The following is a 57,671-nucleotide window of genomic DNA, read 5'->3' on the forward strand; positions in this document are numbered from 1 at the left end:
CGCGGCGTCACACCGGTACGGCTGATACGGATCAGGCCGCGTGGGCGCCAGATCATCATCAACACCATCAACACGCCGAACAGCAGCACCCGGTACTCGGAGAAGCTACGCAGCAGCTCCGGCGCCACGGTCAGCACGAATGCGGCGATGACCACGCCAACCGTCGAGCCCATGCCGCCCAGCACCACGATCGCCAGGATCAGCGCTGACTCGAAGAAGGTGAACGACGATGGATTGACGAAGCCCTGGTAGCTGGCGAAGAACACACCTGCCAGGCCGGCGGTGGAAGCACCGAGGGTGAATGCCGAGAGCTTGACCAGTACGTGGTTCAGGCCCATGGAGCGGCAGGCGATTTCATCTTCGCGCAAGGCTTCCCAGGCGCGACCGACCGGCATGCGGGTCAGGCGATGCTTGATATAGAGCACCAGCAGCACGGTGATGAACAGCACGATGTAGATGAACAGGAATTTGATATTGGGGTTGTAGTCGATGCCGAAGAACTCATGGAACGGCACGCCGCCATCCTTCGCTCGCCTGCCGAACTCCAGGCCCAGGAATGTAGGTGAAGGCACGGGCATGCCATTCGGCCCGCCGGTGAACGACAGCCAATTGTTCAGCACCAACCGGATGATCTCGCCGAAACCCAGGGTCACGATGGCCAGGTAATCACCGTGCATTCGCAACACCGGGAAGCCCAATATGCACCCCGCCATCGCCGCCGCGATGGCCGCCAGTGGCAATACGGTCCAGAAACCCAGGCCCAGGTATTGGTAGCCCAGCGCCAAGCCATAGGCGCCGATGGCGTAGAACGCCACGTAACCCAGGTCGAGCAGCCCGGCCAGGCCGACCACGATGTTCAGGCCCAGGCCCAACAGCACGTAGATCAGCCCGAGGATGACCACGGTGAGCACGTATTTGTTGGCGAAGAACGGAAACACGATGGCGATCACGATCAACGCCGGGATGATCCAGCGCAGGCGCGATTTGTAGTCCGGTGGCAGCACATGCACGCCGGAACCAGTGCTCTCGAACCCCTGGAGAATCTTCAGTCCCTTGGGGGTTTGCAGGAACAGGCTCAGGGCAAAGCGCCCGACCATCACGATCGCCACCAGCCAGCCCACGCGGGCCGGTTGCAGGTTGAAACTGTAGCCGTCGAGCACCACGCCGACGATCGGCCCGAACACGATCAGCGAGATCAGGCCGGCCAGGATCGCATCGATGACGCTTTTTTTGATATCAAGCGGTTTATTGGCAGCAGACATACTTATACCTTCGCCACGAGTGGGCGACCCAACAGGCCTTGGGGACGGAAAATCAGAATCAGCACCAGCAGCGAGAAACTGAACACGTCTTTGTAGTCGGAGTTGATCAGACCGGAGAACAGCGACTCGGAGATCCCGAGGATGATCCCGCCGAGCATGGCCCCAGGCAGGGAGCCGATGCCGCCGAGTACCGCCGCGGTGAACGCCTTTATGCCGATGATGAAACCGGCATAGAAGTCGAACGTGCCGTAGTTCATGGTGATCAGCACACCAGCGAGGGCCGCCATGGCCGCGCCGATGATGAACACATAGGAAATCACCCGGTCGGTGTTGATCCCCAGGATCGAGGCCATCTTGCGGTCTTGCTGGGTGGCGCGGCACATGCGGCCGAGCTTGGTGTACTTGATGATGTAGGTCAGCAAGGCCATCCCGGCGAATGCAGCGACCAGGATGAAAATCTTGGTGTAGGTGAGCTGTACGAAGCCAGTACCGATATCGACGCGCATGGCGCCTTCAAGCAGTGTCGGCACACCCTGTTGGCGGGCGCCCTGGCTGATCTGCGCGTAGTTCTGCAGGATCAGCGAGATGCCGATGGCGCTGATCAGCGGTGCCAGCCGGGTGGAGTTGCGCAGGGGTTTGTAGGCGACGCGTTCGATGACCCAACCGTAGACCCCGGTGACCACGACCGTGAACACGAGGGTGCCAAGGATCATCAGCGGAAAGGATTCGATACCGAAGTAAGCCAGCAGAGCCAGACTGATTGCCGCGAGGTAAGCGGAAATCATGTAAACCTCGCCGTGGGCGAAGTTGATCATGCCGATGATGCCATAGACCATTGTGTAGCCGATGGCGATCAGACCATAGACCGACCCGAGGGTCAGGCCATTGATCAGTTGCTGCAGGAAAATACCATCCATAACGCAATCTCACGCAGTGAGAACCTGCACCCCCGAGGGCGTGCGGTTCTTCTAAGGAAAATACAGATTTACGTCGGAGCAATGTCAGGCGCGATTGGCAAGCGCCCCTTGGAAACCGGGAATTATCCCGGACTCCAAAGGGGCCTGGACGATCGTTTCAGCCCTTACTTCTGTTTTTCCAACTGGTGGTATTTGCCGTCCTTGTCCCACTGGTAGACCACGTAGTCGGAGACTTTCAGGTCGCCCTTGGAATCCCAGGTTTTTTCGCCCATGACGGTTTTCACAGGGTTGGCTTTCAGCCACTTGGCAGCTTCTTCGCCCTTGTTGGACTTGGCGCCGTTGAAGCCGGCGGCCAGGGCCTGGACCGACGCGTAGGCGTACAGGGTGTAGCCTTCAGGCTCGACGCCCTGGGCACGGAAAGCGTCCACTACGGCCTTGCTGTCCGGCAGCAGGCGTGGGTCGGCGCCGAAGGTCATGTACACGCCATCGACGTATTGCGCGCCGCCAGCGGTGGTGACCAGTTCGTCGGTGACGATGCCGTCATCGGACATGAACTTCACGTCCTTGAGGCCTTGCTCGCGCAACTGGCGAACCAGCGGGCCGGCTTCCGGATGCAGGCCGCCGAAGTAGACCACGTCGGCACCGGCCGAACGGATCTTGGTAACCACGGCGCTGAAGTCTTTTTCGCCACGGGTCAGGCCTTCGTACAACACCGGGGTCACGCCACGCTTGGCCAGTTGCGCCTTGGTAGCGTCCGCCAGGCCTTGGCCGTAGGTGTCCTTGTCGTGCAGCACGACGACTTTCTTGCCCTTGAGCACGTCGACGATGTAGTCGCCAGCCACGATGCCTTGCTGGTCGTCACGACCGCACATGCGGAACATCGCGCTCAGGCCACGCTCGGTCACGGCCGGGTTGGTCGAACCGGGGGTCATGGCGATGATGCCGGCTTCGTCATAGACCTCGGAGGCCGGGATGGTGTTGGACGAACAGAAGTGCCCGACCACGCCGATTACCTTGTCCTGGTCAACCAGGCGGTTGGCCACGGCCACGGCCTGCTTGGGTTCGCAGGCATCGTCACCGGGAACCAGCACGATCTTTTCGCCGTTGACGCCACCCGCTTTGTTGATGACATCGGCCGCTGCCTGCGCACCTTTCATGTACTGCTCGCCAAACGCAGCGTTGGCACCGGTCATCGGTCCCGCCACACCGAATTTCACATCAGCTTGAGCAAACGCAGAAACACCCAGCGCAGTTGCCACTGCGAGGGCCAGGAAACCTTTCTTGTAAAACGTCTGGGACATGAGGTGGTGCTCCAAGGTTTTTTTTAGTTGGCACTGCGACTTCACTTCACTGAAAAGCTCAGAGCAAGGGCCGTGCCATCGGTTTTTTATTCTGAAAAAAGTCGCTGCTTTATTGTTATTTCGACTGTTTCGGGCCCTTTTTCACAGGGCGTGCAACCGTCTAAACCGCACGAGGTGCAACCTTATTTACAGGTAGGTGAAACCCTCCATGAGCCATCATTGCAACCGCCGCGTGAAACGGCGTGCAACCACTGTGTAACAACCTGCGTCACCGAACTGCACACTGTCGGTGCAGCGCTGCTACAACCCGCACCATAACAGGCTAGACGCTGGGCGGGAAAACGCCGCAGACCGTAACACTTTTCAACAATCAGATGACGATCCGCAAGCACTGGCCTGCGTGATACAGCGAAAAACCGGCTTCATACAGGCAACTGCGCAAGCCAACCCCGGCCAAAGGCTGCATGGGCGCGAAGGGAATCGGCAAAGCCTTGGCATCGCCATGGCACAGGTAGTCGGCAAATGCCTTGCCGACCACGGTGCCGGTGGTCACGCCGCGACCGTTGTAACCGGTGACCGCCACCAGGCCGGGCGCCGGCTCGAACAGACGCATCAGGTGGTCGGGCGTGAAGGCAATGCAACCGGTCCAGGTGCATTCCCACTCCACCGACTTGAGATAGGGGAAGTAATGCTGCTGCACCCGATCGGCCCAGGCCTTGAGGAACCAGGTGGGCTTGCGATTGCCGTTGCCCAGGCTGCCCAGCAGCAAACGGCCGTCCTTGTCCCGGCGGATGCTGCTCAGCACCTGGCGGGTATCCCAGGAACCCTGCCCGCCCGGCAGGATACGGCGGGCAGCCTCGTCGTCCAGCGGGACCGAGGCGACCTGATAGTAATAGCCGGGGAAGAAATTACGCCGCAGTTCGGTCCAGTCGCCCTCTGTGTAGGCATTGGAGGCGATCACGACTTGCTCGGCCAGCACCGAACCCTGGGCGGTCTGCACCGACCAGCGTTGACCCTGGCGTTCCAGGCGCGTGACGGGCGAATGGTCGAACATCTGGGCTCCAAGGTCCTTGGCGGCCTTGGCCAATCCACTGGCGTAGGCCATCGGATTGAGCGTGCCGGCCCGCCGGTCGAGCAGCGCCGCGGCGATCTTGTCGGTGCCGGTGGCATCGGCACAGGCTTGGCCCGTGAGCAACTCAACCGGGGCGCCACGGCGTTTCCACTGTTCCTCGCGGCTGCGCAAGTCCGCCTCGCCCCGGGCGTTATGGGCCATGTGCAAGGTGCCTTCGCGGCGCAACTGGCAATCGATGTTGTATTTGTCTACAAGGCTGAAAACCAACGCCGGCGCGGCGCCCAGCATACGGTTGAGCTGGCTGCCCACCGCCTCGCCGAACCCGGCTTCAATGTCATCCGGCGGGATCCACAGGCCGGCGTTCACCAGCCCGACATTGCGCCCCGACCCACCGTGCCCGGCCCGATGCGCTTCCACCACCGCGACACGCTTGCCCTGCTCCAGCAAATGCACCGCCGCCGACAGCCCGGTAAAGCCTGCGCCGATGATGCAGACGTCTACCGTGACCTCGCCGGTGAGCGCAGTGTTTTCAGGCCTTTGTGGCGTCAGTGTTTCCCACAGACATTCTTCACGTAACGGCATTGCCAGACTCCAACGGAAACCCAACAAACACACAATTCAATGTGGGAGCGAGCCTGCTCGCGAAGCGGTTTGTCTGCCAACTTCCACCTTGGCTGATCCGACGCTTTCGCGAGCAGGCTCGCTCCCACAGGGGACTTATTGTCGACTCGATATCAGTCGAAGGTAATCCCTTGCGCCAACGGCAACTCCAGCGAGTAGTTCACGGTGTTGGTCTGGCGGCGCATGTAGCCACGCCATGCATCGGAGCCGGACTCGCGACCGCCGCCGGTTTCCTTTTCGCCACCGAAGGCGCCACCGATTTCCGCGCCGCTCGGGCCGATGTTGACGTTGGCGATGCCGCAGTCGCTGCCCACCGCCGACATGAACTGCTCGGCTTCACGCACGTCGGTGGTGAAGATGCACGACGACAGGCCTTGGGGCACGGAGTTGTTCAGGTGCAGCGCTTCGGCGAAGTCCTTGTAGCCGACCACATAAAGGATCGGCGCGAAGGTTTCATGGCGCACCACGTCGCTCTGCTCCGGCATCTCGACGATGGCGGGCGAGACGTAATAGGCATTCGGGAACTGGTCTTCGAGCTGGCGCTTGCCGCCAAATACCCGCCCGCCTTCGCTCAGGGCCTGCTCCAGCGCGTCCTGCATGTTCTCGAAGCTTTGCTTGTCGATCAGCGGCCCGACCAGGTTGCCTTCCAGCGGGTGGCCGATGCGCACTTTCGAATAGGCGGCCTTGAGGCGGGTGACGATTTCTTCCTTCACTGATTCATGGGCGATCAACCGGCGCAGGGTGGTGCAACGCTGGCCTGCGGTGCCGACGGCGCTGAACAGGATGGCGCGCACGGCCATGTCCAGGTCAGCGCTCGGGGCCAGGATCATGGCGTTGTTGCCGCCCAGTTCGAGGATGCTGCGGGCGAAACGCGCCGCGACTTTCGGCGCCACTTCGCGCCCCATGCGGGTGCTGCCGGTGGCGCTGATCAACGCTACGCGCGGGTCATCCACCAAGGCTTCGCCGGCATCGCGGCCGCCGATGATCACTTGGCTCAGGTACGGCGGCGCATCGCTGAAGTTGTTCAGCACGCGCTCGAACAATGCCTGGCACGCCAGGGCGGTCAGCGGCGTCTTCTCCGACGGTTTCCAGATCACCGAGTTGCCGCAGACCAGGGCCAGCGTGGTGTTCCAGGCCCAGACCGCGACAGGAAAGTTGAAGGCGCTGATCACACCGACCACGCCCAGCGGGTGCCAGGTTTCACGCATGTGATGGCCAGGGCGTTCGGACGCGATGGTCAGGCCGTACAACTGGCGGGACAGGCCGACGGCGAAATCGCAGATGTCGATCATCTCCTGCACTTCGCCCAGGCCTTCCTGGGTGATCTTGCCGGCTTCCCACGACACCAGCTCGCCGAGGTCGGCCTTGTATTCACGCAGCAGGTCGCCAAATTGGCGCACCAGCTCGCCACGGCGGGGAGCCGGCACCTTGCGCCACAGGTCGAACGCATGCTCGGCCCGACTGACCTGCTGCTCGACTTCGGCAGCGCCTTCCCAGTTCACCGCACCGATGCGACTGCCATCGATGGGCGAATGCACAGGCTGTGTGCCGTTCTGGTACAGGGCCGGGTCGACGCCCAGACGATCAAGCAATGCAGCAACCATGGGTAAATTCCTCAAGCGAAAGACAATGGGTTGGCAGCCGGACGAACACGGCTGATCAGACCTGTAGTTGTAGCTGGCCCGAGACTTGCCAACAAACGACCTTTAAGCGAGATATCATTCCGTTTATTCATGCTGACCTGATTACAGGACAAGCAGAGCGACCAGAACCAAGGCCCCGTCATGCTCAATAAACGTTATTTGCCGTCGATCACGGCGTTGCAGTGCTTCGAGGCGGTGACCCGTCACCTGAGCTTCACCCGCGCCGCCGAAGAGCTGAACTTGACCCAGAGCGCCGTCAGCAAACAGGTCGCACAACTGGAAGAGCTGCTGCAGCACCTGCTGTTTCGTCGCGTGCGCCGACGCCTGCAACTGACACCCGCTGGCGATTTGTACTTGGGAGAAGTACGAAAAATCCTCACCCAAGTCGAGATGTCGACCCATTACTTGCGATCCTACGGAGGCGACACCGAAGTACTACGAGTCTCCACGCCGCCGACGTTTGGTGCCCGCTGGCTGGTCCCTCGCCTCAAGGGCTGGCGCCTGCGCCATCCGAGCATTCACTTGGATCTCTGCAGCGAGCAGGAAGCCGATGACTTGCAGCAGGGACGCAGCGACCTGGCGTTCTATTTCGGCCAGGCCTCACGGCCCGGAACTGAATCCTTGAAGCTGTTCGGCGAAGAACTGGTACCCGTCTGCGCACCGGGCAGCCTGCCGGACCAGCCTTTCACCGACCCGACGCAACTGGCCGATCTGGTCCTGCTGCAAAACGCCTCGCGCCCCCAGGCCTGGCACGACTGGTTCGATGATCAGGGCTACCACACTGAACACAGCTATCACGGGCCGCGCTTCGAAACTTTTTACATGTGCATCCGCGCCGCACAGGTCGGCTGCGGCGTTGCGCTGCTGCCCAGGTTCCTTGTGGAAGAAGAACTGTCCGACGGCAAGCTGGTCATTCCCTGGCAACATGCAATGCCCAGCACCAACGCCTATTACCTGGCGTACCCGGAACGTTCGGCGGAGGTGCCCAAGGTGCGGATGTTCGTGGAATGGATGCTTGAGCAGATTGACGGTGCCAGCACAGCCGCCTAGCCGCTGCGATGCGGCCTTGTGGCGAGGGGATTTATCCCCGCTGGACTGCGCAGCAGTCCCAGAGAAAGATGGGACGCTACGCGTCCAGCGGGGATAAATCCCCTCGCCACAAAGGCCTGTGAGGCAAAAAACACTGGCAATACCTATGAGGGTTATGCGCCACTAGCCCTTTCACCATGAACTGCCGTACGCCGCTGCCGCCGCAGCTACCTGTCTGGAGATTGCCGTTATGAGCGAGAGCGTGTTTGCCGATCGCATCGTGCAGAACCTGCTCGACACCGACTTCTACAAACTGACGATGATGCAGGCGGTGCTGCATAACTACCCTAACGTCGAAGTGGAATGGGAGTTTCGTTGCCGTAACAGCGAGGACCTGCGCCCGTATCTGGCGGAGATCCGCTTCCAGATCGAGCGCCTGGCCGAACTGAGCCTGAGCGCCGATCAGTTGAGCTTCCTGGAACGCATCAGCTTCCTGAAACCGGATTTCCTGCGTTTCCTGGGCCTGTTTCGTTTCAACCTGCGCTACGTGCACACCGGCATCGAGAACGGCGAGTTGTTTATCCGCCTGCGCGGGCCGTGGCTGCATGTGATTCTGTTCGAAGTGCCATTGCTGGCCATTGTCAGCGAGGTGCGCAACCGCTATCGCTACCGTGAAATTGTCCTGGAACAGGCGCGGGAACAGCTTTATCGCAAGTTCGACTGGCTGAGCGCCAACGCCAGCGTAGAGGAATTATCCGAACTGCAAGTGGCCGACTTCGGCACCCGTCGTCGCTTTTCCTACCGGACCCAGGAAGAAGTGGTGAACGTGCTCAAGCACGACTTCCCCGGACGCTTCGTCGGCACCAGCAACGTGCATCTGTCCCGGGAGCTGGACATGAAACCCTTGGGCACCATGGCCCACGAGTGGATCATGGCCCACCAGCAACTGGGCCCTCGGCTGATCGACAGCCAGATCGCCGCGCTCGACTGCTGGGTCCGTGAATACCGAGGCCTGCTGGGCATCGCACTGACCGATTGCATCACCATGGACGCCTTTCTCAAGGACTTCGATCTGTTCTTCGCCAAGCTGTTCGACGGCTTGCGCCATGATTCGGGCGACCCGGTGATCTGGGCCGAAAAAGCCATCGCCCACTATCACCAGTTGGGCATCGACCCGATGAGCAAGACCCTGGTGTTCTCCGACAGCCTGACATTGCCCAAATGCCTGGAGATTTTTCGGGCGTTGCGTGGTCGCATAAATGTGAGCTTTGGTATCGGGACCAACCTGACCTGCGACATTCCAGGCGTGGAACCCATGAGCATCGTGCTTAAAATGATCAGCTGTGATGGGCAACCCGTGGCCAAGATTTCAGACGAGCCCGGCAAGACCCACTGCAAGGACCCGAATTTCGTCGCCTATATGCGACATGTTTTCCAAGTACCTGCCGCCCTTTCTGGCACATCAAGCAAGGAGTGAATTCATGCAAGCCGTACAGCGTGAGATAGCTGAACAGCTCAAGGTCCAGCCACCGTTCGCCGATGACGCCGCCCTCAAGGCCGAAATCGCCCGCCGGGTGGGCTTCATCCAGGATTGCCTCGTCAATTCCGGGCTCAAGAGCCTGGTGCTGGGTATCAGCGGCGGCGTCGATTCGTTGACCGCAGGCCTGTTGGCCCAACGTGCCGTGCGTGAACTGCGGGAAAAAACCGGCAACGCGGCGTACAAGTTCATCGCCGTGCGCCTGCCGTACGAAACCCAGTTCGACGAACACGAAGCCCAGGCTTGTGTCGATTTCATCGAGCCGGATGAGCGCCACACGGTCAACATCGGCCCGGCGGTCAAGGCCTTGGCCGAGCAAGTCGCGGCGTTCGAAGGCAAGGCGGTGGTTTCGCGGGATTTCGTGCTGGGCAATACCAAAGCGCGGATGCGCATGGTGGCGCAATACACCATCGCCGGTGCCGAGCAAGGCCTGGTGATCGGCACCGACCACGCGGCTGAAGCGGTCATGGGTTTCTTCACCAAGTTTGGTGACGGCGCCTGCGACCTGGCGCCGTTGAGCGGGCTGGTGAAAAACCAGGTCCGGGCCATTGCCCGTGACTTTGGCGCGCCGGAATCATTGGTGGAAAAAGTCCCCACCGCCGACCTCGAAGACCTGTCGCCGGGCAAGCCGGACGAAGCGTCCCACGGCGTGACCTACGCCGAGATCGACGCGTTCCTGCACGGCCAACCGATTCGCGAAGAAGCCGCCAGGATCATTTGCGACACCTATCGCAAGACCGAGCACAAGCGAGTGATGCCGTACGCGCCGTAATCACCATTGGTGGACAGTCTCCTGTGGGAGCGAGCTTGCTCGCGATGGCGGTGGATCAGCTTGCATTGATGCTGAATGTACTGCCGTTATCGCGAGCAAGCTCGCTCCCACAAGAGATATTTGCCTGGTATAAAAAAAGCGCCCTGCACGGGGGCGCTTTTTTTTGTTCCGGAAAATTGATTACTTCAGGGTCACCGTGCCTTTCATCATCGAGATGTGGCCAGGGAACGAGCAGAAGAAGCCGTACTTCTCGGAGGCGCTGAGTTTCGACACGTCGAAGGTCACCGAGTCTTTCTCGCCGGCGCCGATGATCTTGGTGTGGGCAATGATGCGAGCATCGCCTTCCTTCAGGTAGTTCTTGTCGATACCGGCGCCCAGGCCATCGGTGGCGATCGGCTGCATGTCAGCCTCTTTGCTCAGCACCCAGTTATGGCCCATGACGTTCTTCGGCAAGCTGCCGGAGTGAGTCAGCTCAACGGTGAAGGTCTTGCAGCTCTTGTCGATTTCGATGGCCTTGGTGTTGAAGGACATCTGGTCGGTCGAATCGATGGTGGTCTTGCACTCCGCTGCCATCAGTTGGCTGCTGGCCAGCGTCAACAGGGAAACTGCTACAAGTTTGGCGAACATCATGAATCTCCAAGGCATGGTTAACAAAATTCCGTCAAAGGGGAAGACTGCCTGATTTTCCAGCAAGTTCCTATGACCTGTGTCAAAGATTGTATACAACTTAAGACTATCAGCCTGATGGACAGAATCAACCAGCCAGAAGTATGGGTCACCCCCTAAGATCGGCTCCATCACCTACTGGAGCAACCGTCATGAACTTCAACAGCCTGTTGTGCAGCTTGCTCGCCGCCTACGCCTGCGGCGCCAGCGGTACCTACGAAAAACCTCGGCGCGAGGTTTGATTTCTTTGCGCAACAATTCCTTTGCGCAACAAAGGGCAGGCTTTACTCTGGACCGGTTACCGATCAGGGAGTAAAGCATGTCCATCGCATCAGTTTGTGTATTTTGCGGCGCCAGCACCGGCGCGAACCCAGCCTATCGCGAAGCGGCCCAGGCTTTGGGGCGCGCGCTGGCGGAACGAAAGCTGACCCTGGTCTACGGCGGTGGCGCGGTCGGCCTGATGGGCATCGTCGCCGATGCGGCCCTCGCGGCGGGCGGCGAAGTGATTGGCATTATCCCGCAAAGCCTGAAGGACAAGGAAATCGGACACAGTGGCCTGACGCGCCTGGAAGTGGTGGACGGCATGCACGCGCGCAAGGCCCGCATGGCCGAACTCAGCGATGCCTTCATCGCCCTGCCCGGCGGCCTCGGCACGCTGGAAGAACTGTTCGAAGTCTGGACCTGGGGCCAGCTCGGCTACCATGGCAAACCGCTGGGGCTGCTGGAAGTGAACGGTTTCTACAGCAAGCTCACCGGTTTTCTGGATCATATCGTCGGCGAAGGTTTCGTCCGCGCGCCGCATCGTGACATGCTGCAAGTGAGCGATTCACCGCAGAACCTGCTCGATGCGCTGGACGAATGGCAGCCATCGATCCCGCCGAAGTGGGCCGAACAAAAACCCAGCTAACGGCTCGGCCCCGATACAGGGCAGAATACGCGCCGCTCAACCTCACCTTCGACCCCAGAGGATCGCCCATGGCCAAACCCAATTATTCCTTCGCCAAACGTCAGAGAGACTTGGCCAAGGAGCAGAAGAAAGAGGAAAAGCTCCAACGCAAGAAAGCCAGCGCAGAAGAAGCAGCACTAGACCCGGATGCCGAAGGCGACGTGGCGGCGGAAGCTGATGTCGATGCACCGAAAGATCAGGCTCCCGACGTCTGATATCCCCACTTGGACCCGATGATCGATCCGGTCCAACGGTTTGTGTCCAGGGCTGGCAGCCTCGCTGCCGGTCCTTGCAAACCCGCTATATCCCCAACGCCTTCACGATCGACAAGCGATAGCCGTCAGGCAAATTGGCCGGCAATCGCCCCGGTTCGAACAGCCCGATCTCCTTGTGCTCATGACTGATCACCGGCACGAAACCGCCCTGCAATTGGCAGCGGTAGGTGGAGATGAAGATGTGCTTGCCTGGGATCACCTCGAATAGATACGAATCCAGCGGCGCCCCCACGCAGACCTCGACCGCCAGTTCCTCGGCAATCTCCCGCGCCAGGCATTGCGGCGCCGTTTCGCCCAATTCGATCCGCCCGCCGGGCAGCTCCCATTCGTCCCGCTCGTTGAGCATCAGCACAACCAGGCCTTCGGGGGATTGCAGCACGCCTTTGATGGAAACCGGGAACATATAGAAGTCTCATTGTTAATCAGTTCCCCTGTGGCGAGGGAGCTTGCTCCCGCTGGGCCGCGAAGCGGTCCAAAGATTTTACGGTCGCTGCGCAACCGAGCGGGAGCAAGCTCCCTCGCCACAGGTGTTCATTGGAACATCAGATCACTGTTCCAACGGCATCACTGTCACCCGCACTTCGGGATCATGGGTACCGCCGCCAAGGATCACTCCGCGCAACGGTGACACATCGGAAAAATCCCGGCCCCAGGCCAGGGTGATGTGTTCCAGCGCCGGCTGCACGTTGTTGGTCGGGTCGAAGTCCACCCAACCCAACTCCGGGCAGAACACCGACACCCAGGCGTGTGAAGCATCGGCGCCTATCAGCCGGGCCTGGCCGGGCGGTGGCTGGGTCAGCAGATAGCCGCTGACGTAACGCGCCGCCAATCCGCGGGAGCGCACACAGGCCAACATCAGATGGGCAAAATCCTGGCAGACGCCCCGTCGCCGCTCCAGCACCTCCACCAACGGCGTCGCGACCTGAGTAGCCTCGGCGTCGAAGGTGAACTCTTCGAAAATCTTCTCCATCAATGCCTGGACACCGACCATCAGCGGTCGTCCCGCCGGGAAACAGCTTTCCGAAAACTCCACGAAGCTGCGCTTGAGGTGCACGTAGGGCGATTCGAAACGGTAGCGACACGCGTCCAGCAGCCGCGCTGTCAGCGGTCGGCCGCTATAGGTCAACGCGTCACGGGTCGAATCCCAGGCCGGCGACAGGTTGAAATCCAATTCAGGACGCGCCAGCACCTCGACGCTCAGGCGGGCATTGACCAGCAGCTCATCGTGAGGCCGTTCGAAGGCCAGGCGGGTCAACGGGTTGCCGAATACGTCCTGCTCATCCCGACGGGTCGTCGGCTCCGGACTGATCAGCAACTGCTGTTCGGTGCAACGCTGCCAGTCACAGGCCCGCGGCCACAGATGGGCCAGTTGCTGCGCGAGGGACACCGGGCTGTCGTAGTGATAATGGGTGTCGTGGAGGATCTGGTAACGAGCGTTCATCAGACGGACACCGTGCGTTGGCTGACGTCATCGACGTGGGCAAAATGGCGCAAGGCCAAGCGATCGGACACCTGGCCACTGACATCGGCCACCTCCTGCAACAGATCGGCCAGGCCATCGAGCGCCGCGCGCAGGCTGGCTTCGCCGAACAGCGGATTTTCCAGGCAGCGCAGGTCGAAGCGCGACAGGCGCGTCACCAACTCCGGCAGCGCGGTATCCCTGGGCGCGCCAAAATCATCGTTCAGGCGCTTGAGGGTGCGCGCCACCAGTTTCAATTGGAAGAGCACCGCATGAGGGTTCTGCTCGTCCAGCAACAACAGGTCGAGCACTGGAATCAACTGCGCCACCGCCAGGTAGCGCGAGCGGTAGGTGATGCTGCTGTTACCCAATTCCAGCAACCATTCCAACCCGGCCTGATCGAAAACCGCCTCGCCTCGCAGGAACGCCGCCAGGCTGCTGCTGAGAAACTGCAGGCGCTCCAGGCGCCGACCGATCATCAGGAAGCGCCAGCCCTCGTCGCGGGTCATGTCGTCCAGGGCGAAGCCGGATAACGCCGCCAGGGACATCACCAAGCGGTTGAGAAAATCCAGCAGCTCACCGAAGTCCGGCTCACTGGTTTCCAGCTCCACGGCTTCGCGTTGCAACTCCACGAGCGCCTGCCAGTTTTCCCGCGACAGCTTGCCGCGAACCTGCGAAGCCGCCCACTGCAAGCGCTGCAGGTTGGAACGCAGGCTGAAGGACCAGTCATCCCCGAGCATGGCCGCCATCAGGCGTTCGGGCAGCTCGCCCTCCTCGGGCAACAGCATCAGGCTTTCGCCGAGGGAGACCGCCGACTGCAGCGCTTGCGGGTCATCACCATCGACATACCGCGCCAGCATGATTCGCAGAAGGCGGGCACTGTCATCGCACCGTTCACAATAGCGGCCGAACCAGAACAGGTTTTCGACGACTCGCGAGGGCAGGTAAGGATCGCGGCGCACCAGGTCGTGAACGCCGACGGTGCGTTGGGCCTTCCATTGCTCACCGCCGGGCGCTTGCTCGCCGAGCACCCACGTGTCCTTGCTGGCACCGCCGCGCTGCATCGACACCACCTCGGCATCGGCCTCGGCAGCCACGCGGGTCAGGCCCCCGCGCAGCACGCGATAATCGTTTTTCCCAGACACGGCGTACACGCGCATGCCGATGGCCCGGGGCTGGATCAAGCCATCCTCGGCCTGCCACACCGGCGCCTGGGATAACTGCGCCAGCTCTTGGGCGACGTAGGCATAAGGCCGCGCCTGCATGCGTGCCGCCAGTTGGGCGCGCTGGCCCTCGTCCAGGTCTCGACCAAACACAGGCGTGAAACTCTGGGAGGGAAATGCCGGCTTGATCAACAGCTGGGGTAATTTCTCCAAGGCCTGGGCCAGCACTGGCGGTTCACCGCACCACCAGGTGGCAATGGAAGGCAGCATCAGTTCTTCGCCGAACAGATACTGGTTGATCTTCGGCAAGAACCCCAAGAGCCCTGGCGATTCCAGCACGCCGCTGCCCAGGGCATTGGCCACCAAGACCCGGCCCTGGCGCACCGCTTCCAGCAAACCGGGCACGCCCAGGGCCGAATCGGTGCGCAACTCCAGCGGGTCGCAGAAATCATCGTCGAGGCGGCGCATGATCGCGTGGACCCGACGCAATCCGCTGAGGGTCTTCAGGTAGACCGTGGCGTCCCGAACGGTAAGGTCACCGCCCTCCACCAACGGGTAACCGAGCTGGCGCGCCAGGTATAGATGCTCGAAATAGCTCTCGTTGAAGCGCCCGGGCGTCAGCAACACCACCAGCGGCGGCTCGCCGTCACTGGGCGCCTGTCGTGCCAGCGTCTCTTGCAAAGTCCGGAAGAAACCGGACAAGTGCTGCACCTTGAGGTCGCGATAAAGATCGGGAAACGCTCGTGACACGATTGTGCGATTTTCCAACGCATATCCGGCCCCGGAAGGCGCCTGGGTCCGATCCGCAGTAACCCACCAGCGACCGTCGGGCGTACGCGCCAGGTCCACGGCATACAGGTGAAGAAAGTCGCCATCCGGCGGCGTGATGCCTTGGCACGGCCAGAGGAAATTGTTGTGGCCAAACACCAGCTCCGCCGGCAACAAGCCTTCGCTGATCAACCGCTGCGGCCCATACAGGTCGGCCAGTACCGCATTGAGCAGACGTGCGCGCTGGGCAATGCCGGCCGACAGCAGCTTCCATTCCTGGGCATCGATGACGTGGGGCAGCAGATCCAGTTCCCAGGGCCGATCAGCGCCCTTCGGGTCCGCATAGACGTTGTAGGTGACGCCGTTTTCCTGGATCTGCCGGGCCAGCAACGCCTGGCGCTGGAGCAGTTGCGCCGGCGTACTGCGCTGCAACTGGTCGAACAGCCGCCGCCAGTGCGCGCGGACCGCACCGCTGTCGTCCAGCAATTCGTGATAGGTGCCCGTCGTCAGCGGGTAACGGTCAAGCAGGTCAGGCATGGAAAGCTCGGCAGGGCGGCAATGATGGGTGAGACTAGCGCAAGCGCATGACGCCCGGATAGGTGTGTTTGTGTTGGATCCGACCTGGCTTTCGTGGCGAGGGGATTTATCCCCGCTGGGCTGCGCCGCAGCCCCCAAAGCAACTCGGTGTGCCAAGAAGATTGAGCTAACCGCTTCAGGGCTGCTACGCAGCCCAGCGGGGATAAATCCCCTCGCCACAAGGTCCAGCTAGCTTTTTGATGTCCCGTGAAAGCGCCGCAGATCGAGCGTGAAGGGAAACTCGTCATCCGTTGCCAGACTCGGTATCGGCAGTTTTCCAGGCGTGTGTCCGATACGGAAGAATCGCGCCATCCGCCGGCTCTCCGCTTCGTTGGCGTTCACCGGCAGGCTGTCATAATTACGGCCGCCGGGATGCGCCACGTGGTATTGGCAGCCGCCCAGCGAACGTTGCATCCAGGTGTCGAGTACGTCAAAGACCAGCGGCGCATGGACCGGGATGGTCGGCTGCAAGCAGTTGAACGGTTGCCAGGCGCGGAAACGCACCCCGGCGACGAACTCGCCTACGCGACCGGTTGGCTGAAGCGGCACCGGCACGCCATTGCAGGTCAGCAGATAACGTTGCGGTGCCAACCCCGTGAGCTTGATCTGCAAGCGCTCCAGGGACGAGTCCACATAACGCACCGTGCCGCCAGCCGAGCCCTCTTCGCCCAGCACATGCCAAGGCTCCAGCGCCTGGCGCAACTGCAGCTCGATACCGTTGACCGCATAATCGCCGACCTTGGGAAAGCGGAACTCCAGGTGCGCGGCAAACCAGTCGGCGCGCAGCGGATAACCCGCGGCATTGAGTTCCTCGATGACCTCGGCGAAATCCTGCTCGATGAAATGCGGCAGCAGGAAACGGTCGTGCAACTCGGTGCCCCAACGCGCCAGCCTGGCCGGTGCATAGGGCTCACGCCAGAACCGCGCCACCAGCGCTCGCAGCAACAACTGCTGAGTCAAGCTCATGCGGGCGTGGGGCGGCATTTCGAAAGCGCGCAGCTCCAGCAAGCCTAGACGCCCGGTGGCGCCGTCCGGCGAATAGAGCTTGTCGATGCAGAACTCGGCGCGGTGGGTATTGCCGGTCACGTCGATCAACAGGTTGCGCAGGAGCCGATCGACCAACCACGGCGGACATTCCTCGCCAGGCTGGGGCATTTGCGCGAAGGCGATTTCCAGCTCATACAACGCGTCGTTGCGCGCCTCGTCCACACGTGGTGCCTGGGATGTCGGGCCGATGAACAACCCGGAAAACAGGTAGGACAACGACGGGTGGTTATGCCAGTAGCTGATCAGGCTGCGCAGCAAGTCCGGACGTCGCAGGAACGGTGAATCAGCCGGTGTCGCGCCACCCAGTACGAAATGGTTACCGCCACCGGTACCGGTGTGCCGGCCATCGATCAGAAATTTCTCAGTGGTCAGTCGGTTAAGTCGCGCTTGCTCGTAAAGAAATTCGGTGCGCTCGACCAACTCATCCCAGCTCGCCGAAGGCTGCACGTTGACCTCGATGACACCCGGGTCCGGCGTGATGCGGAAATTGCTCAGGCGCGGGTCGCTCGGCGGCTCGTAGCCCTCCAACAAGACAGGGCAGCTCAGTTCTTCAGCAGTCGCCTCGATCGCGCTGACCAACTCCAGGTAATCCTCGACCCGCTCCAGCGGCGGCATGAACAGGTACAGCCGCCCTTCCCTGGCCTCGGCGCAGAAGGCGGTGCGGGTCAGCCAATCGGCCGATTCGTCGATCTTCGGCACGCGCTCCTGTTCCAGTGCCGGCTCGCCGTGACGGTTCAACTGCTCGGTCCCAGGTAACTCGGGCAAATCCTGGTTGGGGTCGGTGGGATGGATGAACGGATATTCGGCCGCCGTCACCCACGGCTGGGACGCCAGTGGCAAGCGATAGCCCAAGGGCGAATCCCCCGGCACCAGCCGGCAATGATCCTCGCGCAAGTACCAGCGCCCGCTTTGCCATTGGTCGCCCTTGGCGGTCCGGGCCAACGGCAGGACCTGGCCGATCACTTTATCCAGACCCTGGCTGAAGACCTTGCGCAAACGCGCCCGCTCCAACGGGTCTTCCAGCCGGGGATCTTCGGCCGTCACGTTCGAAGGCAACGTGCCTTCGCGCCAGAGGTAATGGAAGTTGTCTTCGTAGGCAGGGAAGACGAATCGCGTGGGAATTTTCAGGCGTTCCGCGACACTCGCCAGGAAGCGGCCCGCCAACTCGCCATCGGCGCCGTAGTCTTTCTGCTCGTCGGCAATCAATGCGCTGTCATGCCAGATCGGCACCCCGTCACGCCGCCAATAGCAGTTGAGCGACCAGCGCGGCAATTGCTCGCCGGGATACCACTTGCCCTGGCCGAAATGCACCAGCCCCTGCGGCGCGTAATGCTCGCGCATGCGCTGGAACAGCTCGGCGGAAAGGCGACGTTTGTCTGGCCCAAGCGCCGCCGTGTTCCACTCGGCGCCGTCCGGGTCATCGATGGAAACGAAAGTCGGCTCACCGCCCATGGTCAGGCGCACGTCGCCTTTCTGCAGGTCGCCATCGATCTTGCGGCCCAACGCCTGGATCGCCAACCATTGTTCTTCGGTGTAGGGCTTGGTGACCCGAGGCGCTTCCCAGATCCGCTCCACGGACATTTCGTGACTGAACTGACATTCGCACGGCTCCACCAGACCACTGATCGGTGCCGCCGAGGACGGATCAGGACTACACGCCAAGGGAATATGCCCTTCGCCCGCGAACAATCCGGACGTAGCGTCGAGGCCGATCCAGCCGGCGCCAGGCAGGTAGACCTCGCACCAGGCATGCAGGTCGGTGAAATCCACTTCCGTACCGGACGGGCCATCGAGGCTTTTCACGTCGGCGGTCAACTGGATCAAGTAACCCGAGACAAAACGCGCTGCCAGGCCCAGATGACGCAACAGTTGCACCAGCAGCCAGGCCGAGTCGCGGCATGAACCGGACGCATGTTCCAACGTATGCTCCGGCGTCTGCACGCCGGGCTCCATGCGGATCAGGTAGTTGATGTCTTCGCTCAGGCGCTGGTTGAGCGCCACCAGAAAATCCACCGCTGGCAGCGGCGTGCGGTCGATGCCGTCCAGGTAAGCCTTGAACTTGGGCGTCAGCGGGAGCTTTTCCAGGTAGGGCATCAGCTCGTGTTTTTCGTCAGCCGCATAGGTGAACGGGATCTTCTCGGCGTAAGGCTCAAGGAAAAAATCGAACGGATTGAACACCGCCATCTCGGCGACCAGATCGACCTCGACCCGCAGCTCATCGGTCTTTTCCGGAAACACCAGCCGCGCCAGGTAATTGCCCTGGGGGTCTTGTTGCCAATTGATGAAATGCTGTTCGGGCGAGACTTTCAACGAGTACGAAAGGATACGCGTGCGGCTATGGGCCGCCGGGCGCAGGCGAACGATCTGTGGACCGAGTTCGACAGCGCGCTCGTAGCGATAGTGTGTGACATGGTGCAAAGCGACATGAATCGACACGGCGTGCCTCCTGCGGGGCCTGGGCGTTATCGAAAGCGGCGCAAGACTTATGCCATTCAGGCAGGCCGGACACTTTCAACGTCTACTCAGGGCAGTAGAGCACTAAAACCGCGCGATGCCTGTATTGATCTGCAAAGGCCGCACATAAATGCGGCGCGGGGCGGTAGCGAATCGACTCAGCGGCGCGGGCGCGAGGCCTTGGCGGACTGGAGGATGCGTTCGCGTTGGTGGCGGATTTCGATGAGCTTGCTGCGCATTTCGCGGTGGCGTTTGCTGTTGAGCAGCAGCAGTCCCAGTAGCGGCAACAGCACCGCAAACACATACACACCTTGATGCGGCCCATAAGCAAACGTCGGCAGCACCGCCGCCAGACAGGCGAGGAAATAACCCACCACCCACCAGATCGCCCAGGCGCGTCCGCGTGCGATCATGAGATTGCCCAGGACCAGGACACTCACCAGAGCCAAAGTGCCGAGTCCAACATAGTTGCTTCTGACGGAAGGCTCCAAGGCACGCCAATAAGTGCTGCGGACAAAACCAGCAGCGCAGACCCGGAAAAGCATCCCAGGAAAATTGTCCCCATGAACACCGGAAAATAATGGGCAAGGAAATGCTTCAGGGATTCACCTCCGATCACGGCCCAATCTCCTGGAAGCCATCAACGACAGCGCACACCCTGACGAGGCGAAATGCTTGCAGCGTTACGCAGTCATGATCGAGGGCCACGCAGAGCCTCCCGCTTTGCGCGGATAGCGACAAGTTTGTTACGCATATCCCGTTGCCTTTGGCTTTGCAGCAGCAGTAGGCCAAGCACCGGAAATAATACCGCCATTGCGTAGAGGCCCCGATGAGGGGCATAACCAGCCATCGGAAGGACAAATCCCAGGCAGGAGACGAATACCCCAACCAACAACCACACCCAGCGGGGTCGCCCCCAAAGGACCATCAGGTTACCGTGCGCCACCAGCAGCGTAACTGCTGCGCCCCCCAGCATGATGTAAACGCCGCTTTCAGCTAAAGGCAATGCTCGAAAATAGGTTATGAAAGCGAGTGAAATAGCCAAGGCAATTGAAATGTAAGCCGCGAAGATACCGGCAATGAATCCAAGAAAATGCCTTTGGAAGAAGCCTCGAAGTGTAAGCTCGTCGTTCATTCATCAAGCTCTTCGTATAGGCCAATAGCGATAGTCTTGACGTTGCCTGATAGGGCGCTCCCGCTCAGCCCGATAGCTGCGCCCAGCGAATCCTTGATTTGGGTGATAGTGCCGTGCTTGAGCTCGGCGGCCGTGAAGCGCTTGGGCAACTCACCGGCAAGTTGCTTCAACTTGAGCATTTTTGCTGTCAAACGAGGATCATTGATACTCAACAATTCCTTGGTCAGCTTAGCCCGCTCCTGTCGGTTCAAACCCCGCAGAACTTCACGCAGCGTTTTACCGGTCGAAGCCTTGGCAACCCTGACCATTTTAATTGTCGTCAAAGCGGAGGCCCCCACGCCGACCAACGAAGCGGCATCCAAGCCTATCGAGGCGTTTTGGTACCATGCCTCGCTGTCCAGCCAGTCATTCGTCTGCGGGCTGGCAATTTCGAGGCTGGTGCGAACAAGTCCATTGACGCACTGGAGGCTGCTCGCTCCCGCAGCTGTCCAGGCTATTGCCACCATCACACCACTGGCTCCCGCACTGAAAGGGACGAGGATGGTTCCACTGGCAATCACGACCCAGCTGATTACCGCTCCCGCGCAAGAAAGTGTCGTGTTCACCGCCTCGATGACTAGACGCGACTCACGTGGATTGCTCTGTACCTGCTGGGCAAATTGCTCCGGTGCGATATATTTCTGCGCCTCGCGCAAGATGATTCGCTTCGGCTTGATGCTGCAAATCGGCTTGAACTCACGCAGCGTTACTACATTGAATTCAGCATCGATATACACCACTCCCGCGCCGACGATGCTTGGATCGGCATCAATGGCGGCGAACAGCCGTGGCAGGTTGATTTGGCTTTCGATGCGGCGACGGGCCATCAGTTGGGAGAGGCTGTTGTCCATACCGATGCCGGGTAACGGAGTGCTCATTGAATCGTCCTTGAGAATCGAAGGGTGAGTCGTTATCCACACTGAACATTGTGGCGAGGGGATTTATCCCCGCTGGGCTGCGCAGCAGCCCCTAAAACCTGTCGCCTCGGTGGGGGCAGGCTGATTGCGTTAGGCCTCTTGGGGCTGCTTCGCAGCCCAACGGGGATAAATCCCCTCGCCACAAAAGCTATGCATCCGCCGTCACGCCGTTGGCGGGCGCCACGATAACAAACGGCCAGCACGCCCGCTAGAAAGCAAAACGCCAGCACTTAGGCTGGCGTTTTGCGAGGTGGCGGGGATGATCAGCGCGGTACGACAGGCTTGCGCGCCGGCTTCGGTCCCTTGCCCTTGGCCGCGTCCTTGCGCTCCTTGGCGGCCTTCTGGTTGCGGGCGAACGCGGCAGCCTTGGCTTGCTCGCGCTTGTCCCACGCGTTGCCGCCATCACTGGCGCGCGGCGGCAGGCCGGTGTGCTGGGTCAGGATCTTGGTGGTTTCCTTGCCCACTTTATGGCTGCCAGCCGGCGTCGAGTTCTTGCGACGGGCGCTCTGGTAGCTGTCGGTGGCCGGCTGGTGCAACGGAATCAACTGGTGCTTGCCCGGCCCGATCAGGTCGGCGCGGCCCATGCGGGTCAGCGCTTCGCGCAGCATCGGCCAGCCTTTCGGGTCGTGATAACGCAGGAACGCCTTGTGCAGGCGGCGCTGCTCTTCGCTCTTGACGATGGTCACCGCGTCGCTCTTATAGGTGACTTTGCGCAACGGGTTCTTGCCCGAGTGGTACATGGCGGTGGCCGTGGCCATCGGCGACGGATAGAACGCCTGCACCTGGTCGGCGCGGAAACCGTTGCCCTTGAGCCACAGCGCCAGGTTCATCATGTCTTCGTCGGTGGTGCCCGGGTGGGCCGCGATGAAGTACGGAATCAGGTACTGCTCTTTCCCCGCTTCCTTGGTGTACTTCTCGAACATGCGCTTGAACTTGTCATAGCTGCCGATGCCCGGCTTCATCATCTGGTTGAGCGGACCTTCCTCGGTGTGCTCCGGGGCGATCTTCAGGTAACCGCCGACATGGTGGGTGACCAGTTCCTTGACGTACTCCGGCGACTCGACCGCCAGGTCGTAACGCAGGCCGGAGGCGATCAGGATCTTCTTCACCCCAGGTAATGCCCGGGCGCTGCGGTACAGCTGGATCAGCGAAGAATGGTCGGTGTTCAGGTTTGGGCAAATGCCGGGGAACACGCACGACGGCTTGCGGCACGCGGATTCGATTTCCGGGCTCTTGCAGGCGATGCGGTACATGTTCGCGGTTGGCCCGCCGAGGTCGGAAATCACCCCGGTAAAGCCCGGAACCTTGTCGCGGATCTCTTCGATCTCGCGGATGATCGACTCTTCGGAACGGTTCTGGATGATCCGACCTTCGTGCTCGGTGATCGAGCAGAAGGTGCAGCCACCGAAGCAGCCACGCATGATGTTCACCGAGAAACGGATCATCTCGTAGGCCGGGATCTTCTCCTTGCCATACGCCGGATGCGGAACACGTGCGTAAGGCATGCCAAACACGTAGTCCATTTCTTCAGTGGTCATAGGAATGGGCGGCGGGTTGAACCAGACATCGACTTCGCCGTGCTTCTGCACCAGCGCACGGGCGTTACCCGGGTTGGTTTCCAGGTGCAGCACGCGGTTCGCGTGGGCGTAGAGCACCGCGTCGCCACGGACTTTTTCCACCGACGGCAGCCGGATCACGGTTTTGTCGCGGGTCATTTTCGGACTTGCCAGGATCTGCACGACCTTGGCTTCGCTCGGGTCTTCAACCGGGCCCTTTTCCTGCTCGATGGCGCAAGCAGCGGTGTCCTGGGTGTTGACGTACGGGTTGATGATCTTGTCGATCTTGCCCGGACGGTCGATGCGCGTGGAGTCGACTTCGTACCAGCCTTGCGGCGTGTCGCGGCGGATGAACGCGGTGCCGCGGACGTCGGTGATGTCTTCGATCTTGTGGCCATAGGACAGGCGCTGGGCGACTTCGACGATCGCTCGCTCGGCGTTGCCGTAGAGCAGGATGTCGGCGCAAGCGTCGATCAGGATCGAGTTACGCACCCGGTCCTGCCAGTAATCGTAGTGGGCGATGCGGCGCAGGGACGCTTCGATGCCGCCGAGCACGATCGGCACGTGCTTGTAGGCTTCCTTGCAGCGCTGGCTGTAGACCAGGCTCGCACGGTCCGGCCGCTTGCCCGCCAGACCACCTGGGGTGTAGGCATCGTCGGAGCGGATTTTCTTGTCGGCGGTGTAGCGGTTGATCATCGAGTCCATGTTGCCGGCCGCGACACCGAAAAACAGGTTGGGCTCGCCGAGCTTCATGAAGTCGTCTTTGGACTGCCAGTTCGGCTGGGCAATGATCCCGACGCGAAAGCCCTGGGCTTCCAGCAACCGGCCAATGATCGCCATGCCGAACGACGGATGATCGACGTAGGCATCACCGGTGACGATGATGATGTCGCACGAATCCCAGCCGAGCTGATCCATCTCCTCCCTGCTCATCGGCAGGAATGGCGCCGGGCCGAAACATTCGGCCCAGTACTTGGGATAGTCAAATAACGGCTTGGCTGCTTGCATGTCGATGACCGGTATAAAGGATGAAAAATCGCGGGCGCGGAATATAGCACAAAAAACAACCAATTCCGACGATAGCGGTCGGCTTTTGCCTCGACCTGCCCGGGTAGACCTCATTACTCCGTTTCCAAGTCCCGCAGGCACTACATAGTTACCGCTTGTCGAAACGATCAGCGAGGTAGTTTGGATAGACCAACCACGCCACACCAAGGTCTTTCCAATGAATAAAAGTAGCTCCCAGCCGCACGAAACGCCCCCCTCGCGGCCATCCGTTCATCCGCATGAAGCGTTCATCAAGACACAACTGCCGTCCTGGATCAAAAACGCATCGCCAGCAATGCTCACAGAGTTACGCCAACATCTGATCAGCAGCAATCAATCCAGACATGACATCAAGGAAATCCTGGACGAACTGAAAAGCCCCGAAGCCTTTGCTCGGCCTCTGGTACGCGACGCAATTCGAAAAAACTTTTTCGGATTACTCAATGACGAGAACGCTCTCCTCGTACGTGAGTGGAAAAACAGTCACCTGCTGGGCCTGGTCAAGACCCACGACAAAACCACTGAACAAACGTTGCTGGAAGCGGCCCTACAGAATTTCGAAGCTTCGGAAACGGTGGCCGGGGGAATGGAAGAAGGTACCGGTCTCTATAACCTCGCCGAGACAGGAAGAATCCTGACTGCTGTTCCACCGAGCCGATTTGCTGCCGCCTGCCGTCAATTGGATGCAGGTAGCCAGTACCTCAAGCACATCAATGAGGTGCTTGAGCCGACGCCCCAAACAGGCGCCACACGCACCGCCGCACAGGTGCTTGATGCATTCCGTCGGCATGAGCGCAATTGCTTCGGGGCCGACCTGCTCCTTGCCCACATTCGCGGCGAACTGGAACCTGATATCTATCTGCAGTTGCGTAGCTTGCAACGCGACTCCACCCACCCCGAGCTGTCATGCAGCCATCTGACCATCAAACAGGTGGTGCTTCCCAATGTTCTGGTGATCCAGCAAAAACGTGCCAACAAGCAGATCATCCTCTATACGCCCCAAGACCCGATTTTGCCGTTTCGTAGCTACTGGTCCATGCGCGACTTGCACCACAGCCTGGCCGAGCGCTTGAGCACACCTGGCTATCTGGCCTTTTTCAATCGCCTGATCCCCCTGCAGCACAGGGGTACAATTTTGAAGGTGTTACCTGCCCAGGTTTACTGGCTCCCCGCTGACCTGCGCACGCAATCGGTGCGCGCCAGCCTGAACGAACCCGTTGCACTAGCGCCGATCCAGGGGAATATGTTCCATGCCATGGCGGCGCAACGGATCACCCAGATCCGCAACGATGCGCGCGTCGTCGCGATTCCTACCGCCGATGTCGATATCCTGAGTCGGCAGAATCGTCTTCAGTACTATGCCGACCTGGGTAAATCAGCGCTGTTCTTTGCAGCCTCGTTCGTTCCGGTTATTGGAGAAGTACTGCTGGTGGTCAGCGCTGCTCAACTGACCGAAACCGTTTACGACGGTTTCGCCGCCTGGAGTCGGGGTGACAGCGATCAGGCCCTGAATGACTTGCTGGACATCGTGGATAACGCTGCTCTGGCGGTGGCGACTTCAGGGGCCATCAGGGGCGCTGGCTTCACCGCCAATCTGGTGAAAGTCCAAGTACGCAACAAGGGCTGGCGCCTCTGGCAGCCGAGCCTCGCAGCCTACCGCCACCCCATGGCATTACCCAAAGGCCTTCCCGCCAACGCCCAGGGCATCTATCAACATGGCGAGCGGCATTACCTGAAGCTCGATGACGGCGTGCACGCGATACAACGCGACCCGCAAAATCAGCATTGGCAACTGCTCCACCCAACCGACCCGAAAGCCTATAGCCCCCCTTTGCTGAGTAACAACGTGGGCGGTTGGCGACTCCTGCAGGAGACTCCGAACGACTGGGATGACCTCAAGCTGCTCAAACGATTGGGACCCGAGGCCGCCAACATCAAGCCTGCCGCGGTCGAATCCATTCTGTTGCTTGGCGGAATCGACAATATGTCCCTGCGCCAGATTCACCAGGATCTGGTTCGTCCCCCACCCCTGCTGCGCGAGACAGTCAAACGTTTCAATCTTGAGCAGGAGATCAACGATTTTTCAACCGAGCATGCACAAGGCGCCAGCATCACCTTGCACAGCCCCTTCCTTCAGCTCTACTCGGTGTGTTCCCTGCCAAAATGGCCAGGGCACAGCAAATTGTCGATCGTTGATGAACATCAAAGCGTCCTGTTCACCCGCGGGACAGGGCCCGGCGAAATCCGGGTATCGGAGACACGATTCAGGAAAGGAGAGCTGCTGCATGCCCTGGAGGAGCAAATGCCACAACTGGAGTTCAACACACTTCTGCCGACGCCTTACGTTGACGGTTATACCAAGGTTGAAAACCTGGCAATGACGCTGCCCAACCAGGTCCGGGAAAATAGACAACTGCTGTTTACTTGGCTCTCCGAACTTGGCGAAAAAGCCGAAGACCCGATCCAGCAAGACATCCACCGCGTCATGCCCGAGCTATCGAGAAGCCATCTGGAGGAAATGGCCGCCGTTCTCAGCCCGGAACAACGTGTACGGATAGCACGGGAAAAAAGCCTGACTTCCGCGCAACGCTGGGAGGCCAGCCGCTATATAGAACATATGCGAATCAACCGAGCGCGCGAAAACATCCATTTGAACTCGGTGAGCAACGATGAAGGGCTATCGCCGATCCTGGACACCCTGGACCAACTGCCTGGCTGGCCAGCCTCACGGCGGATAGAGATACGCGGCCAGAACATCAATGGTTCGCTGCTCGGCAGCAACGGCAGCGAGTTCGCCGAGACCCATTACTTGCTGACCCGACAGGGTGGCTTGTACACGCCCCATGACGCCACGGGCAAATTGCTTCATGGGCCCACGGATCTATTCAGTGCGCTTGAGCATACCCTTTCGAATGCAGAACGCAGCGCTGTTTTAAGTCAGTCAAATGCAACCACCTTCAAAGAGGCCATCCGTCAGACAGACTTGAGATTGATGGCAACACGGCCATTGGCGGTTCGAGCCAAGACCTCAGGTGTACTGGCGCCAGCCATGGATGCACAGCCCCTGGATCCGCTTTTCGCACTACCTGACCCGCCTTCCGGACTGACATTGCGCAGTGATGGCTTGTATCAGTCGAAACCTTTTCCTGACGGGTTCTACCGCCATTACATCAGGGACAAAGGCCAATATTTCCAGGTCAAGACGGATAGCCTTGGCATACAACTGATCGATGCCCGCAGTCCCTTCAGAGCCTACAGGCCCTATATCCGAAAAGACGGCGCCGGTGGCTGGAGCCTCGACGAAACCAACGGAAAACTCCTTGGAGGCATGCCTTCTCCGCTCCCAACTTTCACCGACGGCGAATCCAATGATGAGTTCGAATCGGCCGAATCCTCCACCGGCTACGAAACAGCGGATGACAACCTCCAGCCTGCGCCGTATACGGCAGAAGAACTGCTCCACATGCGCGCCGAGAAGTCTTACCAATACAGCCAGAATTATCGGCGAATCTATCTCCGCGCAAACAATGGCCGGTATCCGATCAGGGATACGGACGGCTTACCCATGCGAATCAGGCGTATACAAAACCTGGGTATCTCGCCCATCTCCCATAGGACATTCAGCAAGGACCTGGTCCTGCCTTACATCAAATGGGAAGGCTATGAACAAGTCGCGAGTTTGTATGAGGAAAAACTTGAAGTCGTCCCCTTCACCGCGGCGCACCAGAAGTTCCCGGAGGAGAACGTTCTGATCGGCCAGTTGGCCGTGGTCAATAAGCGACCGCTAGGAAAAGGCGAAATAATTGGTGTTTATGGTGGAGAGTTGCTCCCTGTCGGTGTTGCCGGGCGTCGTCAGGATCCTTACCTGATCGATATCACACCTATAGAACTGCCCAGCTCAACTAACGCGGCATCGCCTCCCCCGGTCAGAAGCGATGTGGTGCTTTCGGGAGACAACATCCTTTCTCGGATGAATACCATTGTTGAATATGAAGAGGGCGCCCCTGCGCGCCAAGCAGCCGCAGGCTATAACGTTGAAGCGGCCTATTTCAACGTCGATGTTCAAAAAGGCAGCCAACCACAGGAGTGCATGAAACTAACGGCGTTCTTTACCACCGAGGATATCCCGGCAAATACCGAGTTGCGCTGGAACTATCAATATGACGATGAGGCGGTCAAGGTATTGTTTGGCCTCCCGCTCAAGAGCAGTGCCTGAACCGATTATTCGTCGTCATCAAAATTGTAGCTACCCGGCGCCAGGTTTTCGAAACGCGTGTATTTGCCGATGAACGCCAGGCGGATAAAGCCGATCGGGCCGTTCCGCTGCTTGCCGATGATGATTTCGGCGATGCCCTTGTGCTCGGTCTCCGGGTGATACACCTCGTCCCGGTAGACGAACATGATCACGTCGGCGTCCTGCTCGATCGCTCCGGATTCCCGCAAGTCGGAGTTCACCGGACGCTTGTTGGGGCGCTGTTCCAGGGAGCGGTTCAACTGGGACAAGGCCACGACGGGGCAGTTGAATTCCTTGGCCAGGGCCTTGAGGGAACGGGATATCTCGGAAATCTCGTTGGTCCGGTTGTCACCGCTGGAACCGGGGATCTGCATCAACTGCAGGTAGTCGATCATGATCAGCGCGATGTCACCGTGCTCGCGCACCAGGCGCCGGGTCCGGGCGCGCATTTCCGATGGGCTGATGCCCGCCGTATCGTCGATGAACAACTTGCGATCATTGAGCAGGTTGACCGCCGAGGTGAGGCGCGGCCAGTCGTCGTCTTCCAGTTGGCCGGAACGGACCTTGGTCTGGTCAATACGCCCCAGGGACGACAACATACGCATGATCAGCGATTCGCCTGGCATCTCGAGGGAGTACACCAGGACTGCCTTGTCGCTGCGCAGGACGGCGTTTTCCACCAGGTTCATCGCAAAGGTGGTCTTACCCATGGATGGACGGCCGGCGACGATGATCAGGTCGGACGGTTGCAGGCCGCTGGTCTTCTCGTCGAGGTCGGTATAGCCGGTGGACAGGCCGGTAATGGCGTTGTCGGTGTTGAACAAGGTGTCGATGCGGTCGATGGCCTTGGTCAGCAGGTCGTTGACGCTCACCGGGCCGCCGGTCTTCGGCCGCGCCTCGGCGATCTGGAAGATCTGCCGCTCGGCTTCGTCGAGGATCTCGGCGGCGGTGCGACCTTCCGGGTTGAATGCGCTGTCGGCGATCTCGGTGCTGATGCCGATCAACTGGCGCAAGGTCGCCCGCTCGCGCACGATCTGCGCATAAGCCTTGATGTTGGCGACCGACGGCGTGTTTTTTGCCAGTTCACCCAAGTAACCGAGGCCGCCGACCTGGGACGTCTGCCCTTCCTTGTCCAATTGCTCGGCCAGGGTCACGACGTCGATCGGCATGTTCTGATCGGCCAGACGGGCGATCGCACGGAAAATCAGACGATGGTCATGCCGGTAGAAATCGCCATCGGAGACTTGATCGAGCACACGTTCCCAGGCGTTGTTGTCCAGCATCAGCCCGCCGAGTACAGCCTGTTCGGCCTCGATGGAATGTGGGGGCACCTTCAGGGCAGCGGTTTGCAGATCGTATTGCTCGGGGGCGGTGATTTCGTTCATGGCCACGTCTGGTTATGAAAATCAGGAATTGCAGAAAGACAAAGGGCACGACCTGTAGACAGGATCGTGCCCGATGTTACCGGCAAGCACCCGGGGGTGCCAACCGACAGGTGTTGCTTAGGCTGCTACCACGACAACGCGTACGGTGGCTTCAACTTCGGCGTGCAGGTGCACGGCTACGTCGAATTCGCCTACGTTGCGGATGGTGCCGTTCGGCAGACGAACTTCGCTTTTCGCCACTTCAACGCCGGAGGCGGTCAGTGCGTCAGCGATGTCGTGGGTACCGATCGAACCGAACAGCTTGCCTTCGTCGCCAGCGGTGGCAGTGATGGTCACTTCCAGCTCGGCCAGTTGGGCAGCACGGCTTTCAGCCGATGCCTTACGGTCTGCGGCGGCTTTTTCCAGCTCAGCGCGACGCTCTTCGAACGCAGCCAGGTTGGCAGCGGTCGCAGCGGTGGCTTTGCCGAAAGGCAGCAGGTAGTTACGACCGTAGCCGGCCTTAACGTTTACTTTGTCGCCCAGGTTGCCCAGGTTGGCGATTTTTTCCAGAAGGATCAGTTGCATGTGAAAATCCTCTAACTTTTAACCTTCACCGTTCGCGCTGTCGGCGTCTTTCGGCGCCATACGACCGCGAAAATCAATCAGGCTGTCGACGATGGCCAGGACCACCAGCAACGGATAGATCAGCTGCATGAACAGCAACAACGTGACGTACAACCCCACCAGCCAGAACCTGGCCAGCCGCTTTTGCGCCACCAGCCCGTGAATCAGGGCCAGCGCGGCAAAGACCAGCGGTACACTGCACAACGGCGTGAGCATCGCCATCTGCGGACCGAAGTTCGGCCCCAGAAGCATGCCCGCCAACAGCAACATCGCTAGCCCAAGCGGGAAGCGGATGGCGCGAAACTCGCGACCAAAACCACCCGGGTTGTACAACAACGCCTGCCAGTAGCGCCCGATAACCAGGCTCAGCACACTGACGATCTGCAACAAGGCCGCAATCAGTCCGGTCAGGACGGGGGCGATCAGGGACGCGAAACGCGCCTGCTCTTCTACCGACATCTGTTGGTAGAGATCACCGAGCGCCTCGGGCAGGATTTTTATCAAAGCCTGCGACAGCATCTCGATCTGGGGTTCGAAAGCCACCCCGAGCACCACTGAAAACACCACGCCTGTCGCTATGCTGACCAGCAGCACGCGGTTCCAGGATTCGCTGGCGCGCAACACCAACGCCAGCGCCGAAGTCCCCAGCAGCACCATGACGGCACGCGGGTCAGCGGCATACAACCACCAGGCCAAGGCCGGCAGCAGTCCCAGAGCAAGAACGCCCAAGGCGTCCCTCAATCCGCGCCGCAGGAGTACAAGACCCACCGCGGCAGCACCCAACCAATACAACAACGGCAATGCCGCACATCCGGCCACTACCAGAGTGGCCTGCACACGTCCCCGCATGATGAAGTCAGCTAAGGCGCGCATGCATTCAATCCCTTACTACTTGTCGACTGCCCGGTCTCAGCGGCCGTGGCTGTCGGTGTAGGCCAGCAGGGCCAGGAAGCGGGCGCGCTTGATAGCGGTGGCCAGCTGACGCTGATAACGAGCTTTGGTACCGGTGATGCGGCTTGGAACGATTTTGCCGGTCTCGGATACGTAGGCTTTCAGGGTGTTGAGATCTTTGTAATCGATCTCTTTCACGTCTTCAGCGGTGAAGCGGCAGAATTTACGACGACGGAAGAAACGTGCCATGTGATTGGCTCCTTAAAAGGTCCGTGGATTACTCGTCAGCGTTATCGCTGTTGTCGCTGTCGCTATCGCTGTCATCGCCATCGGCGCTGTCAGAGTGCTCAGGACGGTCGCGACGCTCACGGCGCTCACTGCGGTTTTCTTCAGCCTTGAGCATCTCGGATTGGCCAGTAACGGCTTCTTCGCGACGGATGACCAGGTTACGGATCACTGCATCGTTGTAGCGGAAGTTGTCTTCCAGCTCGGCCAGGGCCTTGCCAGTGCACTCAACGTTCAGCATCACGTAGTGAGCCTTGTGAACATTGTTGATTGCGTAGGCCAGTTGACGACGGCCCCAATCTTCCAGACGGTGGATTTTGCCGCCGTCTTCTTCGATCAGCTTGGTGTAACGCTCAACCATGCCGCCGACTTGCTCGCTTTGATCCGGGTGGACCAAAAAGATGATTTCGTAATGACGCATGAATGCTCCTTACGGGTTGTAGCCTGCCGCTCAAAAACGGTCAGACAAGGAGTGAATGACACTTATGGACTTGAGGACGCTAGACACATAAGTGCCTGCCATCACAGCAAGGGGCGCAATTGTAGAGAAGGGTCGAGGGCGGCGCAAGGCAATTGGTGATTATTTGAACAGCCACCGATTTCAGTTACACGCAAACCAATGTGGGAGCGAGCTTGCTCGCGATAGCGGCGCGCCAGTCGACATTGCTGTCACTGATACACCGCCATCGCGAGCAAGCTCGCCCCCACAAGGGATTACTGCAACATCAGGGCTTTTTGGCGGCAGCCTTGGCACCACGCTGGCGCAGCGCCTCGAACAGGCACACACCAGTGGCGACCGAAACGTTGAGGCTGCTGACACTGCCGGCCATCGGCAGCTTGACCAGGTAATCGCAATGCTCGCGAGTCAGGCGACGCATGCCCTTGCCTTCGGCACCCATGATCAGGATGGTCGGACCGGTCAGGTCCTGGTCATAAATGCTGACCTCAGCCTCGCCCGCCGTGCCCACAACCCACAAGCCGCGCTGCTGGAGTTTCTCCAGGGTGCGCGCCAGGTTAGTCACCGCTACCAGCGGAATGACTTCCGCCGCGCCACAGGCGACTTTGCGCACAACCGGCGTCAATGTCGCTGACTTGTCCTTGGGCACGATCACCGCCAATGCACCGGCGGCATCCGCCGAACGCAGACAAGCGCCCAGGTTGTGAGGATCGGTCACGCCATCCAGCACCAGCAACAACGGCGCGCCTTCAGTGCGATCCAAGAGCTCGTCGAGCATCGCTTCGCCCCAGACCTGGCTCGGGCTGACCTCGGCCACCACACCCTGGTGCACGCCTTCGACCCAGGCATCCATCTCGCGCCGCTCGGCCTGGCCGACCGCAACGCGGTTTTCGCCGGCCAGCTCAACCAGGGTCTGGACGCGCGGATCGCTACGCCCTTCCGCCAGCCAGATCTGCTTGACCCGTTTGGGGTGATGACGCAGCAACGCTTCCACGGCATGCACGCCGTAGATTTTTTCCAACTGACTCATGACTTGGCCTTGGGTTTACGCGCCCCGCCACTCTTGGCAGGGGCCGAGCCCGCTTTCGGCGGGCCTTTACGGTGTTTACTTGGCTTGCTCGACGGTTTTTCCGACCCGTGGGGCTTTCCCCCTGACGCCGCTTTGCCACCGCTCTTGGCTTCATTGAGCAACTGCTGTTTCAGCTCGCGGCTCTTGCGCAGTTCAGCGTTTTTCGCCGCTGCGTCGCTAGGGCGGTAGGCTTCGGGAGCCTTGTCCTTGACGGACGAACGGCGACCGGCCTTGGCTGGTTCAGGCTCTGCGGTTTTTGCAGGAGCACCTTTACCTTTGCCTCTGGATGCAGGCGCTGCGGTCTCGCCGCCACGCTTTTTACGGCCAGTCGGGGCTTCGGCGGGCTTGTCGGACATTGCGAAGTCGATCTTGCGTTCATCGAGGTCGACGCGCATGACCTGCACTTCCACGGTGTCGCCCAGACGGAAGCTGCGACCGGTACGCTCGCCCGCCAGGCGGTGGTGCACCGGGTCGAAGTGATAGTAATCACCCGGCAAGGCAGTGACGTGCACCAAGCCCTCGACGTAGATGTCGGTCAATTCGACAAACAAGCCAAAGCCGGTCACTGCTGTGATCACGCCAGGGAACGATTCGCCCACGCGGTCTTTCATGAACTCGCACTTGAGCCAGTTCACTACGTCGCGGGTGGCTTCGTCGGCACGGCGCTCGCTCATGGAGCACTGCTCGCCCAACTGTTCCAGGGCCGCTTCGTCGTACGGATAGATCCGCGCCTTCGGAATGGTCATCGCACCGGCGCGCTTGACGTGCGGGGTGTTCTGCTTGGAATGGATCACGCTGCGGATCGCGCGGTGCGTGAGCAGGTCCGGGTAACGGCGGATCGGCGAAGTGAAGTGAGTGTACGCCTCGTAATTCAGACCAAAGTGGCCCTGGTTGTCGGCGCTGTATACCGCCTGGCTCAGGGAGCGCAGCATCACGGTCTGGATCACATGGTAATCCGGACGGTCCTTGATGCTGGCCAGCAGTGCCTGGTAGTCCTTCGGCGTCGGGCCGTCCTTGCCTTTGTGCAGGGAAAGGCCGAGCTCACCGAGGAAGGCTCGCAGTTTTTCCAGACGCTCCGGCGGCGGGCCATCGTGCACGCGATACAACGCCGGAATCTCGTGCTTCTTGAGGAATTCAGCGGTGGCCACGTTGGCCGCCAACATGCACTCCTCGATCAGCTTGTGCGCATCGTTACGGGTGGTCGGGGTGATTGCGGCGATCTTGCGCTCGGAACCGAAGACAATCCGGGTTTCCTGGGTTTCGAAATCGATCGCACCACGCACGTGACGGGCCCCCAACAGCACCTTGTACAGCGAGTACAGTTGCTTGAGGTGCGGCACCACGCCAGCGTATTCGGTACGCAGGGCCTTGGCTTCACTGGTCTTCGGTGTTTCCAGGATGGTGCTGACCTTGTTGTAGGTCAGGCGCGCCTGGGAGTGGATCACCGCTTCATAGAACTGGTAGTCGGTCATTTCGCCGGTTTTGGAGATGGTCATCTCGCACACCATGGCCAAACGGTCGACTTTCGGGTTCAGCGAGCACAGGCCGTTGGACAGCTGCTCCGGCAGCATCGGGATGACGCGCTCAGGGAAATATACGGAGTTGCCGCGTACCTGGGCTTCGTTATCCAGGGCCGAACCGATCTTCACGTAGCTGGATACGTCGGCAATCGCGACGAATAACTTCCAGCCGCCGGAGAACAGCCGCAGCTTCCCGGGCTTGGCTTCGCAGTAGACCGCATCGTCGAAATCGCGGGCATCTTCGCCGTCAATGGTGACGAACGGCAGATGGCGCAGGTCGATGCGTTTTTCTTTATCTTTCTCTTCAACTTCCGGCTTGAGCTTGGCGGCTTCCTTGAGCACAGCCTCGGGCCAGACGTGAGGAATGTCGTAGGTGCGCAGCGCAACGTCGATCTCCATGCCCGGCGCCATGTAGTTGCCGACCACTTCAACGATATCGCCCTGTGGCTGGAAGCGCGCTGTTGGCCAGTGGGTGATTTTCACCTCGACGAACTGCCCCACCTTCGCTGCGCCATTACGGCCCGGGGTAATCAGCACTTCCTGCTGGACCTTCGGGTTATCCGGCACAACGAAACCGATGCCGCCTTCCTCGAAATAACGTCCCACGATGGTCTCGTGGGCACGGGATACCACTTCGACGATCACGCCTTCACGGCGTCCGCGTCGGTCCAGGCCGGAAACCCGGGCCAGCGCACGGTCGCCGTCGAACACCAGGCGCATTTGCGCCGGGCTCATGAACAGATCGTCGCTGCCGTCGTCCGGAATCAGGAAACCGAAGCCGTCACGGTGGCCGGCGATACGGCCCAGGATCAGGTCGAGCTTATCGACCGGAGCATAGGTGCCGCGCCGGGTGTAAATGAGTTGAGCATCGCGCTCCATGGCACGCAGGCGGCGGCGCAGGGCTTCGAGCTGGTCCTCGGTGGTCAAGCCGAACTCTTCGACCAACTGCTCACGGCTAGCAGGCGAACCCCGATCGGCGAGATGCGCCAGGATCAGTTCGCGGCTAGGGATAGGGTTTTCATATTTTTCCGCTTCACGAGCGGCCTCGGGATCGAGGGACTGCCAATCGGCCATTAGAGAGTTTTCACCTTGTCTATATGCGGGTTAGTTTGGCATAGGCGTAATGAAACGGGAAATTTCAAGCATCAGATGCCTTTTCTAAAGTCTTTCGACACGCCTTTGAAGCCCCTGATTGCACCGCTCGTGAAATTTAGCGTTTTTTTTGCGCCCAGGGGTTTACAGTTAAAAACACGCTCCGTATAGTGCGCGCCATCGACGACGTAGACACGTTGTCGATATTGCCCAGATGGTGAAATTGGTAGACACGCCAGCTTCAGGTGCTGGTGACCGCAAGGTCGTGGAAGTTCGAGTCTTCTTCTGGGCACCAATTTCGAGCAGCAGATCTACAATCTGCCAGCTTCCAAAAACCCGCGAAAGCGGGTTTTTGCATTTTCGCCCCCCTGCAAATGCGTTTCAGCAATTACTAAAACAAAAACAGGGGTTTACAGATTAAAACGCGCTCCGTATAGTGCGCCCCATCGACAGCGGCAACGCTGAAGATGCTGCCCAGATGGTGAAATTGGTAGACACGCCAGCTTCAGGTGCTGGTGACCGCAAGGTCGTGGAAGTTCGAGTCTTCTTCTGGGCACCAATTCAAGCTTCAAGGTTATACGCCTTGAACCTCACAAAAACCCGCGAAAGCGGGTTTTTGCGTTTCTGGGATTCGAAAATCCCTTGACCACAAGCGCCAGACACGCGGACGCACATGAGAAACAATATCGTTTATCATTGTTACAAGTTTTTGCTACACGACAGTGAGGAACCCCGCGAATGATGTTTCGATCTACCCTGCGCCGCGCCCTGACCTTCACCCTGCTCGGCCTGACCCTCGCAACGCCCCTCACCCAAGCCGCCGACAAGGTGGAGCTGACCCTCTATAACGGCCAACACAAAGAAGTCGGCGACGAACTCGCCAAGGCCTTCGAAGCCAAGACCGGCATTCATGTCAACGTGCGCAAGGGCAGCAGCAACCAGCTCGCCAGCCAAGTCGTCGAAGAAGGCGATCGCTCCCCCGCCGACGTGATCTACACCGAAGAGTCGCCGCCGCTGAACAAACTCGGCGAACAAGGCCTGCTGGCGAAGATCGACGATACAACCCTCAACGTGCTTCCCAAAGACTACGTCGCCAATAACGGCACCTGGATGGGGGTGACTGCTCGCGTTCGCGTGGTCGCCTACAACCCCAAGCTGGTCGATGAAAAAGACCTGCCGAAAACCGTACTCGATTTCGCCCAGCCGCAATGGCAAGGCAAGGTCGGCTTCGTACCGACCAGCGGCGCGTTCCAGGAGCAAGCGGTCGCGATCATCAAATTGCACGGCAAGGAAGCCGCTGAAGAATGGCTCACGGGACTGCGCGCCTTCGGCAAGGTCTACAGCAACAACATGGTCGCCCTCAAGGCTGTAGAGAACGGCGAAGTAGCGACGGTCCTGGTAAACAACTACTACTGGTTCGCTTTGCAGCGAGAAAAGGGTCAGCTCGATTCCAAACTGCATTACTTCACCGGTGGCGATGCCGGCGGCCTAGTCACCGTCTCCAGCGCTGCCGCGCTCAAATCCAGCAAACACCCCAAGGAAGCCCAACAGTTGCTCGCCTACATGGCCAGTGAAGAAGGCCAGCGGGTGATTACCCAGACGTCCGCCGAGTACCCGCTGCACAAGGGCATGACCTCGGATCGCGGCCTCAAGCCATTCAATGAATTGGAGCCACCAAAAGTCACCCCGGCCGACCTCGGCAATGCCGAAGAGGCATTGGAACTGGAACGCGAAGTCGGCCTGAACTGATGGCACCCTCGCTGACCGCCTCTCCCGCCGGGGTCTACGTTCCCCGGCGCAAGCGCCCGTCGATCGGGTTGCTGCTGCCCGTGATGCTGCTCGTACTGCTGAGCCTGCTGCCATTGCTCTACGTCGTTACAAAGGCATGGCAGGCTGGCTGGACAGAAGCATTGCATTTGTTGTGGCGGCCTTATGTATTCGGCTTGCTGCGCAACACATTGATGCTGATGACCGGCGTAACGCTGGCCTGCGGCCTCATCGGTCTGTCACTGGCCTGGCTGCTGGAGCGTAGCAATCTGCCGGGGCGGCGCGTCTGGGGCGTTATCCTGTGCCTGCCATTCGCGGTACCTGCATTTGTCAGCAGCTTTACCTGGGTATCACTCAGCGCGCAGTTCGAGGGACTGGGCGGGGCGATCCTGGTGATGACGCTGTCCAAGTATCCGCTGATCTTTCTTCCCGTGGCCGCAACGCTGCGCAACCTCGATCCGTCCCTTGAAGAGTCCGCCCGCACCTTGGGCCACAACCGCTGGGGCGTGTTTTTTCGCGTCACCCTGCCCTTGCTCTGGCCTTCGCTGCTGGCCGGCTCCCTGCTGATTGCCCTGCACATGCTGGTTGAGTTCGGCGCGCTGTCGATCATCGGCCTGCAGACTTTCACCACAGCCATCTATCAACAGTTCGAGCTGGAGTTCAGCAATGCCAATGCCGCCATGCTGTCAGCGGTGTTGCTGGTGCTGTGCCTGGCGCTGTTATGGCTGGAACTGCGAGCACGCGGCAAGGGCCGCCACGTACGCACCGGCCAAGGCGCGGCGCGCCAGGCCGGACAGGTACGGCTCGGCCCATGGATGCTTCTTGGGCAACTGTATTGCCTGGCCCTGGCGGTCATCGGCAGCGGTATTCCGCTGGGCATGTTGGCGTATTGGCTGGCAGCGGGCACGTCCGCCGCGTTCCCTGCGAGCGAAATTGGCGAAGCGTTATTGTCGTCCCTGGCACTTTCGCTGGGCGGCGCCGCGCTCTGCCTCATGCTGGCCGTGCCGGTCGGGCTGCTGGTGGTGCGTCACAAGGGCCAACTGGCGATATGGGCCGAACGCTTGCCCTACCTGCTGCATGCGCTGCCCGGATTGGTGATCGCCCTGAGCCTGGTGTACTTCGCCCTGCACTACGTGCCGGCGCTGTACCAGACTTCCTGCCTGCTACTGATCGCCTATGCGCTGCTGTTCCTGCCGCTGGCCCAGGCCCCGGTGCGTACCGCGCTGAACAAGGCCGCGCCGCAGCTGGAAGAAGCGGCGCGCACATTGGGAGCATCGTCATTCAGCGCGTTTTGCCGGGTAACCCTGCCAATCATCTTCCCGGCGCTGGGCGCGGCGTTTGCCCTGGTGTTCCTGGACGCGATGAAAGAACTGACCGCCACGCTGTTGCTGAGCCCGACTGGACTCAATACGTTGGCGACAGCGGTTTGGGCGCACACGTCGAACGTGGAATTCGCGGCGGCAGCGCCTTATGCGGCGCTGTTGATTGTGGTGTCGGGGTTGCCGGTGTATTTACTGACGACGCGGATGTATCTGAGCCGTTAAGACCGCTTTCGCGAGCAGGCTCGCTCCCACAGGGATAAGCAATGTGGGAGCGAGCCTGCTCGCGAAGAGGCAGTCATAAGTTTCGAATCAGGCCCTGAACTGCCCCAGGCTAGCTTTCAGCTGCGCCGCCAAGTTATCCAACACCTTGCCACTGGCCGTCGTCTCAACCACCGCCTGGGCCGCTTTCTCGGCCTGGGCATGAATGGTCTCAACCCGACCACGCACCGCTTGGGCGCCTTGGGCCTGATGCGCTGCCGCTTGAGTCGCCAAACCGATGGCCGCATGCACCTGCTCGACCGACGCCTGCACCGACTGCTGCAGCCGCGCACTGTCACGTAAAACCGACAAACCTTCATTGGCCTGCCGCCCGGCCTGGCCAATCGCAGCCACGGCCTCCCGAGCCCCTTGCTGCAAGGCCACGATATGGGCCTGAATGTCGCCGGTTGAACTCTGAGTCTTGCTCGCCAGCGCCCTCACCTCATCCGCCACCACCGCAAACCCGCGCCCGGTCTCCCCGGCACGCGCAGCTTCGATAGCCGCGTTCAAGGCCAGCAGGTTGGTTTGCTCGGCAATGCCGTGGATCACCGTCAGCACCACTTCGATCTGCTCGCTCTGCTGGGCCAGCCGCTCGATGACCTTCGCCCCCGTGTCGACCTGCCCGGCCAGCGCCTCGATCAAGCTGCCGACCTTGGCCGATGTGCGCGTGGTTTCATCAGTGGCCTGACGGATCTCGACCACTTGCTGCAAGGCCGCCTGCATCGCCTGGCTTTCCGACGCCGCCTCATCGGCCATTTGCGACAGCGCTCGCAGGCTCTCGGCCACTTCATCGCGCTGCATGCCGGCCGCCGCGTCGGCACCCGAGTTGCGCAGGGTCATCGCGCCAATTTCCTGACCAGTACGCTGAGCCACATCGCCCGCTTCGCGCACGATGGGTTGTAACTTATCCACAAAGCGATTGACCGCCGAGGCCATGTCGCCAATTTCGTCCTTGCTGCTGATCTGCACGCGCTTGGTCAGATCACCTTCGCCCGCCGCCAGGTCGTTCATCGCGGCGATCAACAGCTTCAAGCGATTGACCACCCGACGCCCCAACACCACGGCGAGCAATACCAACACACCCAACCCCACCAGCGCCAAGCCCAGGCCGATGCGCCAACGCAACGTCCCCGCGGCTTGCTGCACGGTGGCGGCGGTATTGGTCTGCATTTCGGTGGCAGTGGCCTGCGCCGAGCCCAGCCGGCCGCGCATGGCGGCGGCGCTGTCGGCAGCCGCGCCCTTGAGGCTATCGCCCACCAACTGATCGCTGCTGGCAATCAACGCGGAGAAACGCTGGTCCAGAGCCTTCAGGTCGGTTTCCACCGAAGCGGTGGAAACGCCCATCAGCACCTTGCCGATTTCCACCCCGTTGGGGTTGATCGAGGCTTCGAGGTAAAACACCGACGGATCGTTCTTCGCCGCGTCCAGCACCTTGTCCAGCGCCCGTTCGCCCTTGCCCTTTTCCAACAGGGCCTTGTTGATCGGGTTCTCCCGGTTCAGGTAACGGGTCAGGTGTTCCCCGGCCGCGTCGTCATAAATGACGAACAGCACGTTGGGATTGCGCTGGGCCCGACGGGCGAATTCGGACAAGGTCGGCACATCGCTGTCCCACATGGCGCGAGGCGCGACCGAGGCCAGAAGCTGCGCCATATCATTGGCGGAATCGCGCAAGTCTTTTTCCAGGGTCGCACGCAGCTGGGCCTGTTCCTCCTTCAGACGCGAGGACAAACCGGCCGTCAATCGCTGACGAGTACTGGCGGACAGGCTGTCCAGGCTCGACGTGACTTCGCGCCCAGCCTGCTCCAACTCGCCGGCCAGCTTCTGGCTGTCGGACCCCAAGCGTGCGCCCAGGTCGGATTCAAGCGCCGTGACCGTGCTTCGGGTCAGCGCAACGGCGACCAGTACCTGCACCAAAAGGGCGATACCGAGCGTAACGAACACAGGCCGTAACAAACGGCTTTGTAACAGTGAGAGAACGGCCGACACTTGAAATCCCTCTACCAAACGCCATTAATTTGATGGCACTCGTGAAAGCGGTGCCTTAATGGTGAGGCATAGCAAGTGTCGTGCCGTCCGCCAGACAGAAACGACAAAGGGCTCCATAAGGAGCCCTTTGTTATTTACATCAACGACTTATCAGGCAAACGGATGACGCAGGACGATGGTTTCGTTGCGGTCCGGCCCCGTCGAAATAATGTCGATCGGCGCGCCAACCAACTCTTCGACGCGCTTGATGTAGTTGCGCGCGGCCAATGGCAGCTCTTCCAGGGTCTTGGCGCCCACGGTCGACTCGGTCCAGCCCGGCATCTGCTCGTACACCGGCTCCAGGCCGATGTAGCTGTCGGCGTCGGTCGGCGCGTCGATGACGGCGCCGTCCTGGTTCTTGTAGCCCACGCAGATGTTGATGGTTTCCAGGCCGTCCAGCACGTCCAGCTTGGTCAGGCACAGGCCCGAGATGCTGTTGACGTCGATGGCGCGACGCAGGATCACGGCATCGAACCAGCCGCAACGACGAGCGCGACCGGTGGTAGCACCGAACTCGTGGCCACGCTTGGCCAGGAACGCACCGACATCATCGAACAGCTCAGTCGGGAACGGACCCGAACCGACGCGAGTGGTGTAGGCCTTGGTGATGCCCAGGATGTAGTCCAGGTACATCGGGCCGAAACCCGAACCGGTGGCGATGCCGCCGGCAGTGGTGTTGGAGCTGGTGACGTACGGGTAGGTACCGTGGTCGATGTCCAGCAGCGAACCCTGGGCGCCTTCGAACATGATGTCCTTGCCGGCGCGGCGCAGTTCGTGCAGCTCGGCGGTGACGTCGAGCATCATCGGCTTGAGCAGCTCAGCGTATTCCATGCACTCGTCCAGGGTCTTCTGGAAGTCGATGGCCGGCTCTTTGTAGTAATTGACCAGGACAAAGTTGTGGTAGTCCAGCAACTCGCCCAGCTTGGCGGCGAAACGCTCACGGTGGAACAGGTCACCGATGCGCAGGCCACGACGGGCCACTTTGTCTTCGTAGGCCGGGCCGATGCCGCGACCGGTGGTGCCGATCTTCAGCTCGCCACGGGCCTTTTCACGGGCCTGGTCCAGCGCAACGTGATAGGACAGGATCAGCGGGCAGGACGGGCTGATACGCAGGCGCTCGCGCACCGGTACGCCTTTCTCTTCCAGCTTGATGATTTCCCGCAGCAGGGCGTCGGGCGCCACCACCACACCGTTGCCGATCAGGCACTGCACGCCTTCGCGCAGCACGCCCGATGGAATCAGGTGCAGAACGGTTTTTTCACCGTCGATCACCAGGGTGTGACCGGCGTTGTGGCCACCTTGGTAGCGCACTACGGCGGCAGCATGTTCGGTCAGCAGATCAACGATCTTGCCTTTGCCCTCATCACCCCATTGGGTGCCCAGGACTACGACATTCTTACCCATAACACTTGTCCTCATTCGCGCAAACTTGGTGCCGGCTCCAGGCCGGCAGGAAAACTCAAGAAGCCAGCGGCAATACTTGCCAAAGCCCGTTCTGCTGAATCAATTGCCGGTCGCAGTCCGCTTCACGGGCGGCGGCCAAAGGTTGTCCAGGCAAGGCCTGGACGACACGCTGACCCTCACTGCGCAACTGGCAGACTGCCTGCCAGAGTGCCGCATCCGTACTGTCAGGCATCCAGATACCGCCAGACGGTAGCTCGACTTCAGCACGCCCCAGGGTCACCAGGGTTTTCAAATCGGTGGAAAAACCCGTCGCCGGACGGGCGCGACCGAAGTCGGCGCCGATGTCGTCGTAGCGACCGCCCTGGGCGATGGACTGGCCAACACCCGGGACAAACACCGCGAACACCACGCCGGTGTGATAGTGATAGCCACGCAGCTCGCCCAGGTCGAAATACAGCGGCAGTTCCGGGAAACGCACCGACAGACGCTCGGCAATCGCCAAGAGATCGTCCAATGCCGCCAATACCGCTGCCGGTGCGCCGGCCAGGCGTTCGCGGGCAGCGTCCAGCACTTCACGGCCGCCGCAAAGATCCACCAACGCCCGCAACATGCCGGACAGGTCGCTCGGCAGGCCTTCGGTCAGGCTGATGACTTCATCGATGGCCTTGCGCTGCAAGGCGTCGAACAACCGCTGCTCCACCTCACCGGACAAACCGGCCGCACGGGCCAGGCCGCGGTAGATGCCGACATGGCCCAGGTCCATGTGGACATCCGGGACGTCAGCCAGTTGCAGCATGGCCAACATCAGGCTGATGACTTCCACGTCGCTGCTTGGGCTGGCGTCGCCATAGAGCTCGGCACCCAGCTGGATCGGGCTGCGCGAAGACGACAAGGCACGTGGCTGGGCATGCAGGACGCTGCCGGCGTAGCACAGGCGGCTCGGGCCTTCGCGGCGCAGGGTGTGGGCATCGATGCGCGCCACTTGAGGCGTGATGTCAGCCCGGAAGCCCATCTGCCGCCCCGATTGCGGGTCGATAACCTTGAAGGTGCGCAGATCCAGGTCCTGGCCCGCGCCGGTCAGCAGGGATTCCAGGTACTCGATATGCGGGGTCACGACGAACTCGTAACCCCAGCTCTGGAACAGATCCAACACCTGCCGACGCGCTACTTCGATACGCGCGGCTTCCGGTGGCAGTACTTCTTCGATGCCATCTGGCAGCAGCCAGCGGTCTACCGTTGCCATTACGCCATTCCCCTATGGTCCGGGCGGCCAGCTTTCGGGCTGGCCTTGAGTGAAGCAGAAAATGCCCGCGTCATGCGGAAAACCAAACAACGCGCAAGGGCGACGTGACGAATGGCCCTGGATCGGCCTCGCCAAGCACTTTCCTCGAAAAACCTGTCGGGTCATTCAACCCGACGCCTGCACCGTATAAACCACAATCGAACGCGCAGACGCAAAAAAGCCGGGAATTTCCCGGCTGCCGCATCATACACACGTTTTCCCAAAGGATCACCCCGCCCGACGTTTTAGCCGCCGGGCGGAGTGCTTCAGGTCAACGTCGTATCAAGGCTTGGCCTTTTCCAGGTAGTGGAAAAAGTCACTGCTTGGGTCGAGGACCAAGACGTCGGATTTGTTCGCAAAACTTTCACGGTAGGCACGCAGGCTGCGGTAGAACGCGTAGAACTCCTGGTCCTGACCGTAGGCCTTGGCGTAGATCGCAGCGGCCTGGGCATCACCATCACCGCGGACCTCTTCCGATTCACGATAGGCTTCGGCCAGCAGCACGCGGCGTTGGCGATCAGCGTCGGCACGGATGCCTTCCGCCAGCTCGTTACCCTTGGCGCGGTGCTCGCGGGCTTCACGCTCACGCTCGGTGCTCATGCGTTCGAACACGCTGCGGTTCACTTCCTTCGGCAGGTCGATGGCCTTGACCCGGACATCGACCACTTCGATACCCAGCTCTTTTTCCGCCATCGCGTTCAGCGAACGGGTGATGTCGGCCATCAGCGCATCACGCTCACCGGACACAACTTCATGCAAGGTACGCTTACCGAACTGGTCACGCAGGCCCGACTCCAGGCGACGGGACAGGCGCTCGTCGGCAATCTGCTTGAGGCCGGAAGTCGCGGTGTAGAAACGCTCGGCATCCTTCACGCGCCACTTGGCGTAGGCATCGACCATCACGGCTTTCTTTTCCAGCGTCAGGAAGCGTTGCGTCGGTGCATCCAAGGTCATCAGGCGGCCATCGAACTTGCGCACCTTGTTGACGTACGGCACCTTCACATGCAGCCCTGGCTGGACATCAGCCTGGACCACGCGACCGAATTGCAGCAACACCGCGCGCTCGGTCTGAGCCACGATGTAGAAGCAGTTCCAGGCAGCGATCGCCACGACGACACCGACAATAAGGGCGATCAGCGATTTATTGCTCATCAGCGACTCTCCCTGGTACGTGCTTGCTGTTGCTGCAGGTCCGCCGCCGCGCGGGCATTGGCTTCATTGCTCGCGGCTGCCGCGCTGGTGGGTGGCGTGCCGGTATTGCGGCTGCCCTCGACCATCTTGTCCAGCGGCAGGTACAGCAGGTTGCTCTGGCCGTTCTTGTTGCCGGTCACGAGGACTTTGCTGGTGTTGCTGAAGACTTCCTGCATGGTGTCCAGGTACAGACGCTGGCGGGTCACTTCAGGGGCCTTGCGATACTCGGCGACCAGCTTGGTAAAGCGATCCGCCTCACCCTTGGCGCGTGAGACCACTTCGTCACGATAACCGTTGGCATCCTCGATGATGCGCTGGGCCTGGCCACGGGCTTCCGGCACGACGCCGTTGGCATAGGTCTCGGCCTGGTTGCGCGACCGCTGCTCGTCTTCACGGGCGCGGATCACGTCATCGAAGGCTTCCTGCACTTCACGCGGTGCCGCTGCGCTCTGGACGTTGACCTGGGTGACGGTGATACCGGTGCGGTAGGTATCGAGGAAGCGTTGCAGGCGCTCCTTGATTTCGCTGGCCATCAGCTCACGGCCTTCGGTCAGCACCTGGTCCATGGCAGTGGAGCCCACCACATGGCGCAGGGCACTTTCAGTCGCATGTTGCAGGCTGATTTCCGGCTGATCGACGTTCAGCACGAAGTCCTGCAGGTTGGTGATCTTGTACTGCACGGTCAGCGGCACCTCAACGATGTTCTCGTCTTCGGTCAGCATCTGGCCCTGCTTGGTGTAGGCACGCTCACGCGTGACGTTCTCCATGTACTTCTGGTCGATCGGCGGGAAATAGATGTTCAGACCCGGGCCGACGGTTTCGTAGTACTTGCCGAAGCGCAGCACCACGGCCTGCTCCTGCTCGTCCACGACATAAACCGCGCTGTACAGCCAGATCGCCGCGAGCACGACAAGGCCGATGCCGAGCAGGCCGAAACCACCGCCCTTGCCCGGACGGCTGCCGCCATCGTCACCGCGTTTCTTACCACCACCGAACAAACCGTTCAGGCTTTCCTGCAGCTTGCGGAAGGCCTCGTCGAGATCCGGTGGTCCCTTGCGGTCGCCGTTGTTACGACGCTTGCCGCCCCAGGGATCCTGGTTATTCGAGTTGCCACCCGGCTCATTCCAAGCCATAGCGCTCTCCATCTGATAAAGCAAAGACGCACCCACGGCGCGCCGGCCAATGCTACAGAATGCCTGACACAGCTTTCTCAGGCTTTTATTGCAAAGTGTGTTGCTCGATGAATTCCATCGGTTGCAGCCCTTCACGACTGACCAGTCGGTTCAGTTCCGACCGTGGCAGGCGAACGGCCAGCAGGCAAGCGCCTTCTTCGTCGTGTTCTTCTTTCTGTACCGCACCCAGCTCGAAAAACTGGGCACGCAGCCGGGCAAAACGCTGCGGCAGCTTCAGGGTGCCAACAAACAGGTCATCGCCCAGCAGCTCCGCCACGGCCTGCTTGAGCAGGTCCAGGCCGCTGCCATCACGGGCCGAGAGCCAGACCCGTTGCGGCTTGCCATCGGCATCGCGCTGGATCTGCGGCTCGACCCCTTCGAGCAAATCGAGTTTGTTGTATACCTCGAGGATCGGCAAGTCCTGGGCCCCGATCTCGCCCAGCACCACCATGACCTGCTCGATCTGCAGCATCCGGTCCGGCTCGGCGGCATCGATGACGTGCAGCAACAGGTCGGAGTTGCTCGACTCTTCGAGCGTAGCCCGGAAAGCCTCGACCAGTTTGTGCGGCAGGTGACGGATGAATCCCACGGTGTCGGCCAGCACGATCGGCCCGAGGTCGTCCAGGTCGAGCCGGCGCAGGGTCGGGTCGAGCGTGGCAAACAACTGGTCGGCGGCGTAGACGTCGGATTGGGTAACGTTATTGAACAGGGTCGATTTGCCGGCGTTGGTATACCCCACCAGTGAAACCGTCGGGATGTCGGCGCGCTTGCGGCCGCGTCGCGACTGCTCGCGCTGGCTGCGGACCTTCTCCAAGCGCCCCTTGATCTGGCGCAGGCGAACCCGCAACAGGCGCCGGTCGGTTTCAAGCTGGGTTTCACCCGGCCCGCGCAGGCCGATACCGCCCTTCTGCCGCTCAAGGTGAGTCCAGCCGCGAACCAGCCGCGTGCTCATGTGTTCAAGCTGGGCCAGTTCGACCTGCAGCTTGCCTTCATGGGTACGGGCACGTTGGGCGAAGATATCGAGAATCAGCCCGGTGCGGTCGATCACGCGACACTCGAAGACGCGCTCGAGGTTACGTTCCTGGCTGGGCGTAAGGATGTGGTTGAAGATCACCAGATCGATATGCTCGGCCTTGACCAGGTCGCGCAACTCCTCGACCTTGCCGCTGCCGATCAGGAACTTGGCGGTTGGCCGATGACGCGGCACGTTGAAAAACGCGACGGTCTCGGCGCCGGCCGAAATTGCCAATTCCTGAAACTCCTGCGGATCTTCGCGCGCCTCAGGGTCCTGTCCTTCCAAGTGAACGAGAATAGTCCGCTCACCACCACTGTGGCGCTCAAAGAACAAAGGAGGCTCCTATCAGGCGTTACCCGGTTCAGCGTCACCGCCTTCGGATTCGGTTGCGCTAGGCAGGCGAATCGGACGAACCGGCACCACTGTCGAGATAGCGTGCTTGTAGACCATTTGGCTGACGGTGTTTTTCAGCAGGATGACGAATTGGTCGAAAGACTCGATCGTGCCTTGCAGTTTGATCCCGTTGACCAGATAGATGGACACCCCAACTTTCTCTTTACGTAAAGTGTTCAAGTAAGGGTCTTGTAGCGAATGCCCTTTTGACATGTGCCGCACTCCTTTAAGGATCAATTATAAAATTCGGAATCAGATGGCTTGGGCCGTCACACCCCCAAGGATAGACGGCAATTGCAAGGACTCAGCTCAATATGGAGATGGTCCCGAGGTATTTCAAGGCGCGTGGCAGATTGTCGCAATCAAGACTGTCGAGCCAATGCAGGTCAGTCCAGCTGCGCAGCCAGGTGAACTGGCGCTTCGCCAATTGACGCGTGGCGATAATCCCCCGCTCGCGCATCTCGGCTGACGTCAGCTTGCCGTCCAGGTAGTCCCAGACTTGTCGATAACCCACCGCACGTATAGACGGCAACCCGGCATGCAGGTCACTTCGCTCACGCAGGGCTACGACCTCGTCTATGAATCCCTGTTCCAACATTAATGTGAATCTTTGTTCAATTCGCCGATGCAGCACTTGCCGGTCCGCCGGAGCGATGGCCAGATTCGCGACAGTATAGGGCAATTGTTGCAGTCCCGAAGCGGCTGCTTCAGTACTTTGCGCAGATTGTCGTTGCCGCAGCGCCGTCATGCTCTGGCCACTGACCCGATAAACCTCCAGCGCCCGGCTGAGCCGCTGCGGGTCGTTGGGATGAATGCGCGCAGCGGACTCGGGGTCGATGGCCGCCAATTGTTCATGCAGGACTTGCCAACCAAGGCGCGCAGCCTCTTCTTCGATCTGCGCGCGCACCTCGGGATCGGCCGCCGGCATGTCCGCCAACCCATCGACCAAGGCCTTGTAATAGAGCATGGTGCCGCCCACCAGCAGCGGAATCTTGCCCCGCGCGGTGATATCGGCCATGGCCTGGAGTGCATCACGCCGAAAATCCGCCGCCGAGTAGGCTTCGGCCGGGTCGAGGATGTCGATCAGGCGATGGGGAAACTCGGCCAGCAGTTCTTTCGATGGCTTGGCGGTGCCGATGTCCATGCCGCGATAGACCAGCGCCGAATCGACGCTGATCAGTTCGCAGGGCAGGACCTTGGTCAATTCGATGGCCAGGTCGGTCTTGCCGGCGGCCGTCGGCCCCATCAGGAAAATCGCGGGTGGCAACTGGCTCATCAACGACCGCGCAAAAACAGTTTGTCCAAGTCGTCCAGGCCCAGCTGGGTCCAGGTCGGCCGGCCATGGTTGCATTGGCCACTGCGCTCGGTGTTTTCCATGTCCCGCAGCAGACCGTTCATTTCCGGCAGGGCCAGGCGCCGATTCGCGCGGATCGCGCCGTGGCAGGCCATGGTGCCGAGCAATTCGTTCAAGTGCGCCTGGATCCGGTCGCTGGTGCCATATTCCATCAGGTCCGCCAGCACGTCGCTGACCAGGCGATTGGCCTCGGCCTGTTTCAACAAGGCCGGGATCTGCCGGATCGCCAGGGTTTCCGGGCCCAGGCGCTGCAATTCAAAGCCCAGGCGCTGGAACCAGCTCACGTGTTCTTCGGCGCAATCGGCTTCACGCTGGCTGACGGCCAGGGATTCGGGGACGAGCAGCGGTTGGCCGCTCAAGCCTTCGCTGGCCATGGCGATCTTCAATCGCTCGTACATGATCCGCTCATGGGCGGCGTGCATGTCCACCAGGACCAGGCCTTGGGCGTTCTCGGAAAGGATGTAAATGCCTTTGAGCTGCGCCAGGGCATAGCCCAGCGGCGGAATGTCGCCCTGGCCGTCGGGCAACGCCGTCGCCGCGGTTTCAGGCAAAGGCTTGAAGAACTCGCGATACGCCGCCTGGGCCTCGGCCGCCGGCACGTTCGACTGTGGACGTGGCGTGTATTGATATTGATAACCGCTGCCGGCGCCGCTTCCAGCGGCGTTGTAGCTCGGTTGGGGCTGAGGTTGCTCCAGCAGCGCATGGGCGGCCAGACGCATCTCGCCTTGAGGCCCGAATTCGCCTGCTTCCAATCCCGTTGGCCGGACCATGCCCGCCACCGTTGCCGGCGCCGACAATTGGTCTTCGGGCCGCACGTCACCCAACGCGCGGTGCAAGGTGCCATAAAGGAAATCGTGGACCATGCGCCCGTCACGGAAACGTACTTCGTGCTTGGTCGGGTGCACGTTGACGTCCACCACTGAAGGATCCACTTCGAAAAACAGCACGAAGGTCGGATGCCGACCGTTGAACAGCACATCGCGATAAGCCTGGCGCACCGCGTGAGCCACCAGTTTGTCGCGCACCGCACGGCCGTTCACGTAGAAATATTGCAGATCCGCCTGGCTGCGGGAAAACGTCGGCAAACCGACCCAGCCCCACAGGTGCAAGCCATTGCGCTCCACCTCGATGGGCAACGCCTGCTCCAGGAACCCCGCGCCGCACACCGCCCCCACGCGCCGGGCGCGGGCCGCATCGTCGCGAGCTTCGTGCAGGCTAAGGATGGTCTTGCCGTTGTGGCGCAGATGAAAGGCCACGTCAAAACGCGCCAGGGCCAGGCGCTTGATGACTTCTTGCAGGTGATCGAATTCGGTTTTCTCGGCCTTGAGAAACTTGCGCCGGGCCGGGGTGTTGAAAAACAGGTCGCGCACTTCCACCGAAGTGCCCACCGGATGGGCGGCGGGCTGTACGTGCGAAGCCATGTCACGGCCTTCGGTCTCGACCTGCCAGGCCTGGTCGGCGTCACGGGTGCGGGACGTGAGGGTCAGGCGCGACACCGAGCTGATCGATGCCAGCGCCTCGCCACGAAAGCCCAGGCTCATGACCCGTTCGAGGTCTTCCAAGTCGCGGATCTTGCTGGTGGCGTGACGCGCCAGGGCCAGCGGCAGGTCATCGGCGGGAATGCCGCGACCGTCGTCACGCACCCGCAGCAACTTTACGCCGCCCTGTTCGACATCCACATCGATGCGCTTGGCGCCGGAGTCGAGGCTGTTTTCCAGCAACTCCTTGATCACCGACGCCGGACGCTCGACCACCTCACCGGCGGCGATCTGGTTCGCCAGCCGGGGGCTGAGCAGCTCGATACGGGCGTTGCTGCCGATCGCTTCGTCGCTCATTGCTTGACCGCCACTTCGTTGCCCGGAATGGTCAGGGTCTGGCCAATCTTGAGCTCATCGCTCTTCAGATTGTTGGCGCTGCGCAAGGTGGCGGGCGACACCTGGTAGCGCACCGCGATCATCGCCAGGGTTTCGCCCGGACTGACCCGGTGGTCCCGTGGCCCCTGGGCGATCTTGCCGGAGTCCCGCAGCCAGGCGATGTAGGTGCCCGGCGGTGGATTCTGCTGGAAGAACTGCCGCACGCCGCTGCTGATGGAGCGGGCCAAGGCCTGCTGATGGCTCGACGACGACAGCTTCGAGGCTTCGTTGGCGTTGGAGATGAACCCGGTTTCCACCAGGATCGATGGGATGTCCGGAGATTTAAGCACCATGAACCCGGCCTGCTCGACGCGCTGCTTGTGCAACGGCGTGACGCGACCGATGTTGCTCAGGACCTTCTGGCCGACGTTCAGGCTGGAGGTCAACGAGGCGGTCATCGACAAATCGAGCAATACACCGGCAAGCATCCGGTCCTTGTCGTCGAGGCTGACGTTGCCGGCACCGCCGATCAGGTCGGAACGGTTTTCGCTGTCGGCCAGCCAACGCGCGGTCTCGGAGGTCGCGCCACGGTCGGACAAGGCAAACACCGAAGCACCGAACGCGGCGGCGGAAGGCGCGGCGTCGGCGTGAATGGAAACGAACAGGTCGGCGCCTTTCTTGCGGGCGATTTCGGTACGACCGCGCAACGGGATGAAATAGTCGCCCGTGCGGGTCAATTCGGCGCGGAAACCTTTCATGCCGTTGACCTGGCGCTGCAGTTCACGGGCGATGGACAGCACCACGTCTTTTTCGCGCTGTCCACGCGAGCCCGAGGCGCCCGGGTCTTCACCACCGTGGCCGGCGTCGATAACAACGATGATGTCGCGCTTGCCGGCCGGTGCCGGTGGCAGCTTGATCGCAGGTTCGGTCGGCGTCACCGGAACCGCAGGCACCGTGGCGACATTGGTCGGCGGCGGTGGCGGTGGCGCGGCGTCGGCCGGGTTGTCGAACAGATCGACCACCAGCCGGTTGCCGTACTGGGCGTTCGGGGCCAGGGTAAAGCTCTTGGGTGTAACGGCTTTTTTCAGGTCGATGACCACCCGCAGGTCGGTCGGCGTACGCTGGGCCGAGCGCATCGCGGTAATCGGCGTGTTGGCGGTCGGCACGTTCAGCGGTGCGCCCAGGGAGGCACCGTTGATGTCGATCACCAGGCGATCCGGGGCGCTCAGGGTGAATACGCTGTGCTGAACCGGGCCTGTCAGGTCGAACACCAGCCGGGTATTATCCGGCGCCCGCCACAGGCGAACGCTGTTGACCTTTGTCTCAGCCACAGCATCGACGGCCAGTGCCGTAAGCAACAGTCCTACGACAGCAACCACCGCGCGAAAGCGCATATCAAACCCCATCATCTAATTAGTTTTCCAAAGCCAAGGCGGCACACCACGACTCGCCACGCGAGCCTTGCGGTGTCAGTTTCAACGAACGCCCGCCGTTCTGCGCGCCAATGGTAATGGTCAGGTCGGGCTTTGGCAAAAAGCCTGCACCCTTCTGGGGCCATTCGATCAGGCACAAGGCGTCATCTTCGAAATAGTCGCGGATGCCGAGGAACTCCAGCTCTTCGGGATCCACCAGTCGGTACAGGTCGAAATGGAAGGCCCGGACGTCGCCGATCTCGTAGGGCTCGACCAAGGTGAACGTAGGACTCTTGACCGAACCGACGTGTCCGAGACCGCGAATGATGCCACGGGACAGGGTTGTCTTCCCTGCGCCCAGGTCGCCTTCGAGGAAGATCAGGCCATGGCCTGCGGTGATCTGCGCGATGCGGGCACCAAATTGTGTCATGGCTTGTTCGTCCGCCACGTACAGGGTTACTTCAGACACGGTGATTGCTCCTCCAACAACTGACGAATGGCCGGGATCAGATCGGTCGCCGCCAATCCCCGGCCCGAGCGACCGACCTGGACGCCGGCATTGGCATGCAGCCAGACCGCCAGGCAGGCGGCCTCGAAATCTTCCATTCCCTGCGCCAGCAAGGCGCCGACCACCCCGGCGAGCACATCCCCCAGGCCGGCAGTGGCCATGGCCGGATGGCCCTCGCCGCAGACCGCCAGACGGCCATCCGGGCTGGCGATGAGGCTGCCGGCGCCCTTGAGGATCACGGTGGCTGCGTATTTTTTGCTCAACGCATGGGCCGCCGCCGGGCGATCGGCCTGCACTTGAGCGGTGGATATTCCCAGCAACCGTGCGGCTTCGCCCGGATGCGGGGTGATGACGCATTGCTCGGGCAGGCTGACCGCGCCGCCGCTCAGCAAGTTCAGCGCGTCGGCATCCCACACCTGGGGCAACGACGCGTTGGCCGCCGCCGACAGCAGGCTACGTCCCCAGGCGGCCTGGCCCAGGCCCGGGCCGACCACCAATACGCTGGCTTGCTTGAGCAAGCCCATCAACTGGTTCGCCGAATGGGTGCCCTGCACCATCACTTCCGGCAAACGCATCAGCGCCGAGGCCACGTGTTCGCTGCGGGTCGCCATCGAAACCATGCCCGCGCCACAGCGCAGGGCGCTTTCAGCGCTCATCTGGATCGCACCGCCAAATCCCCGGTCGCCGCCGATCAACAGCACATGACCGAACTTGCCTTTGTGGGATGTGGGGGCTCGAGGCGTCAGACGCGGCAAATTATGTGGCAAGAGCAATCGAGCGCTGGCAGGCGCCGATTCAACCAGGTCAGGGTCCGCGCGCAGATCGTTGAACGCCAACTCGCCCACCCGATCCGCTGCATCCCCGGTGAACAGGCCAAGCTTGAGGCCAATGAACGTCACGGTCAGGTCAGCCGCCACCGCGGTCCCCAGCACCTTGCCGGTGTCTGTACACAAGCCAGAGGGAATATCCACTGCCGCCACCGGCAAACCGCTGACATTGATCGTATCGATCGCCCGGACATACGGTTCGCGCACTTCGCCAGTCGTCCCCGTGCCAAGCAATGCGTCGAGCAACACACCGCGCAGCTCAGCGTCGTCCGCCCAGGGCTCCACCGGCACACCCACCGCCACGGCCTCGGCATGGGCGTTGGCGGCGTCACCCAGCAAGCGCCGGGGCTCGCCCACCGCCAGCACCCGCACCGACCAACCGGCACGGCGGGCCAAGGCGGCCACCAGATAACCATCACCGGCATTGTTGCCGTGGCCGGCCAACACGGTCAGTTCGGTCGCTTCGGGCCAGCGCCGGACGATCGCTCGCCAAGTGGCGCGGGCGGCACGCTGCATCAATTCGAAGCCGCTGGTACCCGCCGCAATCAGTTGTGCATCGAGGGCCCGGACCTGCGCGGCGCTGTACAGCGCGTCGGGAAAATCATCTTTAGTGTGCGGCATGCGTCTTCGGGCTCCGATGTCTGGCAGAATTATACGCATCTCAGCTCCGGTTTCTCTCGCCTCATGCCTGCCATTCCCACAGACCTTGCCACCCTCGCCCAATCCATCAAGGACTGGGGCCGCGAACTGGGTTTCCAGCAGGTCGGCATCAGCGGCCTGGACCTTGCCGAGCACGAGCAACACCTACAGCGCTGGCTCGAGGCCGGCTACCACGGCGAAATGGACTACATGGGCGCCCACGGCAGCAAGCGTTCGCACCCGGACGAACTGGTACCCGGCACATTGCGCGTGGTGTCCCTGCGCATGGATTACCTGCCAGGCGACACACAAATGGCGCAATTACTTGCAGAACCGGAAAAAGCCTACGTCTCGCGTTATGCGTTGGGCCGCGATTACCACAAATTGATCCGTAAGCGGGTGCAGCAACTGGCCGAAAAAATCCAGTCGGTCATCGGCCCTTTCGGCTACCGCGCCTTCGTCGACAGCGCGCCGGTGCTGGAAAAAGCCATTGCCGAGCAGGCCGGGCTGGGCTGGATCGGCAAAAACACCCTGGTATTGAACCGCAAGGCGGGCAGTTATTTTTTCCTCAGCGAGCTGTTTGTCGATCTGCCGCTGCCGGTGGATCCGCCCCACGGCACCGAGCACTGCGGAAAATGCACCGCCTGCCTGGACATCTGCCCTACCAATGCTTTCGTCGGGCCCTACATGCTCGATGCACGTCGGTGCATTTCCTACCTGACCATCGAACTGAAGAACGCCATCCCGGAAGACTTGCGGCCACTGATCGGCAACCGGGTGTTCGGCTGCGATGACTGCCAGATCGTCTGTCCGTGGAACCGCTTCGCCCGGCCATCCGGCGAGAGCGACTTCAAGCCGCGGCACAACCTGGACAACGCCGGACTGGCGGAGCTGTTCCTGTGGGACGAGGAAAAATTCCTCAGCAGCACCGAAGGTTCGCCCTTGCGTCGCGCCGGTTACGAACGCTGGTTGCGCAACCTGGCGGTAGGCCTGGGCAATGCGCCGTCAACGATTCCCGTACTGCAAGCGCTGGAGGCGCGGCGCGACTATCCATCGGAACTGGTGCGCGAGCATGTGGAATGGGCGTTGCGCCAGCATGCCGAGCGTCAGACTTCGTCGTTGTAGACGAACTTCGGCATTTCCCAATGAAAGCGGATTGCCAGGAGCCTCAGCAGAAAACCGCCGAACAAAGTAATGAGGATCGCCTGTTCATTCGGCAGTTGCAGGAACACACACAGCAGATAACACCACGCCGCGGCAAACGAGACGCTCGCGTAGAGCTCCCGGCGGAAGATCAGCGGAATATCGTTACAGAAGATATCCCGCAAGATGCCGCCAAACACACCGGTAATCACGCCGCTGACCGAGGCCACCAACATGCCATGGCCCATTTCCAGTGCGGTCATGCAGCCGATCAGCGTGAACGCCACCAACCCCACGGCATCGAGCACCAGGAACAACGAGCGCAGATGGCGCATCCAGCGCGCCAGGAACACCGTGAGCATCGCCGCCGCGGTGGTCAGCACCAGGTATTCCGGGTGCTTGACCCAAGTCAGCGGGTAATGCCCGAGCAGCACGTCGCGAACCGAGCCGCCACCCAGCGCCGTGACACAGGCGATCAGCACCACGCCGAACCAATCCATGCCCCGCCGCCCGGCGGACAGCGCGCCGGTCATGGCTTCGGCGGTAATGGCGATCAGATACAGCATCAGCAACATGATGGCGGTCCTTGCGGGAAGGCGCGCAGTCTAGCCAGTTTGGGCTGGCACCAAAAGAGGGCGCGGCGCCGACCCTGGCTGAGAGGATCCCCTGTGACGAGGGAGCTTGCTCCCGCTCGGCTGCGCAGCAGTCGCAAACCGGACAACTCGGTTCACCTGAAAATGGTTGGGGCCTGCTTCGCAGGCCAGCGGGAGCAAGCTCCCTCGCCACAGAAGCAATCCCGCTAATCGCTGGGGTGCCGATCAGAACTTGATGAAGTGCTTGCGGTAATGCTGCAGCTCCGCAATGGATTCGCGGATGTCATCCAACGCCAGGTGCGTGCTGCCTTTCTGGAAACTGTCGCGAACCTCAGGGGCCCAGCGGGCGGCCAATTCCTTCAGGGTCGAGACGTCGAGGTTGCGGTAGTGGAAATAGCTTTCCAGGGATTTCATGTGGGTATATAGGAAACGACGGTCCTGGCAGATGCTGTTGCCGCAGATCGGCGACTTGCCTCTCGGCACCCACTGCTCCAGGAAGGCGATGGTCTGTGCCTCGGCCTCGGCCATGCTGATCTTGCTCTCGCGAACGCGCTGGGTCAGGCCCGAGCCGCCGTGCTGGCGGGTGTTCCACTCGTCCATGCCTGCCAGGATTTCATCGCTGTGATGAATCGCGATCACGGGGCCTTCAGCCAGGGTGTTGAGGTCGCTGTCAGTGACGATGGTGGCCATCTCGATGATGACGTCGGTGTCAGGGTTCAGACCGGTCATTTCCAGGTCGATCCAGATCAGGTTCTGCGGGTTCTGCATGGGGGAGCTCCTCGGCTTAGCTGCGCAGTTTAGCCTAGGCAGCGTCTCGGGCGTGCTAAACTCGCGGCCGTTTTACCCTATTCGCTGCATTTCTTCATACGGAACACCCATGGCCAAACGCCAACTCAATCGTCGTCAGAACTGGCGCATCGAAAAGATCCAGGGCGAGCGCGCCGCCCGTGCCGCCAAACGCGAATCCAGTGCGGTTGAAGCCCTGGAGGGCGGTGACCTGGGTCCTGAACAGACCGGCCTGGTGATCGCCCACTTCGGCGTGCAGGTCGAGGTCGAGGCCCAGGAAGGCGAGCTTGCCGGCCAGGTGTTCCGCTGCCACTTGCGCGCCAACTTGCCAGCCCTGGTGACGGGCGACCAAGTGGTCTGGCGTGCCGGCAACCAGGGCATCGGCGTGATCGTCGCGCAACTGCCGCGCCACACCGAGTTGTGCCGTCCGGACAGCCGGGGCCAGCTCAAGCCGGTGGCGGCCAACGTCGACATGATCGTCATCGTGTTCGCCCCGCTGCCCGAGCCCCATGCCAATCTGATCGACCGCTACCTGGTGGCGGCCGAACACGCCGGCATCCGCCCGCTGCTGCTGCTCAACAAATTCGACCTGATCGACGAACACAACGCCCCGGCGTTGAACGCCTTGCTGTCGGTCTATCGGGATCTCGGCTATCCGGTGCTGGAAGTCTCGGCCCATCACGGCAATGGCATGGAGCAACTGCAACGGCAGCTGGACGGGCGCATCAGCGTGTTCGTCGGCCAGTCCGGGGTCGGCAAGTCTTCCCTGGTCAACAGCCTGCTGCCAGAGGTCGAGACCCGCGTCGGGCCGTTGTCCGAGCTATCCGGCCAGGGTACCCACACCACCACTACCGCGCGGTTGTTCCACTTCCCTGGCGGCGGTGAGTTGATCGATTCGCCGGGCATCCGCGAATTCGGCCTGGGTCACGTCAGCCGCGCCGATGTCGAGGCTGGGTTCATCGAGTTCAACGACCTGATCGGCACCTGCC

General features: G+C 61.0%; 44 protein-coding genes, 2 tRNA genes and 1 pseudogene (2 of these 47 only partly in view). 12 read left to right on the plus strand and 35 right to left on the minus strand.

All coding sequences use genetic code 11. From position 1 onward, the window contains the following. From livM to amaB, 5 genes are all read right to left on the minus strand, one after another. On the minus strand, positions 1 to 1,262 hold the 5' portion of the coding sequence (livM, locus tag FHK92_RS06530; protein WP_181287366.1) for a high-affinity branched-chain amino acid ABC transporter permease LivM. It extends 19 nt beyond the left edge of the window; the window shows 1,262 of its 1,281 coding nt (coding positions 1–1,262); the start codon lies at positions 1,260 to 1,262; its stop codon lies beyond the left edge, outside the window. A gap of 2 nt (positions 1,263 to 1,264) precedes the next feature. Next, positions 1,265 to 2,179, minus strand: a complete 915-nt coding sequence (locus FHK92_RS06535) for an ABC transporter permease subunit (protein WP_181287367.1) — start codon at positions 2,177 to 2,179, stop codon at positions 1,265 to 1,267. Positions 2,180 to 2,343: 164 nt separating this feature from the next. Continuing rightward, positions 2,344 to 3,480, minus strand: a complete 1,137-nt coding sequence (locus FHK92_RS06540) for an ABC transporter substrate-binding protein (protein ID WP_181287368.1) — start codon at positions 3,478 to 3,480, stop codon at positions 2,344 to 2,346. A 370-nt stretch (positions 3,481 to 3,850) separates the two neighbouring features. Further along, positions 3,851 to 5,134 carry an L-pipecolate oxidase gene (amaA, locus tag FHK92_RS06545; protein WP_181287369.1) on the minus strand — a complete coding sequence of 428 codons (1,284 nt, stop codon included), beginning with the start codon at positions 5,132 to 5,134 and terminating at the stop codon, positions 3,851 to 3,853. A 152-nt stretch (positions 5,135 to 5,286) separates the two neighbouring features. Then, positions 5,287 to 6,777, minus strand: a complete 1,491-nt coding sequence (gene amaB / locus FHK92_RS06550; protein ID WP_181287370.1) for an L-piperidine-6-carboxylate dehydrogenase — start codon at positions 6,775 to 6,777, stop codon at positions 5,287 to 5,289. Positions 6,778 to 6,957: 180 nt separating this feature from the next. Here amaB and FHK92_RS06555 point away from each other — a divergent pair, with 180 nt between their 5' ends. The 3 genes from FHK92_RS06555 (at position 6,958) to nadE (ending at position 10,154) form a co-directional block, all read left to right on the plus strand. After that, the gene (locus tag FHK92_RS06555) at positions 6,958 to 7,866 is read left to right on the plus strand and encodes a LysR family transcriptional regulator (RefSeq protein ID WP_181287371.1); all 909 of its coding nucleotides are present in this window, start codon (positions 6,958 to 6,960) and stop codon (positions 7,864 to 7,866) included. 229 nt (positions 7,867 to 8,095) lie between these two features. Continuing rightward, positions 8,096 to 9,322 (plus strand): nicotinate phosphoribosyltransferase, encoded by a 1,227-nt coding sequence (gene pncB, locus FHK92_RS06560; RefSeq protein WP_181287372.1) that lies wholly within the window; start codon positions 8,096 to 8,098, stop codon positions 9,320 to 9,322. Between the two features lie 4 nt (positions 9,323 to 9,326). Continuing rightward, positions 9,327 to 10,154, plus strand: coding sequence for an ammonia-dependent NAD(+) synthetase (nadE, locus tag FHK92_RS06565; RefSeq protein ID WP_181287373.1), 828 nt, complete (start codon positions 9,327 to 9,329; stop codon positions 10,152 to 10,154). A gap of 180 nt (positions 10,155 to 10,334) precedes the next feature. On the opposite strand, the gene azu is transcribed toward nadE, so the two are convergent. Then, positions 10,335 to 10,781, minus strand: a complete 447-nt coding sequence (gene azu, locus FHK92_RS06570; protein ID WP_181287374.1) for an azurin — start codon at positions 10,779 to 10,781, stop codon at positions 10,335 to 10,337. 358 nt (positions 10,782 to 11,139) lie between these two features. On the opposite strand from azu, the gene FHK92_RS06575 reads away from it, so the two are divergent. Next, complete coding sequence (locus tag FHK92_RS06575; protein ID WP_181287375.1) at positions 11,140 to 11,727, plus strand: LOG family protein; 588 nt, start codon at positions 11,140 to 11,142, stop codon at positions 11,725 to 11,727. A 68-nt stretch (positions 11,728 to 11,795) separates the two neighbouring features. After that, positions 11,796 to 11,981 (plus strand): hypothetical protein, encoded by a 186-nt coding sequence (locus FHK92_RS06580; RefSeq protein WP_181287376.1) that lies wholly within the window; start codon positions 11,796 to 11,798, stop codon positions 11,979 to 11,981. Between the two features lie 85 nt (positions 11,982 to 12,066). On the opposite strand, the gene FHK92_RS06585 is transcribed toward FHK92_RS06580, so the two are convergent. The 8 genes and pseudogenes from FHK92_RS06585 to FHK92_RS06620 form a co-directional block, all read right to left on the minus strand. Next, complete coding sequence (locus FHK92_RS06585) at positions 12,067 to 12,444, minus strand: NUDIX hydrolase (RefSeq protein WP_181287377.1); 378 nt, start codon at positions 12,442 to 12,444, stop codon at positions 12,067 to 12,069. Between the two features lie 144 nt (positions 12,445 to 12,588). After that, a complete protein-coding gene (locus FHK92_RS06590) occupies positions 12,589 to 13,482 on the minus strand; it encodes a transglutaminase family protein (RefSeq protein WP_181287378.1) in 894 nt (297 codons plus the stop codon). Next, positions 13,482 to 15,968 (minus strand): circularly permuted type 2 ATP-grasp protein, encoded by a 2,487-nt coding sequence (locus tag FHK92_RS06595; RefSeq protein ID WP_181287379.1) that lies wholly within the window; start codon positions 15,966 to 15,968, stop codon positions 13,482 to 13,484. Before FHK92_RS06595 ends, FHK92_RS06590 begins: the two co-directional genes overlap by 1 nt. A 228-nt stretch (positions 15,969 to 16,196) precedes the next feature. Then, the gene (locus tag FHK92_RS06600; protein ID WP_181287380.1) at positions 16,197 to 19,490 is read right to left on the minus strand and encodes a transglutaminase family protein; all 3,294 of its coding nucleotides are present in this window, start codon (positions 19,488 to 19,490) and stop codon (positions 16,197 to 16,199) included. Between the two features lie 176 nt (positions 19,491 to 19,666). Further along, positions 19,667 to 20,127 (minus strand): annotated as a pseudogene (locus FHK92_RS06605) (hypothetical protein). A 72-nt stretch (positions 20,128 to 20,199) separates the two neighbouring features. Continuing rightward, positions 20,200 to 20,643: a hypothetical protein gene (locus FHK92_RS06610; protein WP_181287381.1), complete on the minus strand. Its 444-nt coding sequence runs from the start codon at positions 20,641 to 20,643 to the stop codon at positions 20,200 to 20,202. Continuing rightward, a complete protein-coding gene (locus FHK92_RS06615; RefSeq protein WP_181287382.1) occupies positions 20,640 to 21,560 on the minus strand; it encodes an NAD synthetase in 921 nt (306 codons plus the stop codon). Before FHK92_RS06615 ends, FHK92_RS06610 begins: the two co-directional genes overlap by 4 nt. 302 nt (positions 21,561 to 21,862) lie before the next feature. Next, complete coding sequence (locus FHK92_RS06620; protein ID WP_181287383.1) at positions 21,863 to 24,163, minus strand: YgiQ family radical SAM protein; 2,301 nt, start codon at positions 24,161 to 24,163, stop codon at positions 21,863 to 21,865. 217 nt (positions 24,164 to 24,380) lie between these two features. Between FHK92_RS06620 and FHK92_RS06625 the strand changes: the two genes are divergently transcribed. Beyond that, positions 24,381 to 28,418 carry a dermonecrotic toxin domain-containing protein gene (locus tag FHK92_RS06625; protein WP_181287384.1) on the plus strand — a complete coding sequence of 1,346 codons (4,038 nt, stop codon included), beginning with the start codon at positions 24,381 to 24,383 and terminating at the stop codon, positions 28,416 to 28,418. 5 nt (positions 28,419 to 28,423) lie between these two features. Here the strand turns inward: FHK92_RS06625 and dnaB are convergent, their stop codons facing one another. The 7 genes from dnaB to rnr form a co-directional block, all read right to left on the minus strand. Next, the gene (gene dnaB / locus FHK92_RS06630; RefSeq protein WP_027911801.1) at positions 28,424 to 29,821 is read right to left on the minus strand and encodes a replicative DNA helicase; all 1,398 of its coding nucleotides are present in this window, start codon (positions 29,819 to 29,821) and stop codon (positions 28,424 to 28,426) included. Positions 29,822 to 29,938: 117 nt separating this feature from the next. Continuing rightward, positions 29,939 to 30,385, minus strand: a complete 447-nt coding sequence (gene rplI / locus FHK92_RS06635) for a 50S ribosomal protein L9 (RefSeq protein WP_003186385.1) — start codon at positions 30,383 to 30,385, stop codon at positions 29,939 to 29,941. A gap of 18 nt (positions 30,386 to 30,403) precedes the next feature. Next, a complete protein-coding gene (locus FHK92_RS06640; RefSeq protein WP_181287385.1) occupies positions 30,404 to 31,297 on the minus strand; it encodes a hypothetical protein in 894 nt (297 codons plus the stop codon). Between the two features lie 36 nt (positions 31,298 to 31,333). Beyond that, positions 31,334 to 31,564: a 30S ribosomal protein S18 gene (gene rpsR / locus FHK92_RS06645; RefSeq protein ID WP_002551829.1), complete on the minus strand. Its 231-nt coding sequence runs from the start codon at positions 31,562 to 31,564 to the stop codon at positions 31,334 to 31,336. Positions 31,565 to 31,592: 28 nt separating this feature from the next. Continuing rightward, positions 31,593 to 32,021, minus strand: coding sequence for a 30S ribosomal protein S6 (gene rpsF / locus FHK92_RS06650; protein WP_003186395.1), 429 nt, complete (start codon positions 32,019 to 32,021; stop codon positions 31,593 to 31,595). 304 nt (positions 32,022 to 32,325) lie between these two features. Further along, complete coding sequence (gene rlmB / locus FHK92_RS06655; RefSeq protein ID WP_030140153.1) at positions 32,326 to 33,087, minus strand: 23S rRNA (guanosine(2251)-2'-O)-methyltransferase RlmB; 762 nt, start codon at positions 33,085 to 33,087, stop codon at positions 32,326 to 32,328. Then, positions 33,084 to 35,720, minus strand: a complete 2,637-nt coding sequence (rnr, locus tag FHK92_RS06660) for a ribonuclease R (RefSeq protein ID WP_181287386.1) — start codon at positions 35,718 to 35,720, stop codon at positions 33,084 to 33,086. The genes rlmB and rnr overlap by 4 nt, the downstream gene beginning before the upstream one ends. Positions 35,721 to 35,946: 226 nt before the next feature. Between rnr and FHK92_RS06665 the strand changes: the two genes are divergently transcribed. The 4 genes from FHK92_RS06665 (at position 35,947) to FHK92_RS06680 (ending at position 39,049) form a co-directional block, all read left to right on the plus strand. Beyond that, a tRNA-Leu gene (locus FHK92_RS06665) sits at positions 35,947 to 36,033 on the plus strand. Between the two features lie 177 nt (positions 36,034 to 36,210). After that, a tRNA-Leu gene (locus FHK92_RS06670) sits at positions 36,211 to 36,297 on the plus strand. Positions 36,298 to 36,476: 179 nt separating this feature from the next. Further along, entirely contained in the window at positions 36,477 to 37,487 is a 1,011-nt protein-coding gene (locus FHK92_RS06675) for an extracellular solute-binding protein (protein ID WP_181287387.1), read from the plus strand. Then, complete coding sequence (locus FHK92_RS06680) at positions 37,487 to 39,049, plus strand: ABC transporter permease (protein ID WP_181287388.1); 1,563 nt, start codon at positions 37,487 to 37,489, stop codon at positions 39,047 to 39,049. The genes FHK92_RS06675 and FHK92_RS06680 overlap by 1 nt, the downstream gene beginning before the upstream one ends. Positions 39,050 to 39,136: 87 nt before the next feature. Here FHK92_RS06680 and FHK92_RS06685 read toward each other — a convergent pair whose 3' ends face one another. From FHK92_RS06685 to FHK92_RS06740, 12 genes are all read right to left on the minus strand, one after another. Continuing rightward, on the minus strand, positions 39,137 to 41,071 hold the full coding sequence (locus FHK92_RS06685) for a methyl-accepting chemotaxis protein (protein WP_181287389.1): 1,935 nt from the start codon (positions 41,069 to 41,071) through the stop codon (positions 39,137 to 39,139). Between the two features lie 150 nt (positions 41,072 to 41,221). Then, a complete protein-coding gene (locus tag FHK92_RS06690) occupies positions 41,222 to 42,514 on the minus strand; it encodes an adenylosuccinate synthase (protein ID WP_003197240.1) in 1,293 nt (430 codons plus the stop codon). A gap of 55 nt (positions 42,515 to 42,569) precedes the next feature. After that, positions 42,570 to 43,757 (minus strand): ATP phosphoribosyltransferase regulatory subunit, encoded by a 1,188-nt coding sequence (locus FHK92_RS06695; RefSeq protein WP_181287390.1) that lies wholly within the window; start codon positions 43,755 to 43,757, stop codon positions 42,570 to 42,572. A gap of 321 nt (positions 43,758 to 44,078) precedes the next feature. Beyond that, a complete protein-coding gene (hflC, locus tag FHK92_RS06700) occupies positions 44,079 to 44,948 on the minus strand; it encodes a protease modulator HflC (RefSeq protein WP_181287391.1) in 870 nt (289 codons plus the stop codon). Beyond that, positions 44,948 to 46,120: an FtsH protease activity modulator HflK gene (hflK, locus tag FHK92_RS06705; protein ID WP_181287392.1), complete on the minus strand. Its 1,173-nt coding sequence runs from the start codon at positions 46,118 to 46,120 to the stop codon at positions 44,948 to 44,950. Before hflK ends, hflC begins: the two co-directional genes overlap by 1 nt. An 85-nt stretch (positions 46,121 to 46,205) precedes the next feature. Further along, on the minus strand, positions 46,206 to 47,507 hold the full coding sequence (hflX, locus tag FHK92_RS06710; RefSeq protein WP_181287393.1) for a ribosome rescue GTPase HflX: 1,302 nt from the start codon (positions 47,505 to 47,507) through the stop codon (positions 46,206 to 46,208). A 12-nt stretch (positions 47,508 to 47,519) separates the two neighbouring features. Next, positions 47,520 to 47,780, minus strand: a complete 261-nt coding sequence (gene hfq / locus FHK92_RS06715; protein ID WP_003186419.1) for an RNA chaperone Hfq — start codon at positions 47,778 to 47,780, stop codon at positions 47,520 to 47,522. Positions 47,781 to 47,871: 91 nt separating this feature from the next. Continuing rightward, complete coding sequence (gene miaA, locus FHK92_RS06720) at positions 47,872 to 48,843, minus strand: tRNA (adenosine(37)-N6)-dimethylallyltransferase MiaA (RefSeq protein ID WP_181287394.1); 972 nt, start codon at positions 48,841 to 48,843, stop codon at positions 47,872 to 47,874. Further along, on the minus strand, positions 48,843 to 50,756 hold the full coding sequence (gene mutL / locus FHK92_RS06725; protein ID WP_181287395.1) for a DNA mismatch repair endonuclease MutL: 1,914 nt from the start codon (positions 50,754 to 50,756) through the stop codon (positions 48,843 to 48,845). Before mutL ends, miaA begins: the two co-directional genes overlap by 1 nt. Then, the gene (locus FHK92_RS06730) at positions 50,753 to 52,183 is read right to left on the minus strand and encodes an N-acetylmuramoyl-L-alanine amidase (RefSeq protein WP_181287396.1); all 1,431 of its coding nucleotides are present in this window, start codon (positions 52,181 to 52,183) and stop codon (positions 50,753 to 50,755) included. Before FHK92_RS06730 ends, mutL begins: the two co-directional genes overlap by 4 nt. Before the next feature lie 4 nt (positions 52,184 to 52,187). Continuing rightward, positions 52,188 to 52,655: a tRNA (adenosine(37)-N6)-threonylcarbamoyltransferase complex ATPase subunit type 1 TsaE gene (gene tsaE / locus FHK92_RS06735; protein WP_092333232.1), complete on the minus strand. Its 468-nt coding sequence runs from the start codon at positions 52,653 to 52,655 to the stop codon at positions 52,188 to 52,190. Beyond that, the gene (locus FHK92_RS06740) at positions 52,643 to 54,142 is read right to left on the minus strand and encodes an NAD(P)H-hydrate dehydratase (protein ID WP_181287397.1); all 1,500 of its coding nucleotides are present in this window, start codon (positions 54,140 to 54,142) and stop codon (positions 52,643 to 52,645) included. The genes tsaE and FHK92_RS06740 overlap by 13 nt, the downstream gene beginning before the upstream one ends. A 63-nt stretch (positions 54,143 to 54,205) precedes the next feature. On the opposite strand from FHK92_RS06740, the gene queG reads away from it, so the two are divergent. Continuing rightward, positions 54,206 to 55,285 carry a tRNA epoxyqueuosine(34) reductase QueG gene (queG, locus tag FHK92_RS06745; RefSeq protein ID WP_181287398.1) on the plus strand — a complete coding sequence of 360 codons (1,080 nt, stop codon included), beginning with the start codon at positions 54,206 to 54,208 and terminating at the stop codon, positions 55,283 to 55,285. Here queG and FHK92_RS06750 read toward each other — a convergent pair. Together FHK92_RS06750 and orn are read right to left on the minus strand one after the other, a co-directional pair. After that, positions 55,267 to 55,881 (minus strand): trimeric intracellular cation channel family protein, encoded by a 615-nt coding sequence (locus tag FHK92_RS06750; RefSeq protein WP_170866829.1) that lies wholly within the window; start codon positions 55,879 to 55,881, stop codon positions 55,267 to 55,269. The genes queG and FHK92_RS06750 overlap by 19 nt on opposite strands. 240 nt (positions 55,882 to 56,121) lie before the next feature. Continuing rightward, complete coding sequence (gene orn / locus FHK92_RS06755) at positions 56,122 to 56,664, minus strand: oligoribonuclease (protein WP_030140170.1); 543 nt, start codon at positions 56,662 to 56,664, stop codon at positions 56,122 to 56,124. A gap of 109 nt (positions 56,665 to 56,773) precedes the next feature. Between orn and rsgA the strand changes: the two genes are divergently transcribed. Continuing rightward, a protein-coding gene (gene rsgA / locus FHK92_RS06760; protein WP_030140171.1) for a small ribosomal subunit biogenesis GTPase RsgA crosses the window boundary here: on the plus strand, positions 56,774 to 57,671 show its 5' portion. Its footprint extends 134 nt past the window's final position; the window shows 898 of its 1,032 coding nt (coding positions 1–898); it begins with the start codon at positions 56,774 to 56,776; its stop codon lies beyond the right edge, outside the window.

The sequence above is a fragment of the Pseudomonas brassicacearum subsp. neoaurantiaca genome (genome assembly GCF_013608025.1).
Taxonomy (GTDB): domain Bacteria; phylum Pseudomonadota; class Gammaproteobacteria; order Pseudomonadales; family Pseudomonadaceae; genus Aquipseudomonas.

Excerpts from the sequence above, each read along its gene's own strand:
- miaA (WP_181287394.1), bottom strand. The coding sequence starts at position 48,843 with ATGAGCCAGTTGCCACCCGCGATTTTCCTGATGGGGCCGACGGCCGCC.
- amaA (WP_181287369.1), bottom strand. The coding sequence starts at position 5,134 with ATGCCGTTACGTGAAGAATGTCTGTGGGAAACACTGACGCCACAAAGG.
- azu (WP_181287374.1), bottom strand. The coding sequence starts at position 10,781 with ATGTTCGCCAAACTTGTAGCAGTTTCCCTGTTGACGCTGGCCAGCAGC.
- rpsF (WP_003186395.1), bottom strand. The coding sequence starts at position 32,021 with ATGCGTCATTACGAAATCATCTTTTTGGTCCACCCGGATCAAAGCGAG.
- hflK (WP_181287392.1), bottom strand. The coding sequence starts at position 46,120 with ATGGCTTGGAATGAGCCGGGTGGCAACTCGAATAACCAGGATCCCTGG.
- rplI (WP_003186385.1), bottom strand. The coding sequence starts at position 30,385 with ATGCAACTGATCCTTCTGGAAAAAATCGCCAACCTGGGCAACCTGGGC.
- pncB (WP_181287372.1), top strand. The coding sequence starts at position 8,096 with ATGAGCGAGAGCGTGTTTGCCGATCGCATCGTGCAGAACCTGCTCGAC.
- FHK92_RS06675 (WP_181287387.1), top strand. The coding sequence starts at position 36,477 with ATGATGTTTCGATCTACCCTGCGCCGCGCCCTGACCTTCACCCTGCTC.
- FHK92_RS06740 (WP_181287397.1), bottom strand. The coding sequence starts at position 54,142 with ATGCCGCACACTAAAGATGATTTTCCCGACGCGCTGTACAGCGCCGCG.
- FHK92_RS06640 (WP_181287385.1), bottom strand. The coding sequence starts at position 31,297 with ATGCGCGCCTTAGCTGACTTCATCATGCGGGGACGTGTGCAGGCCACT.
- mutL (WP_181287395.1), bottom strand. The coding sequence starts at position 50,756 with ATGAGCGACGAAGCGATCGGCAGCAACGCCCGTATCGAGCTGCTCAGC.
- FHK92_RS06615 (WP_181287382.1), bottom strand. The coding sequence starts at position 21,560 with ATGAGCACTCCGTTACCCGGCATCGGTATGGACAACAGCCTCTCCCAA.
- FHK92_RS06575 (WP_181287375.1), top strand. The coding sequence starts at position 11,140 with ATGTCCATCGCATCAGTTTGTGTATTTTGCGGCGCCAGCACCGGCGCG.
- dnaB (WP_027911801.1), bottom strand. The coding sequence starts at position 29,821 with ATGAACGAAATCACCGCCCCCGAGCAATACGATCTGCAAACCGCTGCC.
- rlmB (WP_030140153.1), bottom strand. The coding sequence starts at position 33,087 with ATGAGTCAGTTGGAAAAAATCTACGGCGTGCATGCCGTGGAAGCGTTG.
- FHK92_RS06540 (WP_181287368.1), bottom strand. The coding sequence starts at position 3,480 with ATGTCCCAGACGTTTTACAAGAAAGGTTTCCTGGCCCTCGCAGTGGCA.
- FHK92_RS06695 (WP_181287390.1), bottom strand. The coding sequence starts at position 43,757 with ATGGCAACGGTAGACCGCTGGCTGCTGCCAGATGGCATCGAAGAAGTA.
- FHK92_RS06535 (WP_181287367.1), bottom strand. The coding sequence starts at position 2,179 with ATGGATGGTATTTTCCTGCAGCAACTGATCAATGGCCTGACCCTCGGG.
- FHK92_RS06610 (WP_181287381.1), bottom strand. The coding sequence starts at position 20,643 with ATGAACGACGAGCTTACACTTCGAGGCTTCTTCCAAAGGCATTTTCTT.
- FHK92_RS06580 (WP_181287376.1), top strand. The coding sequence starts at position 11,796 with ATGGCCAAACCCAATTATTCCTTCGCCAAACGTCAGAGAGACTTGGCC.
- amaB (WP_181287370.1), bottom strand. The coding sequence starts at position 6,777 with ATGGTTGCTGCATTGCTTGATCGTCTGGGCGTCGACCCGGCCCTGTAC.
- nadE (WP_181287373.1), top strand. The coding sequence starts at position 9,327 with ATGCAAGCCGTACAGCGTGAGATAGCTGAACAGCTCAAGGTCCAGCCA.
- FHK92_RS06680 (WP_181287388.1), top strand. The coding sequence starts at position 37,487 with ATGGCACCCTCGCTGACCGCCTCTCCCGCCGGGGTCTACGTTCCCCGG.
- queG (WP_181287398.1), top strand. The coding sequence starts at position 54,206 with ATGCCTGCCATTCCCACAGACCTTGCCACCCTCGCCCAATCCATCAAG.
- FHK92_RS06595 (WP_181287379.1), bottom strand. The coding sequence starts at position 15,968 with ATGCCTGACCTGCTTGACCGTTACCCGCTGACGACGGGCACCTATCAC.
- FHK92_RS06555 (WP_181287371.1), top strand. The coding sequence starts at position 6,958 with ATGCTCAATAAACGTTATTTGCCGTCGATCACGGCGTTGCAGTGCTTC.
- rnr (WP_181287386.1), bottom strand. The coding sequence starts at position 35,720 with ATGGCCGATTGGCAGTCCCTCGATCCCGAGGCCGCTCGTGAAGCGGAA.
- orn (WP_030140170.1), bottom strand. The coding sequence starts at position 56,664 with ATGCAGAACCCGCAGAACCTGATCTGGATCGACCTGGAAATGACCGGT.
- FHK92_RS06625 (WP_181287384.1), top strand. The coding sequence starts at position 24,381 with ATGAATAAAAGTAGCTCCCAGCCGCACGAAACGCCCCCCTCGCGGCCA.
- FHK92_RS06590 (WP_181287378.1), bottom strand. The coding sequence starts at position 13,482 with ATGAACGCTCGTTACCAGATCCTCCACGACACCCATTATCACTACGAC.
- FHK92_RS06585 (WP_181287377.1), bottom strand. The coding sequence starts at position 12,444 with ATGTTCCCGGTTTCCATCAAAGGCGTGCTGCAATCCCCCGAAGGCCTG.
- FHK92_RS06730 (WP_181287396.1), bottom strand. The coding sequence starts at position 52,183 with ATGATGGGGTTTGATATGCGCTTTCGCGCGGTGGTTGCTGTCGTAGGA.
- FHK92_RS06620 (WP_181287383.1), bottom strand. The coding sequence starts at position 24,163 with ATGCAAGCAGCCAAGCCGTTATTTGACTATCCCAAGTACTGGGCCGAA.
- FHK92_RS06690 (WP_003197240.1), bottom strand. The coding sequence starts at position 42,514 with ATGGGTAAGAATGTCGTAGTCCTGGGCACCCAATGGGGTGATGAGGGC.
- hfq (WP_003186419.1), bottom strand. The coding sequence starts at position 47,780 with ATGTCAAAAGGGCATTCGCTACAAGACCCTTACTTGAACACTTTACGT.
- hflC (WP_181287391.1), bottom strand. The coding sequence starts at position 44,948 with ATGAGCAATAAATCGCTGATCGCCCTTATTGTCGGTGTCGTCGTGGCG.
- rpsR (WP_002551829.1), bottom strand. The coding sequence starts at position 31,564 with ATGGCACGTTTCTTCCGTCGTCGTAAATTCTGCCGCTTCACCGCTGAA.